Annotated in this window: 54 protein-coding genes, 1 tRNA gene and 3 pseudogenes (2 of these 58 running past the window's edge); 22 read left to right on the top strand and 36 right to left on the bottom strand. The window is 60.4% G+C overall.

Features of this window, described 5'->3' with window-relative positions; all coding sequences use genetic code 11:
- From gspF to BM017_RS27380, 13 genes are all read right to left on the bottom strand, one after another.
- Window positions 1-551, bottom strand: partial view of a type II secretion system inner membrane protein GspF gene (gspF, locus tag BM017_RS27440; RefSeq protein ID WP_092250467.1) — the beginning only. It extends 646 nt beyond the left edge of the window; the window shows 551 of its 1,197 coding nt (coding positions 1-551); it begins with the start codon at window positions 549-551; its stop codon lies off the left edge, out of view.
- The gene (gene gspE / locus BM017_RS27435; protein WP_305432721.1) at window positions 548-2,209 is read right to left on the bottom strand and encodes a type II secretion system ATPase GspE; all 1,662 of its coding nucleotides are present in this window, start codon (window positions 2,207-2,209) and stop codon (window positions 548-550) included. Before gspE ends, gspF begins: the two co-directional genes overlap by 4 nt.
- 517 nt (window positions 2,210-2,726) lie before the next feature.
- Window positions 2,727-3,518 carry a Fe(3+) dicitrate ABC transporter ATP-binding protein FecE gene (gene fecE, locus BM017_RS27430; protein WP_092250461.1) on the bottom strand — a complete coding sequence of 264 codons (792 nt, stop codon included), beginning with the start codon at window positions 3,516-3,518 and terminating at the stop codon, window positions 2,727-2,729.
- A 4-nt stretch (window positions 3,519-3,522) separates the two neighbouring features.
- Entirely contained in the window at window positions 3,523-4,491 is a 969-nt protein-coding gene (locus tag BM017_RS27425) for an iron chelate uptake ABC transporter family permease subunit (protein WP_092250458.1), read from the bottom strand.
- Window positions 4,488-5,477 (bottom strand): iron-dicitrate ABC transporter permease FecC, encoded by a 990-nt coding sequence (gene fecC, locus BM017_RS27420; protein WP_092250456.1) that lies wholly within the window; start codon window positions 5,475-5,477, stop codon window positions 4,488-4,490. Before fecC ends, BM017_RS27425 begins: the two co-directional genes overlap by 4 nt.
- A 2-nt stretch (window positions 5,478-5,479) precedes the next feature.
- On the bottom strand, window positions 5,480-6,394 hold the full coding sequence (locus tag BM017_RS27415; RefSeq protein WP_371914604.1) for a Fe(3+) dicitrate ABC transporter substrate-binding protein FecB: 915 nt from the start codon (window positions 6,392-6,394) through the stop codon (window positions 5,480-5,482).
- A gap of 127 nt (window positions 6,395-6,521) precedes the next feature.
- Entirely contained in the window at window positions 6,522-8,912 is a 2,391-nt protein-coding gene (locus BM017_RS27410) for a TonB-dependent receptor (protein ID WP_092250450.1), read from the bottom strand.
- A gap of 85 nt (window positions 8,913-8,997) precedes the next feature.
- Window positions 8,998-10,608, bottom strand: a complete 1,611-nt coding sequence (locus BM017_RS27405; protein WP_092250447.1) for a gamma-glutamyltransferase family protein — start codon at window positions 10,606-10,608, stop codon at window positions 8,998-9,000.
- A 35-nt stretch (window positions 10,609-10,643) separates the two neighbouring features.
- Window positions 10,644-11,423 carry an amino acid ABC transporter ATP-binding protein gene (locus BM017_RS27400; RefSeq protein WP_092250444.1) on the bottom strand — a complete coding sequence of 260 codons (780 nt, stop codon included), beginning with the start codon at window positions 11,421-11,423 and terminating at the stop codon, window positions 10,644-10,646.
- 2 nt (window positions 11,424-11,425) lie between these two features.
- Window positions 11,426-12,202, bottom strand: coding sequence for an amino acid ABC transporter permease (locus BM017_RS27395; protein WP_058426249.1), 777 nt, complete (start codon window positions 12,200-12,202; stop codon window positions 11,426-11,428).
- Between the two features lie 12 nt (window positions 12,203-12,214).
- Window positions 12,215-13,021: an ABC transporter substrate-binding protein gene (locus BM017_RS27390; protein WP_071492170.1), complete on the bottom strand. Its 807-nt coding sequence runs from the start codon at window positions 13,019-13,021 to the stop codon at window positions 12,215-12,217.
- Window positions 13,022-13,086: 65 nt separating this feature from the next.
- Window positions 13,087-13,758 carry a GntR family transcriptional regulator gene (locus BM017_RS27385; RefSeq protein ID WP_071492171.1) on the bottom strand — a complete coding sequence of 224 codons (672 nt, stop codon included), beginning with the start codon at window positions 13,756-13,758 and terminating at the stop codon, window positions 13,087-13,089.
- 264 nt (window positions 13,759-14,022) lie between these two features.
- Entirely contained in the window at window positions 14,023-14,913 is an 891-nt protein-coding gene (locus tag BM017_RS27380) for a LysR family transcriptional regulator (protein ID WP_071492172.1), read from the bottom strand.
- 165 nt (window positions 14,914-15,078) lie between these two features.
- Between BM017_RS27380 and BM017_RS27375 the strand changes: the two genes are divergently transcribed.
- The 4 genes from BM017_RS27375 to BM017_RS27360 all read left to right on the top strand — a co-directional run bounded on the left by BM017_RS27375 (window position 15,079) and on the right by BM017_RS27360 (window position 20,296).
- Window positions 15,079-16,161, top strand: coding sequence for a 4-oxalomesaconate tautomerase (locus BM017_RS27375; RefSeq protein WP_071492173.1), 1,083 nt, complete (start codon window positions 15,079-15,081; stop codon window positions 16,159-16,161).
- Window positions 16,162-16,204: 43 nt separating this feature from the next.
- On the top strand, window positions 16,205-17,518 hold the full coding sequence (locus BM017_RS27370; protein ID WP_092250441.1) for a dicarboxylate/amino acid:cation symporter: 1,314 nt from the start codon (window positions 16,205-16,207) through the stop codon (window positions 17,516-17,518).
- Window positions 17,519-17,646: 128 nt separating this feature from the next.
- Window positions 17,647-18,951 carry a CitMHS family transporter gene (locus BM017_RS27365; protein ID WP_092250438.1) on the top strand — a complete coding sequence of 435 codons (1,305 nt, stop codon included), beginning with the start codon at window positions 17,647-17,649 and terminating at the stop codon, window positions 18,949-18,951.
- Window positions 18,952-19,042: 91 nt separating this feature from the next.
- Complete coding sequence (locus BM017_RS27360) at window positions 19,043-20,296, top strand: OprD family porin (RefSeq protein WP_092250435.1); 1,254 nt, start codon at window positions 19,043-19,045, stop codon at window positions 20,294-20,296.
- Between the two features lie 540 nt (window positions 20,297-20,836).
- Here the strand turns inward: BM017_RS27360 and BM017_RS27350 are convergent.
- A complete protein-coding gene (locus tag BM017_RS27350) occupies window positions 20,837-21,772 on the bottom strand; it encodes an AraC-like ligand-binding domain-containing protein (RefSeq protein ID WP_092250429.1) in 936 nt (311 codons plus the stop codon).
- 547 nt (window positions 21,773-22,319) lie between these two features.
- Between BM017_RS27350 and BM017_RS27345 the strand changes: the two genes are divergently transcribed.
- The 7 genes from BM017_RS27345 (at window position 22,320) to BM017_RS27315 (ending at window position 30,216) form a co-directional block, all read left to right on the top strand.
- Window positions 22,320-23,387 carry an aliphatic aldoxime dehydratase gene (locus BM017_RS27345; protein ID WP_092250426.1) on the top strand — a complete coding sequence of 356 codons (1,068 nt, stop codon included), beginning with the start codon at window positions 22,320-22,322 and terminating at the stop codon, window positions 23,385-23,387.
- A complete protein-coding gene (locus BM017_RS27340; protein ID WP_092250424.1) occupies window positions 23,384-24,253 on the top strand; it encodes a transporter in 870 nt (289 codons plus the stop codon). The genes BM017_RS27345 and BM017_RS27340 overlap by 4 nt, the downstream gene beginning before the upstream one ends.
- 118 nt (window positions 24,254-24,371) lie before the next feature.
- Window positions 24,372-25,886: an amidase gene (locus tag BM017_RS27335; protein WP_092250421.1), complete on the top strand. Its 1,515-nt coding sequence runs from the start codon at window positions 24,372-24,374 to the stop codon at window positions 25,884-25,886.
- 80 nt (window positions 25,887-25,966) lie between these two features.
- Entirely contained in the window at window positions 25,967-26,569 is a 603-nt protein-coding gene (gene nthA / locus BM017_RS27330; protein ID WP_092250418.1) for a nitrile hydratase subunit alpha, read from the top strand.
- Window positions 26,570-26,610: 41 nt separating this feature from the next.
- The gene (gene nthB / locus BM017_RS27325; RefSeq protein ID WP_092250414.1) at window positions 26,611-27,273 is read left to right on the top strand and encodes a nitrile hydratase subunit beta; all 663 of its coding nucleotides are present in this window, start codon (window positions 26,611-26,613) and stop codon (window positions 27,271-27,273) included.
- Complete coding sequence (locus BM017_RS27320) at window positions 27,270-28,445, top strand: GTP-binding protein (protein ID WP_092250411.1); 1,176 nt, start codon at window positions 27,270-27,272, stop codon at window positions 28,443-28,445. The genes nthB and BM017_RS27320 overlap by 4 nt, the downstream gene beginning before the upstream one ends.
- A gap of 130 nt (window positions 28,446-28,575) precedes the next feature.
- Complete coding sequence (locus BM017_RS27315) at window positions 28,576-30,216, top strand: AMP-binding protein (protein ID WP_092250408.1); 1,641 nt, start codon at window positions 28,576-28,578, stop codon at window positions 30,214-30,216.
- Between the two features lie 102 nt (window positions 30,217-30,318).
- On the opposite strand, the pseudogene BM017_RS29780 reads toward BM017_RS27315, so the two are convergent.
- The 11 genes and pseudogenes from BM017_RS29780 to thrS form a co-directional block, all read right to left on the bottom strand.
- Window positions 30,319-30,753: pseudogene (locus BM017_RS29780) on the bottom strand (methyl-accepting chemotaxis protein); the annotation flags it as partial.
- Between the two features lie 102 nt (window positions 30,754-30,855).
- Window positions 30,856-31,542, bottom strand: a pseudogene (locus BM017_RS29775) (PAS domain-containing protein); the annotation flags it as partial.
- Between the two features lie 305 nt (window positions 31,543-31,847).
- A tRNA-Pro gene (locus BM017_RS27305) sits at window positions 31,848-31,924 on the bottom strand.
- A gap of 90 nt (window positions 31,925-32,014) precedes the next feature.
- A complete protein-coding gene (locus BM017_RS27300) occupies window positions 32,015-32,371 on the bottom strand; it encodes a MerR family transcriptional regulator (protein ID WP_010209127.1) in 357 nt (118 codons plus the stop codon).
- Window positions 32,352-32,654: an integration host factor subunit alpha gene (ihfA, locus tag BM017_RS27295; RefSeq protein ID WP_002553164.1), complete on the bottom strand. Its 303-nt coding sequence runs from the start codon at window positions 32,652-32,654 to the stop codon at window positions 32,352-32,354. Before ihfA ends, BM017_RS27300 begins: the two co-directional genes overlap by 20 nt.
- A 3-nt stretch (window positions 32,655-32,657) precedes the next feature.
- Complete coding sequence (gene pheT / locus BM017_RS27290; protein WP_092250402.1) at window positions 32,658-35,036, bottom strand: phenylalanine--tRNA ligase subunit beta; 2,379 nt, start codon at window positions 35,034-35,036, stop codon at window positions 32,658-32,660.
- Window positions 35,037-35,062: 26 nt separating this feature from the next.
- Entirely contained in the window at window positions 35,063-36,079 is a 1,017-nt protein-coding gene (pheS, locus tag BM017_RS27285; protein WP_003192486.1) for a phenylalanine--tRNA ligase subunit alpha, read from the bottom strand.
- 108 nt (window positions 36,080-36,187) lie between these two features.
- Window positions 36,188-36,544 (bottom strand): 50S ribosomal protein L20, encoded by a 357-nt coding sequence (gene rplT, locus BM017_RS27280; protein WP_002553161.1) that lies wholly within the window; start codon window positions 36,542-36,544, stop codon window positions 36,188-36,190.
- A 30-nt stretch (window positions 36,545-36,574) separates the two neighbouring features.
- Entirely contained in the window at window positions 36,575-36,769 is a 195-nt protein-coding gene (gene rpmI / locus BM017_RS27275) for a 50S ribosomal protein L35 (RefSeq protein WP_002553160.1), read from the bottom strand.
- A 60-nt stretch (window positions 36,770-36,829) separates the two neighbouring features.
- On the bottom strand, window positions 36,830-37,381 hold the full coding sequence (gene infC / locus BM017_RS27270) for a translation initiation factor IF-3 (protein ID WP_169850653.1): 552 nt from the start codon (window positions 37,379-37,381) through the stop codon (window positions 36,830-36,832).
- Complete coding sequence (gene thrS / locus BM017_RS27265; protein ID WP_003192490.1) at window positions 37,381-39,303, bottom strand: threonine--tRNA ligase; 1,923 nt, start codon at window positions 39,301-39,303, stop codon at window positions 37,381-37,383. Before thrS ends, infC begins: the two co-directional genes overlap by 1 nt.
- Window positions 39,304-39,670: 367 nt before the next feature.
- On the opposite strand from thrS, the gene BM017_RS27260 reads away from it, so the two are divergent.
- Together BM017_RS27260 and BM017_RS27255 are read left to right on the top strand one after the other, a co-directional pair.
- Window positions 39,671-39,985, top strand: coding sequence for a hypothetical protein (locus BM017_RS27260; RefSeq protein WP_016978147.1), 315 nt, complete (start codon window positions 39,671-39,673; stop codon window positions 39,983-39,985).
- 289 nt (window positions 39,986-40,274) lie between these two features.
- Window positions 40,275-40,487, top strand: coding sequence for a cold-shock protein (locus BM017_RS27255; RefSeq protein WP_003234260.1), 213 nt, complete (start codon window positions 40,275-40,277; stop codon window positions 40,485-40,487).
- Between the two features lie 73 nt (window positions 40,488-40,560).
- Here BM017_RS27255 and BM017_RS27250 read toward each other — a convergent pair whose 3' ends face one another.
- Both BM017_RS27250 and BM017_RS27245 read right to left on the bottom strand, forming a co-directional pair.
- On the bottom strand, window positions 40,561-40,881 hold the full coding sequence (locus BM017_RS27250; RefSeq protein WP_092250399.1) for an I78 family peptidase inhibitor: 321 nt from the start codon (window positions 40,879-40,881) through the stop codon (window positions 40,561-40,563).
- Between the two features lie 143 nt (window positions 40,882-41,024).
- Window positions 41,025-41,333 carry a hypothetical protein gene (locus tag BM017_RS27245; RefSeq protein WP_071492213.1) on the bottom strand — a complete coding sequence of 103 codons (309 nt, stop codon included), beginning with the start codon at window positions 41,331-41,333 and terminating at the stop codon, window positions 41,025-41,027.
- A 170-nt stretch (window positions 41,334-41,503) separates the two neighbouring features.
- Here BM017_RS27245 and BM017_RS27240 point away from each other — a divergent pair, with 170 nt between their 5' ends.
- Window positions 41,504-41,716, top strand: a complete 213-nt coding sequence (locus BM017_RS27240) for a hypothetical protein (RefSeq protein WP_010209115.1) — start codon at window positions 41,504-41,506, stop codon at window positions 41,714-41,716.
- 24 nt (window positions 41,717-41,740) lie between these two features.
- Here the strand turns inward: BM017_RS27240 and BM017_RS27235 are convergent, their stop codons facing one another.
- The 7 genes from BM017_RS27235 to BM017_RS27205 are packed head-to-tail and all read right to left on the bottom strand — an operon-like array spanning window position 41,741 to window position 48,705.
- Window positions 41,741-42,769 (bottom strand): nucleoside hydrolase, encoded by a 1,029-nt coding sequence (locus BM017_RS27235; protein WP_071492189.1) that lies wholly within the window; start codon window positions 42,767-42,769, stop codon window positions 41,741-41,743.
- 25 nt (window positions 42,770-42,794) lie between these two features.
- Window positions 42,795-43,199 carry a D-ribose pyranase gene (gene rbsD, locus BM017_RS27230; RefSeq protein ID WP_071492190.1) on the bottom strand — a complete coding sequence of 135 codons (405 nt, stop codon included), beginning with the start codon at window positions 43,197-43,199 and terminating at the stop codon, window positions 42,795-42,797.
- Complete coding sequence (gene rbsK, locus BM017_RS27225; protein ID WP_092250396.1) at window positions 43,196-44,113, bottom strand: ribokinase; 918 nt, start codon at window positions 44,111-44,113, stop codon at window positions 43,196-43,198. The genes rbsD and rbsK overlap by 4 nt, the downstream gene beginning before the upstream one ends.
- A gap of 23 nt (window positions 44,114-44,136) precedes the next feature.
- Window positions 44,137-45,159: a LacI family DNA-binding transcriptional regulator gene (locus BM017_RS27220; RefSeq protein ID WP_092250393.1), complete on the bottom strand. Its 1,023-nt coding sequence runs from the start codon at window positions 45,157-45,159 to the stop codon at window positions 44,137-44,139.
- Window positions 45,160-45,162: 3 nt separating this feature from the next.
- On the bottom strand, window positions 45,163-46,140 hold the full coding sequence (locus BM017_RS27215; RefSeq protein WP_017528200.1) for an ABC transporter permease: 978 nt from the start codon (window positions 46,138-46,140) through the stop codon (window positions 45,163-45,165).
- Window positions 46,137-47,690, bottom strand: coding sequence for a sugar ABC transporter ATP-binding protein (locus BM017_RS27210; RefSeq protein ID WP_071492193.1), 1,554 nt, complete (start codon window positions 47,688-47,690; stop codon window positions 46,137-46,139). The genes BM017_RS27215 and BM017_RS27210 overlap by 4 nt, the downstream gene beginning before the upstream one ends.
- Window positions 47,691-47,748: 58 nt before the next feature.
- Window positions 47,749-48,705: a sugar ABC transporter substrate-binding protein gene (locus tag BM017_RS27205; RefSeq protein WP_092250390.1), complete on the bottom strand. Its 957-nt coding sequence runs from the start codon at window positions 48,703-48,705 to the stop codon at window positions 47,749-47,751.
- A gap of 552 nt (window positions 48,706-49,257) precedes the next feature.
- Between BM017_RS27205 and BM017_RS27200 the strand changes: the two genes are divergently transcribed.
- The 3 genes from BM017_RS27200 to BM017_RS27190 all read left to right on the top strand — a co-directional run bounded on the left by BM017_RS27200 (window position 49,258) and on the right by BM017_RS27190 (window position 51,463).
- Window positions 49,258-50,346: an asparaginase gene (locus BM017_RS27200; protein ID WP_071492194.1), complete on the top strand. Its 1,089-nt coding sequence runs from the start codon at window positions 49,258-49,260 to the stop codon at window positions 50,344-50,346.
- Window positions 50,347-50,517: 171 nt separating this feature from the next.
- Window positions 50,518-50,769 carry a DUF1654 domain-containing protein gene (locus BM017_RS27195; RefSeq protein WP_083351486.1) on the top strand — a complete coding sequence of 84 codons (252 nt, stop codon included), beginning with the start codon at window positions 50,518-50,520 and terminating at the stop codon, window positions 50,767-50,769.
- A gap of 4 nt (window positions 50,770-50,773) precedes the next feature.
- Window positions 50,774-51,463 (top strand): endonuclease, encoded by a 690-nt coding sequence (locus BM017_RS27190; RefSeq protein WP_092250384.1) that lies wholly within the window; start codon window positions 50,774-50,776, stop codon window positions 51,461-51,463.
- A gap of 31 nt (window positions 51,464-51,494) precedes the next feature.
- On the opposite strand, the gene BM017_RS27185 is transcribed toward BM017_RS27190, so the two are convergent.
- Window positions 51,495-51,860 carry a penicillin-binding protein activator LpoB gene (locus BM017_RS27185; RefSeq protein WP_092250381.1) on the bottom strand — a complete coding sequence of 122 codons (366 nt, stop codon included), beginning with the start codon at window positions 51,858-51,860 and terminating at the stop codon, window positions 51,495-51,497.
- 263 nt (window positions 51,861-52,123) lie between these two features.
- On the opposite strand from BM017_RS27185, the gene csrA reads away from it, so the two are divergent.
- Window positions 52,124-52,318, top strand: a complete 195-nt coding sequence (gene csrA, locus BM017_RS27180) for a carbon storage regulator CsrA (RefSeq protein WP_058426265.1) — start codon at window positions 52,124-52,126, stop codon at window positions 52,316-52,318.
- Window positions 52,319-52,834: 516 nt separating this feature from the next.
- Here csrA and BM017_RS27170 read toward each other — a convergent pair.
- The gene (locus BM017_RS27170; protein WP_092250378.1) at window positions 52,835-53,512 is read right to left on the bottom strand and encodes an HAD family hydrolase; all 678 of its coding nucleotides are present in this window, start codon (window positions 53,510-53,512) and stop codon (window positions 52,835-52,837) included.
- Between the two features lie 136 nt (window positions 53,513-53,648).
- Here BM017_RS27170 and BM017_RS27165 point away from each other — a divergent pair.
- From BM017_RS27165 to BM017_RS27150, 4 genes and pseudogenes are all read left to right on the top strand, one after another.
- Window positions 53,649-54,125: pseudogene (locus tag BM017_RS27165) on the top strand (alpha/beta fold hydrolase); the annotation flags it as partial.
- A gap of 111 nt (window positions 54,126-54,236) precedes the next feature.
- Window positions 54,237-54,482 carry a DUF2790 domain-containing protein gene (locus tag BM017_RS27160; RefSeq protein WP_071492201.1) on the top strand — a complete coding sequence of 82 codons (246 nt, stop codon included), beginning with the start codon at window positions 54,237-54,239 and terminating at the stop codon, window positions 54,480-54,482.
- A gap of 42 nt (window positions 54,483-54,524) precedes the next feature.
- Window positions 54,525-55,196, top strand: a complete 672-nt coding sequence (locus tag BM017_RS27155) for a heavy metal response regulator transcription factor (RefSeq protein WP_071492202.1) — start codon at window positions 54,525-54,527, stop codon at window positions 55,194-55,196.
- On the top strand, window positions 55,193-56,375 hold the 5' portion of the coding sequence (locus BM017_RS27150; protein ID WP_092250374.1) for a heavy metal sensor histidine kinase. Its footprint extends 218 nt past the window's final position; only the first 1,183 of its 1,401 coding nucleotides appear in the window; it begins with the start codon at window positions 55,193-55,195; its stop codon lies beyond the right edge, outside the window. The genes BM017_RS27155 and BM017_RS27150 overlap by 4 nt, the downstream gene beginning before the upstream one ends.

Here is a 56,375-nt window from a genome sequence, read left to right as displayed (position 1 = left end):
GCCAGCAGCAACGCCAGGGATCCCAGCACGCCCACCACCAGGAACGCCGGATAGATCAGCGCATTGATCACTTCGCCACGCAGCAGTTGGCTGCGTTCCAGGTAATCACTGAGTTGGCGCAGGGTTGCTTCCAGCGCGCCACCGGCCTCACCGGCGCGCACCATGCTCAGGTACAACGGCGAGAACGCCGCACCCTCTTCCTCCAGCGCGGCGGACAATGGCTTGCCGGCCTTGACGCGGTCGCGCAGGCGCTCGATCAGCGCACGTACCTGGGGTGGGCCGGGCTGCTTGAGTAGCAGGCTCAACGAGCGCTCAAGCGGCTGGCCCGCCCCCAGCAGCGTCGCCAATTGCTGGGTAAAACTCACCAACGCCTGGCCCTTCAACGGCCTGTGTGCCGTGCGCAGGCCAAGGCTGCCGGCCGGTTCGATGTGCAACAGCAGCCACCCGCGCTTGTGCAGCGCCGCCACCGCAGCGGTTTGATCGGTGGCCTCCAACGTACCGTTCTGCGGCGTGCCCTGGCTGTCCAGGGCGCGGTATCTGAACAGGCTCACGCATCCTCTCCACGGGTCACGCGCAGCACTTCTTCCAGCGAAGTAATCCCCGCCAGTGCCTGGCGCAAACCTTCTTCATACAAGGTGCGCAAACCGGCGCGGCGCGCGGCCTGCTCCAGGGTCGAGGCATCGGCGTGGCGCATCAGCAGGCTGCGCAGTTCGTCGTTCATCACCAGCAGTTCGGTGAGGGCGCTGCGGCCGTGATAGGCGCCGCGATAGAGCAGGATCGGGCGTTGTTCGGTGAGGCGATCCAGGCCGTGTTCGGCGATCAGTTCGGGCGGCGCTTCGAAAGCGACACGCGTGGCCGGGTCCAGGCGCCGCACCAGGCGCTGGGCGAGGATGCCGCTGACGGTCGAGGCGATCAGGTAGCTTTCCACGCCCATGTCCAGCAGCCGCGTGATGCTCGCGGCGGCGCTGTTGGTATGCAGGGTGGAAAGCACCAGGTGCCCGGTGAGGGAAGATTGGATGGCGATGCGGCAGGTTTCCAGGTCGCGGATCTCGCCGATCATGATCACGTCCGGGTCCTGGCGCACGATGGAGCGCAACGCCCCGGCGAAGTCCAGGCCGATGGCGGGCTTGACCTGGATCTGGTTGATGCCTTCGAGCTGGTACTCCACCGGGTCTTCCACGGTGATGATCTTGCGCTCGGCGGTGTTGAGCCGCGACAGCGCGGTGTAGAGCGTAGTGGTCTTGCCGGAGCCGGTGGGCCCGGTGACCAGCAGGATGCCGTGGGGCCGTTCCAGCAGGTCGAGGAAGGCGGCCAGGCGCTGGCCGTCGAAGCCCAGGCTGGGAAAGTCGAACTGCACGGTTTGCCGGTCCAGCAGGCGCAGCACCACCGACTCGCCGAAACTGGTGGGCACCGTGGACACCCGCAGGTCCAGTTCCTTGCCCTGGATACGCAACATGATGCGCCCATCCTGCGGCAGCCGGCGCTCGGCGATGTCCAGCCGCGCCATGATCTTCACCCGCGAAATCACCGCCGCCGAGGAACTGGCCGGCGGCGCTTCGGCGTCATGCAGCACACCGTCGATGCGGTAGCGCACCTTGAGCTGGTGTTCGAAGGGTTCGATGTGGATGTCCGAAGCACGTTGCTCCACGGCGCGTTGCAGGATCAGGTTGACCAGGCGGATCACCGGCGCTTCGGAGGCCAGGTCCTTGAGGTGTTCGATATCGTCCTGGGCGCCGCCCTGTTCATCGAGGTTTTCGATCAGCGTGCCCATGGCCGAACGGCCCTGGCCGTAGTAACGCTCGATCAGTGTATCGACCTCAGTGCGCGGACCGATGGCCAGCCACACCGGCACCTGGCATGCATAGGCCAGGGCCTGGAACGGATAACGCAGCGCCGGGTTGGCGGCCAGCACGCGCAGGCCACCCTGGGTCCAGCCCATGGGCGCGACCTGGTAATGGCGCATGAAGCGTTCAGTCAGGGCAGGCAAGGGATCGAGCAACGGCGGCGCGGCGTCCGCCAGCAACAGCGGCGCACCGAGCAACGCCGCCCAGGCGCGGGCCAGTTCGATATCGGAAACCAGGCCCAGGCGGGTCAGCAGGCTTAGCAGGTCATCCGACGGCAAGCGCCGGGCGCGCTCCAGGTCCACCGTTTTCAGCCCAGCATGCTGCATCAGCCACGCACACACCTGGTCGGTGTGCGGGATCTGCATCTGGCAGGCATCGATAGGCGCTGACGACATAAGGTTGAGGTATCTAGTATTGCGAGAAAGTATGGCTATTTGGAACTACTTAAACATGCCATTAGTTAGCCATAACCCAAGCGAGAGCAAGCCGGGGTTATCGACTGGAAGTTATAGCGCTAGTTCCTGAAAGAGGGGAATAAAATAAACACAATGACCAAGAACCCCGTGACAGAGCCTTAGCAGCTAATAGCCACTACTTCGCTAGTTGCAATTAGCCACTTGTGCGCTTTCCCACAATTAAACGGCAGCCCGATAAATTCACAGAACTTACTTCACCTGTGACGCGGAGCACACTCGCACTTTCGAGTGGCCGTTCACCAGGATTATCGAGCGTTGAAATGTGGGAGCGCGCTGACTGGATTGCGTGACTGTTTTTGGGGCTGCTTCGCAGCCCAACGCGGGGCAAGCCCGCTCGCCACAGCAGGCCGGCTACACAGAACAAAAACCGTATCCACAATGCGAAGCGAGTCGCTCTTGATCTTGATCAGGCCTTGGCCCGAGTGCTTTTTTCAACCAGGCACATCGGCGTGCCGGCGACCGGCTCTTGCATCACCTGCACCTGCACCTCAAATACCCGCCGCATCAACTCGGCACTGACCACCTCCGCCGGTGCGCCATCAGCGACCAGTTTGCCGCCGTGCATCACCGCCAGGTGATCGGCATAACGGCAGGCCTGGTTGATGTCATGCAGCACAGTGATCACGGTCTTGCCCTCGGCAGCCAGTTCGCCCATCAGGTCGAGCAGTTCGACCTGATGGCTGATGTCGAGGTAAGTGGTGGGTTCATCCAGCAGCACCACCGGCGCATTCTGCGCCAACACCATCGCCAGCCAGGCACGCTGGCGCTGGCCGCCGGACAGGTCCGCCAGGGCGCGATCAGCCAGCACGTCCAGTTCCAGGCGCTGCATGGCTTGACTCACGTGAGCTTGATCACTGCCGCTCAGGCGTCCCCACAGCGAGTTATGCGGGCTGCGGCCATAGGCAACCAACTGGCGCACGCTGACGCCCTCCGGCACCGGCAACACTTGCGGCAAGAATGCGATGTGCCGGGCCAACTGGCGGGCAGACAGGCTGGCATAGGCCTGGCCATCCAGGGTCAGCTCGCCCTGGGTCGGCTTGAGGATACGCGCGAAGGCCTTGAGCAAGGTGGACTTGCCGCAGCCATTGGGGCCGATCAACGCGGTGACCTTGCCGGCGGGCGGTGCAAAGGACAGACCTTGCACGATACGGGTGGCGCCGTAGCCGATGTCCAGCTCACGTGCCTGGAGAATACTCATGTCATCAACCCCTGAACCGTGCCAGCAACCAAAGAAAATATGGCGCGCCGATCACCGCCGTAAGCACCCCGGCGGGGATTTCGCTGGGCGCGATCAGCGTGCGCCCCAGCGTATCGGCGAGCACCAGCAGCAACGCACCGATCAGCATCGCCGCCGGCAGCAGGTACTGGTGATGCCCGCCCACCAGCCGGCGCGCCATGTGCGGCGCGACCAGGCCGATAAAGCCAATCGGACCGATCACCCCCACGCCCAGGCTGGTGAGCAACACCGCGCAGGCCATCGCCGACCAACGCGTACGGCTCAGCGCGGTGCCCAGGCTGTGAGCCGCCTCATCGCCCAAGGCGATCAGGTTGAGCGGCTTGGCCAGGCACAGGCCCACGGGGATCAATACGAGGAACGGCAACACCAGCGCCACATGGTGCCAGTTGCGGCTCCACAGGCTGCCGGTCAGCGCGAGCAGCGCGGTGTTGATATCCAGGGGATGAGAGAGGATCAGAAACTCGGTGACACTGGACAAGGTCACCGCAATCGCCACCCCGGACAACGCAAAGCGCACCCCGGAAAAACTCACGCCGGTGTTGTACAGCGCCAGCAGCAACGCGCCGCCGGCCCCGCCCAGGCAAGCCACCAGCGGCAGCCAGGCAATCGGCAACTGCGGCCAGCCAATGATCGCCACGGTCAGCGCGAGCCCGGCGCCCTGGGTTACGCCGAGGATCTCCGGCGAGGCCAGCGGATTACGGATCACGCCCTGCACAATCGCCCCGGCCAGGCCGAAGGCCGCACCGGCGAGAATCGCGATCAGGCTGCGCGGCAGGCGGTGGTTCCACACTTCGAAGTCAAGGACGTCGTGGGCCAGCAGGCGTTCGAAAACGGTTTGCGGCGTGAGCCACAGGGTGCCGGCGCTGAGGCTGACAAGGGTTGCCAGCAGCAACAACCCGAGCAGCAGCCACAGGCGCAGTCGTGGTCGGATCATAGAGCACGCCTGGCAAGAAAGAGGAAAAACGGCGCGCCGATCAGCGCGGTGACCACTCCCGCCGGCGTTTCCACCGGGAAGGCCACGGCGCGGCTGAGCAGGTCGGCCCCCAGCACGATCCCCGCGCCCAATGTGGCGCTCAGCGGGATCAGCCAGCGGTAGTCATTGCCCAGGAACTGACGCAGGATATTCGGCGCGATCAGCCCGACAAACCCGATCGGCCCCACCGCACACACGCTGGCGCCCACCAGCAGCAAACTGGCGACAAACACCTGCAGACGCAGGCTGGCGATGCCGACGCCCAGTGAGCGTGCGGCGTCTTCGCCGAGGTTGATCAGGTTCAGGCGCGGCGCGCACCAGAGTGCCCACAGGCCGCCGATCAAGGCGCATGGCCAGAGCACTTGCACCTGCGCAGCGCCGACATTGGCCAGTGAACCGGCCAGCCAGTTGAGCACGCTTTGCGCCTGGGCCTCGACCAGGATCACTGCGAGCCGGGTCAACGCGGCGCACAACGCCGCCACGGCCACGCCAGCCAAAACCAGACGGCCCTGGGCCGTGGTCGGCGACCAGGCACCGCCCAAGCTGAACACGGTGATCCAGGCCAGCGCGCCGCCCAGGCAGGTCATCAACAGCGCACCGCCGGCAAAGGGCGGCGCGACCAGGCCCGTGGAAAACAGGGCCAGTCCCAGCGCGGCGCCCGCCGTCACGCCAAACAGCGACGGCGAGGCCAGGCGGTTGCGCGTAATGCCCTGCATCAGCGCCCCCGCGAGGCCCAGGCAGGCACCGACCAACGCGGCACACACGGCCCGTGGCACACGCAACTGGGCGACGATATAGGCCATGTTGCCGCCGACGCGGCCCTGGTGAACCAGGCCATTCCACGCATCCGTCGCTGTCAGGGTGAATGGCGACCAGCTGTACAGCGACAGCCAGAACAACCCGGCACCTGACAGCAGAATGCCAATGGCGGCGAAACTGCGTTGCACGGTTATTGGCTCAATACGGCTTTGCCGCCCTTGAGAATCGCCAGCGCATCCTCGGCGATCTGCTCCGACGCCAGCACGCCACGGTTGCGCGCCCAGCTGTCGCCATCCACTTCGGCCACATGCTTATTGCGCACGGCGCCGAGCACTTGCCACAAGGGCTGCTTGCTCCAGCTGTCGACGAGGCTGGGGCGACGGTAATGACCGACCAGCAACCAACCCGGGTCGAGGGCCAGCAACTGTTCCAGGCTGACGAACTCGGTGGGCGCGGCGTTGGCGCGTACCGATGGGACTTTCAGGCCGATGGCCTCAAGCACGCTGCCGGCGTAGGAGTCCGGGCCATGCACGGAGAAGCTGTCCTCACGCGCCACACCGAACAACACGCTGGCGCCGGCCGGGATCTGTTGCGCGATGGCCTTGAGGTTTTCACGGTTCTTCTGGATGCGCGCCTCCATCTGCGCGCTCTTGCGGAGGGCCTTGCCAATCAGTTCGGCGGATTTGAGGCTGCCCTGGTAATCCTCGCCACGGGACGGCAACAGCAAGGTCGGCGCGATGCTCGCCAGGTCGCTGTACAGCGCCTGGTGGCGATTGAGGTCGGCCACGATCAGATCGGGCTTGAGCCGGGCGATCTCCTCGATGCTCGGCTGCGAGCGCAGGCCCACCGACTGCCATTGGCCGATGGCCTGGCGTACGCGGGGCAACACGCGGTTGGCATCGCCATCATCGGCGGCGCCGACCGGGGTGACGTCAACGGCGGCCAGGCTGTCGAGAAAGGAGAACTCCAGCACCACCACGCGTTTGGGGGCATCGGGCAGATGCACGGCGTGCTGGCCGTCGTTGAGGTCGATGGGGGCGGCGCTCAGCAGGCTGGACGAGAACGCCAGGACACAGGCGGCCAGGGTGGGGATGGAACGCAGCATTCGCATGACAAGGACCTCGGCGTTAAAACACCCCGGCTAGGCAGGCCGGGGAAAACGGCGGGTACTATTCCATATCGGCGCGGCGTGATCAAAAAACATTCTCATTTATAACCTGCACGGCCCAGTGTCAGAAGTCGACGGTGGCCGACAGCAGGTAGGTGCGCGGCGTCGACAGGGTCAGCCCCGGCTCGCTGTCATCCGATGCACCGGCCGAGCTCCAGTAGCGTTTATCGGCGACGTTCTCCACATTCGCCCGCAGGGTGATGTGCTTGTCATCCACCTTGAACCCATAGCGTGCGCCGACGTCGAGGCGGTTCCAGGCGTCGATTTCCTTGACATTGGACTGGTCCAGGTACTGCGAGCTGGAGTAGATGCCACGGCTGGTCAACGTCAGGCCTTCCAGGCCCGGCACGTCCCATTCGGCGCCGAGGTTGACGTTGTACTTGGGCGTGGCCGGCGCACGGTTGCCGTCCCAGGTGCCATTGGTGGTGTCTTTGAGTTTGCTGTCGATGTACATCACCCCGCCCAGCAGGCGGAAGCCCTTGAGCGGTTCGCCGAACACGCTCAGTTCCACACCGGCATTCTCGCGCTTGCCGTTGGGGCCAAACAGCCGCGTGGTCGCATTGGTTTCATAGGCCGGTTGCTTGATGCGGAACACGGCGGCGGTCACCGCGAAGGCACCGGCATCGTACTTGGCGCCCACTTCCACCTGGCGGCTGATGAACGGCGGGAAGATCTCGTCTTCGTTTCTCGAGGTCGACGGCGCGATCTTGCCCTGGCTCAGGCCCTCCATGTAGTTGGCGTACAGCGACAACTTGTCGGTGGCCTTGAACAGGATGCCGCCCGACGGCGATACCTTTTCTTCGTCATAGGCGGTGTCGCCTTTGATCCCGTCGCTCCAGTCAGTCACCTTGACCCGCTGCCAGCGCGCACCGAGGGTGAGCAACAGGCGGTCGTCGAAAAAACCCAGGGTGTCGGACAAGGCCACGCCGCTGAATTTGTTTTCGGTGTAGACCTTGGGATCGAAGCGCGTCGGCCGTGACGGCGTCGGCGACTGCACCGGATTGTAGAGATTGCTCGACGGCGCCGTATACCGCGCGCCGCCGTTGGTGAAGTCCATGTCGAAGTAGCTGGCGGCCAGGTTGACCTCATGGCTCACCGGCCCGGTATGGAACCAGTTGCGCACGCCAGCGGTGTAGGTGCGCACGTTTTCATCGCGGGTGAAATCCCGCGGCTGCACGCTGAAATCGCCGGCCGCATTGGTCACCGAAACCGCGTGGCGCAGGAAGTCGTGGTTGCTTTTGCGCGCGCCCACGCCACCGTAGAGCATCACGTTGTCACTGAGGTCGTACTCGGCGTTGACCGTACCAAAGGTGTCATTGGTGCGAGCCTTGCTCCACGACTGCGCATAGTTGCGGCGCACGTCGTTGGCACTCGGGACCGGCGCAGCGGCCGCCACCTGCACGCGCTCCTGGGGGGCATCGGTGTCGCGCTCGGTGTGGCCGATATCGGTGGAAAGGCGCAGGCGCTCGCCGCGAAAATCCAGGCCCAGCACGGCCATTTCGCGGTCGACGCTCTGGTGGTCCCAGGCGGTGTCGCCGGATTGCTTCACGCCGTTGAAGCGAATGCCGTACTGGTTGTCCTCGCCAAAGCGTCGGCCAATGTCGACCGCACCGCCAGCCTGGCTGTCGGACGCCCAGTTGCCGGTAAACGAGTTGATGTCCTTGTCGGTGGCGCGCTTGGGCACCACGTTGATCCCGCCGCCCACGCTGCCACGCGGCGAGATGCCGTTGATCAACTGGCTCGGGCCTTTGAGGATGTCGACGCGATCGGCCATTTCCATGTCGATGGTGTACGTCGGCAGCACGCCGTACAAGCCGTTGTAGGCCACGTCACTGTTGAACAGGCTGAACCCGCGAATGGTGAATTGCTCGTAGCGCCCACCGGCCGGGTTGGTGGCGCGCACCGAAGGGTCGGCGGCGATCAGGTCGCCGAGGGTGCGTGCCTGCTGGTTTTTCACCGCCTCCTGGGTGTAGGTGGTGATGCTGAACGGAGTCTCCATGAAATCCCGCGTGCCCAGCATGCCCTGCGCCGTGCGGCGCGCCACCTGGCCACCGGCGTAGGTGTCGCCGTCGTACAGGCCCGTGGTGCCAAGGATCGACGTGGGCGCCAGCTCCAGGCTGCTGCCCTCCGGCACCGGCACCAGCATGTAGGCCTGCTCGCCCATGGCTTGCAGTTGCAGGCCGGAACCTTGCAGCAGGCGGGCAAAGCCCTCCTCCACGCCGTATTCGCCGGACAAGCCAGTGCTGCTGCGCCCGCTGACCAGCGCCGGGTCCACCGACAGGTTGACCCCCGACAGCCCGGCAAAACGCGTCAGCGCCGCGCTCAGGCTGCCCGCCGGCACTTGGTAGCTGCGCCGGGCGGCGGTGTCTTCGGCGTAGCTGACGGCGGCGAAAAACGGGCTGGCGCTGAGGCTCAGCATCAGGCTCAGTTTGAGCAAGGGGCGGACTGCGGGCATTGGCGGAAGCTCTCGATATTGTTCACTTGCCTGGAATGACAGGCGAGGTGAAAAAAAGGGACAGGCTTCAGCCAATTTTTTTCGCTTACCACACTGCGATCGTTGAATCCGTCCTTGGCTCCGTTCCGCCGCACAATACACCACTGACCGGATCACGCAGGATGATCTGGCCACGCCCGTAGTCGGTGAGGTCGCTGGCGATCTGCACCTGGTGCCCGCGTCGCGCCAGGGCATTGGCCAGGTCACTAGAGGCACCGTGTTCGATGCCGACCTTCATGTCGCCCAGCCATTGCCAGCGCGGCGCGTCCAGGGCCGCTTGCGGGTTGAGGCCGAAGTCCACCAGGTTCATCACCATCTGCACATGGCCCTGGGGTTGCATGTAGCCGCCCATCACGCCGAATGGCCCGAGGGCCTGCCCGTCCTTGGTGAGGAAGCCGGGAATAATGGTGTGGAAGGTTTTCTTGCCCGGTGCCAGGCAGTTGGCGTGACTTGGGTCGAGGCTGAATTCCTGCCCACGGTTCTGCAGGGCGATGCCGCTGTCGGGCAGCACCACGCCGGAGCCGAAGCCGTGGTAGTTGCTCTGGATGAACGAGACCATATTGCCCTCGGCATCCGCCGTGGCCAGGTACACCGTGCCGCTGGCATGGGGGTCGCCGGGCTTGGGCGGCTGCGCCTGTTCGCCGATCTGCCCACGGCGGCGGGTGCTGTAGGCATCGCTGAGCAGGTCGGCGACGGCCACGCGCATGTGCAACGGGTCGGTGATGTGGTGCAGGCCGTCGCTGTAGGCGAGTTTCATCGCCTCCAACTGGCGGTGCCAGGTCTGCTGGCTGTCGCGGTGATCGAAGCTGAAGCCTTCAAGGATTTTCAACGCCATCAGCGCCACCAGGCCCTGGCCGCTGGGCGGGATTTCCCAGACGTCCACCCCTCGGTAGTTGACGTGGATCGGGTCCACCCATTGGGCGCGATAATCCTGGAGGTCGCTGGCGCGCAGGTAACCGCCACTGGCCCTGGAATGCGCATCCAGGCGTTCGGCCAGGGCACCGCGATACAAGCTTTCGCAACGGGTAGCGGCGAGTTCTTCCAAGGTACGTGCCTGGGCCGGGTTGCGGAATATCTCACCCGCCCGGGGCGCACGGCCGTCGATCAGGAACGTGTCGAACCAGGCGTCCAGGACCGGGTCACGATGGGGGCCGAATTCATCCAGCGCGGCCTGCCAGAGCTGGGCGATCACCGGCGACAACGGGAAGCCGTCACGCGCCAGGCTGATGGCGGGCTGCAGCAACTCGGCAAACGGCAACTTGCCGAAGCGCTCGGACAGCTCGGCCCAGGCCGAGGGGCAACCGGGCACGGTGACCGGGGTCCAGCCATACAGCGGCATCCGGTCGTGCCCCGCCGCCTTGACCGCCTCGATACTCAAGGCCGCCGGCGCGTGGCCATTGCCGTTCAGGCCGTGCAACCGGCCCTTGCACCAGACCAGCGCGAACGCATCGCCGCCCAGGCCACAGCCGGTGGGCTCCACCACCGTCAGCGCGGCCGCCGTGGCAATCGCCGCATCAATGGCGTTACCGCCCTGTTGCATGATCTGGATACCGGCCTGGGCCGCCAGGGGCTGGGACGCCGCAACCATGCCGCGACGGGCAAACACGCTTTGGCGCTGCGAGGGATAGGGGTACTCGTGAGCAGAAAATTTCAACATGGCTAAGACTCGTCAACACAGGGTGATGGAAAGACTCACAACACACGACTGAGAAAGGCCCGGGTACGGGGATGGCTGGGGCGGCTGAAAATCTGTTCCGGCGGCCCTTGTTCGATGAGTTCGCCCTGGTCGAGCACCACCACGCGGTCGGCCACTTCACGGGCAAAGCCCATTTCGTGGGTGACCACCACCATGGTCATGCCCTCCTCGGCCAGCTCCTTCATCACCTGCAGCACCTCGCCGACGGTTTCCGGGTCGAGGGCGCTGGTGGGTTCGTCGAACAGCATGGCCTGGGGTTTCATCGCCAGGGCGCGGGCAATCGCCACCCGCTGCTGCTGGCCGCCGGAGAGCATCGACGGGTAATGGCTGGCCTTGTCCGCCAGGCCGACCCGCGCCAGCAATCCACGGGCTTGCTCCAAGGCTTCGGCGCGCGGTATGCCGAGCACCTGGATCGGCGCTTCGATGATGTTTTCCAGCGCGGTCATGTGGGGGAACAGGTTGAAACGCTGGAACACCATGCCGATGTCGCGGCGTTGGCGCGCGATGTTGCGCTCCGAATCGCGTACCAGGCTGCCATCGCTGCGCTCGCGATAGCCCATGGCACGACCGTTGACGCGGATGCGCCCACTCTGGATGTCTTCCAGCAGGTTGATGCAGCGGATAAAGGTGGTCTTGCCCGAGCCGGAGGCGCCGATCAGCACCACCACTTCGCCGCGCCGCACTTGCAGGGAGATGCCCTTGAGGATCTGCAGGGTGCCGAACGACTTGTGGATGTCCAGCGCCTCGATGATCAGTTCTTCACTCTGGTGCGCCATGGTTATCGTCCCCTCAGCAGTTTCAAGGTGCTGCGCCCGAACATGCGGCTGGACGCCGGTGGCGGCGCGGATGGCCGGTCGGACTGGCCAAAGCGCGCCTCCAGCCAGCGCTGGAAAAAGCCCCACAGCGTGGTAAGCATCAAAAAGTAAATCGCGACCACCAGGTACAACTCGAACACGCGGAACGTCGCCGAGGTGACCATCTGCGTGCTGAGCAGCAACTCCTGCACGCCGATCACGCTGACCAGGGTGGTGTTCTTGAGCATCACGTTGAACTCATTGCCCAGCGGCGGCACGATCACGCGGAACGCCTGGGGCAGCACGATGCGCCGCATCAGCTTGGCAAAGCCCATGCCCAGGGAACGCCCGGCTTCGTATTGGCCCTTGTCCACCGCGCCGATGCCGGCGCGGATGATCTCGGCCATGTACGCGCCTTCGTTCAAGCCCAGCGCGATGATCGCCGCCTGGATATTGCCGGGGATGACCAGGCCGAACAGCGCGATGTCCTCGAAACGGAAAATCCCGCCCGCCGCCAGCGCGGTGTACAGGAATACGATCTGCACCAGCAGCGGCGTACCGCGCATCAGCCACACATAAAAGCGTACCGGCAAGTGCAACAGCGGGTTCTTCGACAAGCGCAGCAGCGCCGCCGCCAACCCCAGCACGCAGCCCAGCAGCATCGCCGACACCGCGATCAGGCAGGTCAGCCACAGCCCGGTGAGGTACACCCCGCTCGGCTGCAACAGGTACTGCCAGAACACATCCCAATTGAAATTCATCGCCGGTGTGCCTCAGTCGAGTGTGTCGCTGCTGACATGCCACTTGTTCAGCAACTGGACGTAGCTGCCGTCGCTGCGCATGTCGCTGATCACCTGCTGCACGGCCGCGGTGAGTTGCGGGTCGTCCTTGCGCATGCCCAAACCGGTGAGGATGCGGCTGAACGCTGGCACGCCTTCCTGGAACAGGTCCGGGGCCATGGCGGCGTAATAGCCGGCCGTTTCCACGGTGGTACCGTAGGCGTCGACCTGGCTGATGCGCAGGGCCTGGAAGGCGTCGGTGTCGGTGTTGTACACCACCAGTTTCATCGGCGGTTTGCCGGCCTTGGCCAGGCTGTCGTTCTGCGCGTCCAGCAGGGTCTTGATGGTGGAGCCGTTGAGCACCGCGACCTTGTGTCCGGACAAGTCATCCAGGGTCTTGATGCCCTTGGGGTTGCCCTTGGGCACCACCACCGATTGGCTGGAATACATGTAGTTGACGATGTCGATCACCTGGCGTCGCTCAGGCTTGTCGAACAGTTGGTCGACGATCATGTCGCACTGCTGGGCGAGCAATGCCGGCACCAGGCCAGAGAACGGAATCACTCGCCACTGCACCTGCTTGTCGCCCAGGCGCCTGGCGATCTCCAGGCCCAGGTCGATGGTGAGCCCGCGGGGTTTCTGTGCTTCATCGAAGGACACCAGGGGCGGTGAATCCATCCCCGAGCAGTAGATGAGTTTGTCGACGTTCTTCAGGCGCTCCGGCACCTGGGGCGCGGCAACGGCCCATTGGGTACAGAGGCCGAGGGAGACAGCCACCAGCAAGGCGCGGTGTTTATGCATGACCAGACACTCCAGTTCGTTGATTAACGGGGCAGGACTCAACGTCAACACACAGCAGGTGTTTCTTATTGTTGTTCGGTTTGCAGGAACTGGATCAGTGCCGGCACGGTGCCTTCGATGTGTTCGCGCACCACGGCCTCGGCGCGGGCGGCGTCACCGGCACGGATCGCGTCGAGGATCACCGCGTGTTCCTGGCGGGCACTGAGGGGTTTTTCGCCGTGCTGCAACCACAGGCGCATGGGCGCTTCGACCAGTGAGTACAGCGCCGAAATCTGCTTCATCAGGCGTGGGCGGCCACTGAGGCTGCACAGGTATTCGTGGAAAGCGCGGTGCCGGCTGACCCAGGCGGCACTGTCATCGCGGTAGTCGTCCATCGCATCGAGCAAGCGCTCCAGCGCGGCCAACTGGCGCTCGCCGATACGCCCCACCGCGACGCGCACCGCCAGGCCTTCGAGGGCGCTGCGCATTTCGAACACTTCGTGCAGTTCATCGATATCCAGGCCGCTGACGATGGCGCCGCGATTGGGCCGCAAGGTCACCAGGCCCTGGGCGTCCAGGCGGCGAAAGGCTTCGCGCACCGGCATGCGGCTCATGCCGATTTCGCTGGCGATATCTTCGGCGATCAGACGGTCGCCTTTGCGGTAGCGGCCGCCGCAAATGGCATCGAGCAGGAAGTTGTAGGCCTCCTCCTCGGCGGTGAGGGGCTGGCGGTCAACGTAAGCGGGGGCAAATTGCATCGGCAGCACCTTTTGAATTTTTGTATCCAATTATCCATGGATACGAAAAAGCAGGAAGCGTGCCAAATCACGGCGCTATGACCCAAGCGCTTGATTCAAATGAAATAGGCCCATTGCATCAGCGGAAACCGTGAAGGGATCGTGCACAAGCTTGCTACCTGACCGCTCAGAAAACGCCCGCTCAGTGGGCAGAAGTAACAACTCAGAGCATGCCCACCTCGCATTCATGACGATGACCGCCGGCGAACGGCAACACGCGGCCGGTCACTGTGGCCATTGCTCAAGCAGTATCGAGACGAATTTTTCCGCCGCTGGCGAAAGCGAGGACCCTCGGCGGTAAACCAGGCCCAAAGAGCGGTTCACCACGGGCTCGATCAATGGAACGCTGACCAGGGTGGGATGATCATCAGCCGGCATGGCCAGGCTTGGCATCGCCGAAACCCCCAGGCCGGCCTCCACCAGGCCCAGTGAAGTCGAAAGGTGCTGGACTTCATAGAACCATTGCGGCCGCCAACTCAAGCCCGATAGAGCGTGGTCGAGCAGCATGCGGTTGCCGCTCAAACGCCCTACCCCGATAAGGCGGTAATCGCTCAATTCAGACCAGGTGACCGAACTGCGCCCTGCCAGCTCGTGATCACGCCGGCACGCCAATACAAAGGGCTCACTGACCAATGGCACGAACTCAATGTCCGGATGCTGGCCACTCATCATGTTGATACCGAAGTCGGCTTCCCCGCGCAGCACCGCTTCAAGCCCCTCATTCGCACTCAAATCCAGCAGACGGATCCGGATTTTCGGGTAGCGCTCGTTGTACAGACGGATCACTGAAGGCAGGAAATAGAACGCGGCGGTAGGGATACACGCCAGGGTTACACGGCCGATCTGGCGTTCGGCCAGTTCACGGATATTAAGAATCGACTCGTCGAAGTCATCCAGCAACCGGCGCGCCTTGGGAAGAAAGTCACGCCCGACGCTGGTAAGGCTGACTTTGCGGGTGGTGCGATCCAGCAACGCCGTGCCCAGCCCCTCTTCGAGTTTTTTTATCCGCCGGCTGAGTGCAGGTTGAGACAGATGCAAAGCATCGGCCGCTTCGTGAAAGCTACCCAATTCGGCGATTTTCACGAAAGATCGGATGTCATTCAGCTCATAGTCCATGTCCAGTCTCGTCAGCCAAGGAAATTGGGAAGTCGTTTGGCGCACATTTACCATTCGCCAAACGCAATAATAACGTCAATTTTTGCATTGGAAACATTTTTCAAAGCTTGAGACTCTTGCTCACAGAGCATCAATTACCTCGATTGATCAACAAGAGTCAGTATTATGCAAAGAATCCCCTGTGTGCTGATGCGCGGTGGTACCTCCAAAGGTCCGGTTTTTCTCGACTGGGATTTGCCGTCGTCCATCGAGGCCCGCGACGAACTGCTACTCAACCTGATGGGCTCCGGTCATGAACTGGAGATCGACGGAATCGGTGGTGGCAGCCCGCAAACCAGCAAGGTTGCGATTGTCAGCCCTTCGCTGCACCCGGATGCGGACGTCGATTACTTGTTTGTCCAAGTGATGGTGTCTCAGCGCAGAGTCGACAGCGCACCCAATTGCGGCAACATGCTGTGTGCGGTTGGCCCATTCGCCATCGAACAGGGCCTGGTCAAAGCCACCCCCGGACGCACCCGCGTGCGCATTCGCAACGTCAACACCGGGACCTTCATCCATTCCCAGGTGTACACACCGGATGGCAAAGTCAGTTATGAGGGCGATACCGCCATTGATGGCGTGCCCGGTACTGCGGCGCCGGTGCAACTGACCTTCCTGGATGCAGCCGGCAGCAAGACGGGCAAGCTCTTTCCCACCGGCAACACGCAGGACGTCTTTGATGGCATTGCAGTGACCTGTATCGACATGGCGATGCCCATGGTGCTCGTCGAAGCCAGCCAACTGGGCAAGCGAGGCGATGAGAGCCCAGCGGAACTGGACGCCGATAAGGAGTTCCTGCGACGCCTGGAGACACTGCGGCTCCAGGCCGGCCTGGCCATGGGCCTGGGCGATGTCAGCGGCAAAGTGATTCCCAAGCCGGTCCTGGTCTCGCCCGCGAAAGCTGGCGGTACGATTCAGGTTCGCTATTTCATGCCGCACAACTGCCACCGCGCGCTTGCCATTACCGGCTCGATTGGTCTGGCCACCGCGTGCGTGATAGAAGGCAGCATCGTCGCGCAGATGCTTGGCGGGGTCAGCACGCCGCGTCGTGAAGCGGTGCGTATCGAACATCCAAGCGGCGGGATTGATGTCGTATTGTCCTACACCGGCAGCAATGGTGAGACAATTCAAGCGTCCGTCGTACGCACCGCGCGCAGGCTTTTCTCCGGTTACGTCTACGCCACTGAGTCACAGCGCCTCGCCGGATAATTCCGGCGGTCGTTGGCATTTTTGCATCCGCACAATTCTAAAAATGGGTGATGCCATGAAAGTTGTTAAATCGCTCTACTTCCAGATTCTCTGCGCCGTGGTGCTGGGCATTGTGGTCGGGCATTTCTGGGCTCAGCAGGCCATCGCGCTCAAGCCGTTGGGTGATGCGTTCATCAAGCTGATCAAGATGATGATTGCCCCCGTGGTGTTCTGCACCATCGTCACCGGCATCGCCGGAATGAGCGACAAACGCTCGCTCGGACGCCTGCTCAGCAAGACTATGCTGCTGTTTTTTGGCCTGACGGTGATCAGCCTGGTGATTGGCCTGGTGGCGGTGTATGTGTTCCAGCCGGGCGTCGGCATGAACATTGATCCCACCCAACTGAGCACCAAAGGCTTGGCCCAGTACACCGAGTCGGCGGCAAAGCTTGGGGTTGTGGAGTTCTTCATGCACATCATCCCCGAAACCTTCGTGGGTGCCTTCAGTAAGGGGGAAGTGCTGCCGGTGCTCTTTATTGCAGTGTTGTCCGGGTTTGCCTTGTCATCCCTGGGCGAACGTGGCAAGCCGGTACTCGACGTACTCGAAGCCGCTTCGCAGATGGTCTTCAAGATCTTCGCGTACCTGATGCGTTTTGCCCCGGTCGGTGCCTTCGGCGCCCTGGCGTTCACCGTGGGTCAGTACGGCATCACTTCGCTGGGTTCGCTGGCGAAGTTGATCATGACCTTGTACATCGCCTGCGGCTTCTTCGTGTTCGTGGTCCTGGGCAGCATTTGCCGTAGCAACGGCTTCAGCCTGTGGAAACTGTTGCGCTACTTTCGCGAAGAATTCCTGGTGGTGCTGGGCACGTCCTCCACGGAACCGGTCATGCCACGCATGCTGGAAAAACTCGAAGCGCTGGGCTGCAAAAAAGGCGTCGTAGGCCTGGTACTCCCCACCGGCTACTCGTTCAACCTGGACGGTACGGCCATTTACCTGTCGTTGGCGGCGATTTTCATCGCCCAGGCCTGCAACATTGACCTGAGCCTGACGCAAATCATCACCATGCTGGCGATCATGCTGCTGTCCTCCAAAGGTGCCGCCGGCGTGACGGGCAGCGGGTTCGTCGCGCTCGCCTCGACCTTGACGGTCATTCACGACATCCCGTTGGCCGGCCTGGCGCTGCTGATCGGGGTTGACCGCTTCATGTCCGAAGCGCGCGCCCTGACCAGCCTGGCCAGCAACGCCGTCGCGACGGTAGTGATTTCCCTATCTGAAAATGCCTGCCATCGCGAAACGCTGCACCGGATGCTCGACGCAAAACCCTCTGCGACGCCGGTAGAAGCCTGGGAAGACCTGAAAGTCCCCAAGCGCGTTTAACAATAACCGGGCAACGCCCCTCCCTGACTTGACCCCTCCTCCGCCAGGCGCCCTTGGCCGCCCGGCGGATCAGGGCGCGTGCGCCTCGGCGTCAGCCACTATTACGATAACAACAAGAGAATCGTCCTATGCTCGCTTTCCTTGGCCTGGCCATGGTGGTCGTATTCACCGTCCTCATCATGACGAAGCGTTTGTCGCCAATCGTCGCGCTTACCGTTGTACCTATCGTCTTCGCGGTGCTTGGCGGTTTCGGCGGCACCACCGGCAAGATGATGCTCGACGGCCTGAAAATGGTCGCCCCGTCTGCCGCCTTGCTGTTGTTTGCGATCCTGTTCTTCGGCTTGATGATCGACGCAGGCTTGTTCGACCCGCTGATCCGCAAGATCCTCAAGCGGGTCAATGGCGACCCGATGAAGATCGCGGTCGGCACTGCCCTGCTCTCGTTGCTGGTCGCACTCGACGGCGACGGCACCACGACCTACATGATCACCTGTGCGGCAATGCTGCCGCTGTATAAGCGCATCGGCATGAACCCGATGATCCTGGCGACCATTTCCATGCTGTCGCTGAGCATCATGAGCGGCATGACCCCCTGGGGCGGCCCCGCGACACGGGCTATCGCCGCGCTGGGCCTGGATGCCGGCGAATACTTCGTGCCGTTGCTGCCGACCATGATCGGCGGCGCCCTGTGGGTGATCTTCACCGCCTTCCTGCTGGGGCGCGCCGAGCGCAAGCGGATCGGCAACGTCCAACTGCAGAGCGGTGGCGGCGATTGCTATATCAACGCGATTCTTGAAGACACCCCCCACAAGCGTCCGAAACTGGCCTACGTTAACCTGGTGCTGGTCATTGCGGTGATGGCGGCCCTGGTGATGGGGTTGATGCACTCCGCGATCCTGTTCCTGATCGGCTTTGTGCTCGCGCTGATGATCAACTACCCGCAATTGGACATTCAGAAAGAACGCATACTGGCGCATTCGGGCAATGCCATGACCGTGGTGTTGCTGGTATTCGCCGCCGGGATCTTCGCCGGGATTTTTTCCGGCACAAAGATGGTGGACGCCCTGGCGCAGACCCTCGTCGACTGGATCCCGCCATCCTGGGGCCACCTGTTTCCATTGGTGGTGGCGATCACCAGCATGCCGCTGACGTTCGTGCTGTCCAATGACGCCTACTATTTTGGCGTGGTGCCGATCCTGGCCAATGCCGCCGCGGCGTATGGCATCGACCCGGTTGAAATCGCGCGCGCCTCGATCCTGGGGCAGCCCGTCCACCTCATGAGCCCGCTGGTGGCCTCGACCCTGTTGCTGGTGGGCATGGTCGATCGCGATATCGGCGACTTCCAGAAGGCCACCGTCAAATGGGCAGTGCTGACCTCGCTGGTCGTCACCGCGCTGGCCTTGTTGACCGGGGCCATCAGCCTGTTCACCTGATCCACCCACAACCTCTGCTGTCTTTCAGCGCGCCTCGCTCACGGGGCGCGTGTCGCTCTGCACCCCAAATAACAACAAAGAGTCATTTGCCATGAACCATGTGTATGCCCATCGGGCGTTGTTTTGCGCGTTTGCCCTGGTACCGGTCGCAAGTGCGAACGCCGAAGGTTTTATTGACGACAGCAAACTCAAGCTGCAACTGCGCAATGTGTATTTCAACGAGAACTTTCGCGACGAGCACGGCTTGAGTGCGCGAGCCGCCAGAACGGCAAAAAGCGAGCGTACCGAGTGGGCCCAGGGATTTCTGCTGGACTATCAGTCCGGATTCACGCCGGGCACCCTTGGCTTTGGTGTGGACGCCCTGGGGCTCTATGGCGTAAAGCTCGATTCGGGGCGCGGTCGCAGTGGCACCGGGCTCATGCCGGTGCATGACGATGGGCGAGCAGCCGACGAGTTCGCCAGCGCCGGCGCTACCGCGAAGGCCAGGTTCGCCAAAACCACCGTCAAGTACGGCACCTTGCTGCCCAAGACGCCGGTACTGATTTACAACGATGCACGCTTGTTGCCCCAGACCTACCAGGGCACCCAGGTCAGCAGCACCGACATCGACAACCTGACCGTCACCGGCGGGCACCTGGACCGCTTCAAGTTACGCGACTCCACCAACAGCGTGCCGATCGTGCCCGATGGCTACAGCGGGGAAAAATCGAGGGATTTCAACTACGCGGGGGCTGAGTACAAATGGGGCAAAAACCTTCGCTTGAGTTATTTCTATGGAGAGCTCGAGAACTTCTACCGACAGAATTTCGCCGGTATCCAGCACGACCTGCCACTGGCCGGTGGTGTGCTGACCAGCGACCTGCGCTACTTCAACAGTGTCGATAGCGGCTCTGCCTACGCAGGCAAAATCGACAACGACATGTTCAGCGGCCAGCTGTCCTACGTGATCGCAGGCCATACCGTCGGCGGCGGCTACCAGACCCTTCGCGGAGATGCCGGTCTGCCCTACATCAGCGGCGCCACCGTCTACTCGTTCAGCAACGCCGGCATCGGCAAATTCATCGAGGAGGACGAGAAGACCTGGATGCTCAACTACGGCTACAACTTCGCCGCCGTCGGCGTGCCCGGCCTGACCTTTTCAACGCGCTACCTGAGCGGCAATGACGGCAAGTCCGCAACCACCGTCAAGGAATGGGAGCGTGATACCGAGCTGGCCTACGTGGTGCAGGCCGGCACGTTCAAGGGGCTGGGGGTGCGCATGCGCAACTATGTCTATCGCTCTGAATTCTCCCGGGGCCGCGACAGCAACCGCCTTTACCTCACCTATGACATTGCCCTCTGGTAAGTCGACGATTGCGGCCCTTGCGGCCGCTTTCCTTAAGGTTCAGGTGAGGACATCCCAACATGCTGTTCAAGAACAAAGTACTGATCCTGGTGCTGTGGTTTACGGTGCTGGCACTGAGCACTGGCGCCAACCTGCTGGCAAGCGCAGCGCAGGAATATTCGGGGCCCTGATCAATTAGGTATAAAGGTTGTTCAGATTGAAAATGATGGCCTATTGGCACTTCTTGAAGGCGCACAGGTCAACAGTTCATCACTACCCACGTTAGTACGTCATCATGCACAGCTGGAAGAAAATATCGCTGACCGAGGGTCTGGAGCGGAGCCTGCCGGGGCACAAGGTCGATTGCGTTCTGATCAATGGCTGGACTGCTACCGTCTTTGTCAGGTCGCCAGAAACTGAATCAATGTTTTGCACCACGGGTATCAACCTGGCCAAGCTTGCAGACCGCTCGAGCGTGCAGCAGCTTGCGGACGAGATAACGTTTGAGATTGACATGTCCAGGAACAGGAGCGCCGGCTAGCGCTCCCCCTGCTTGATCATTCAATTTCGCTGCAACAGCGTGTTAGGCGCGACGCCGAACGCTTTGCGGAACGCATGGCTGAAGTGGGAGAAGTCAGAAAACCCGAAGTCCAGTGCGGCTTGCGAGATACTGCGCACCTGGCCGCGCTCGATCGCTTCACGGCTGGCATTCAGGCGTTCCCTCCAGATTTCTGCGGCGGGGGTTTTCTGGTGCCGCGCGAAGGCGCGCGTGACGGTGCGGGTCGACACATTGTGGGCTTGGGCGATGACCTCAATCGACAGGTCCGGCTCGGCCAGATGCCGTTGGATGTACTGCATGATGCGGCCGTAAAGATCCAGTTCCTGGTGAGTGGCCTTCAGGTCCTGGAGTTCCAGGCTGATCACCAGAAGATCGAGCAATGCCCCTGAATAGCGACTGGAGATGTGCTGATCCTGTAAGGATGCCGGCGTAATCGCTGCTTGGCGCAGCATTTCCCGCAAGGGAATCACGCCAGGCCGCCGATCATCCAGGACCATCGCGGTGTGCTCCGCAATACGCGGCAGGCGTTCGGTCAGCAATGCCCGCGGAATACGCACCAGGTGGTTTTCGGTACCACCGAGGCTGAATCGGAACGGTTGCGTTGCGTCATAAAGAAACAAATTGCCCGTTGCCAGGCTGGCTTTTCTTCCGCTCTGTTCGATCTGTCCATAACCGTTTCGGGCAAACCCCAACCATAGATCGTCGGCCGGACCGCTGCGCAGATGCTGCTCGGAACGCTCCCAGTAATGCAGGGGCGATGACAGGGAACAGAGATCGAGAGCGCCCACGGAATTGACCGCAAGAACGCCATCGAAACTGCTCTGGGACAGGGGTTTGCTATCGGCCGCCAGGCAATGGCGACAGACCACTTCTTTCCAGTAATCAAATCGACGTGGTGCAGCAACGGCAAGGGTCGAATACTGAGTGCTTGGATTCATGGCACTGACCTCGGTACAGCTATGCAGTATGAACTCGAAAAGGTGTTACCGGCTTTTCAGCGCTAGCAATTAACAGGCCAGGCACATTGACGCTCGCCCTCACGTACGCCTATCGGTTTCCTGCACTCAAGCGTGGCTTTCAACGCCCTCGTCGTCCCCAATAAGAGGCACAGAGGCCTGAGCTTTCGACACGGGCGCACCAACGCCGATCACCCGTGGAGTCCCCTCCGGCGTTGTCTCTTCCAACCAAACGGTTGTCTCGACGAACCAAGCGCCGCCTTGCCGTCACGCCTAATTTCCACCTCACAGCAGCTCACCCCCCCCCCCCGCTGATGAGGCACGCATGCATCGACACTGTTCACACCCTTCGGCTGATGCCTCCTGGCTCTTGCAGAGGCGCGACCTCGTGCCTGAAGAGTCGGCTTATTGGTTGATTGAGTGGGGGGCCATGAAGCTGCTGCGCCGACGACAGACCGCCAAGCGCGACCCGTCGCCCCAGCACTGATGCCCACCCGCAGGCCTGAACGAAAATAACGAGGAGCTCAACATGGAATCTGCAATCGACACACATCTCAAATGCCCACGCACCCTGTCTCGCCGTGTGCCCGAAGAGTACCAGCCCCCCTTTGCCATGTGGGTTGCACGCGCCGACGAGCAATTGGAACAGGTGGTGATGGCTTACTTCGGCGTGCAGTACCGAGGGGAAGCGCAGCGCGAAGCCGCGCTCCAGGCCATGCGTCACATCGTTGGCAGCTTCAGCCTCGTCGATGGCCCGCAGAACCATGACGTGACCCACCACACCGACAACAGCGGCTTCGATAACCTGATGGTGGTCGGCTACTGGAAAGACCCGGCAGCTCACTGCCGCTGGTCACGCTGCGCACCGGTCAACGACTGGTGGGCCTCCCAGGATCGCCTCGACGACGGGCTGGGCTATTTTCGTGAAATCAGCGCACCGCGCGCGGAACAGTTCGAGACGCTGTACGCCTTCCAGGACAATCTGCCCGGTGTCGGCGCAGTCATGGACAAGACCAGCGGCGAAATCGAAGAGCACGGTTACTGGGGCTCGATGCGCGACCGCTTTCCGATCTCCCAGACCGACTGGATGAAGCCTACCAGTGAGCTGCAAGTGATCAGCGGTGATCCTGCCAGGGGCGGACGGGTGGTGGTGCTGGGGCATGACAACCTCACGCTGATTCGTTCCGGCCAGGATTGGGCGAACGCCGAGGCGGATGAGCGCGCGCTGTACCTCGACGAAATTCTGCCAACCTTGCAGGACGGCATGGACTTCCTGCGTGACAACGGCCAGCCGTTGGGCTGCTACAGCAATCGGTTCGTGCGCAATATCGACCTGGACGGCAACTTTCTCGACATCAGCTACAACATCGGCCACTGGCGCTCGGTGGAAAAACTCGAGCGCTGGGCCGAATCCCACCCGACCCACCTGCGTATTTTCGTGACGTTCTTCCGCGTGGCCGCCGGTTTGAAAAAGTTGCGGCTGTACCACGAAGTGTCAGTGTCAGACGCCAACAGCCAGATCTTCGAGTACATCAACTGCCATCCGCACACCGGAATGCTGCGCGATGCCGCTGCCGCACAAGGAGAACGGCCATGAAAGTGAGTCGACTCGTGCTGGTGCTGGGGATGTTGCCATTTGCCAAAAGCCAGGCCCTTGAAGTCGCGCCGGGGGATTTCGAGCCGCTGCCCGCCGGGGCCGATGCGGTGCTGTTTTACTACCAGCACACCGACCGGTCCGAGCTGTATCAGAACGGCCATCGAACCTCGGACAACGCCAAGCTCAGCTCCGACGTAGGGATCCTGCGTTACATCCATGCCGTAGGCCTCGGCGAAAACCTTTCATGGGAACCGCAGATATTGCTGCCGTTCGGCTACATGAACGCCGCTGGCGATGTCGGCGCACTGGGCGATGCCCACGGCGTGGGCGACCCGATTCTCACCGCCCCGCTCAAGTGGACACTGCCCACCGCCAACAAAGATGTATTTGCCCTGGCCCCCTACCTGTACATCCCCGTGGGCAGCTACGACAAAAACGATGCCTTGAACCTGGGCGAGAATCGCTGGCGGGCGACGCTACAAGCAGCCTACATCCACCACTTCTCAGCGCAGTGGGCATTGGACACCGTAGCAGACGTGTCCTGGGTTTCGACCAATCACGACTACGGCGCCAGCAGCGCAAAACTCGAAGAAAACACGCGCTACGAGTACCAGGCCGCCGTGCGCTACAACTGGACCCCAAGCACCACGTTCGCCCTCGGCGGAGGCTATGTCACCGGGGCCGCAACCAGCGTCGACGGCGTTGACCAGCACGATGGCGTATCGACGTCCTATGCACGTTTCACGGTCACGCACTTTATCGATCCAACCTTGCAGGTCCAGGCGCAGCTCGGCAGGGATATCGAGGTGGAGCAAGGCTTCAGGGAAGGTGCACGCCTGAATCTGCGCGTCTTGAAAGTGTTCTGAGTGGCGCTGTCCTTTTCAGCCAAATGCGTGTCCTGCTCAACCATGCGAACACAGTGATAGAGGCCTAATTTGGTGTCCATTGCTACCCGGACTGAATCGATAAAAAGACAGGAAAATCATGGCCATTACTCGTCCCACGCTTGATCAGCTGTTAGCCATTGCGGCCCAGTTGAACATGCAACTGACCCACGAACAGGCGGCGTCCTACCTGGACCTGATGCAACCGAGTTTCGATGCATACGACCTGGTCGACGAACTGTGTGATTTCGTTCCGCCGATACGTTACGAGCGCAGCTCAGGCTATCGTCCCTCGGCCAAGGAAAACCCGCTCAACGCGTGGTACTACCGGACTGAAGTAAATGGCGCCCGTAGCGGCCTGCTGGCCGGTAAAACCGTCGCGCTCAAAGACAACATCGCCCTGGCCGGCGTCCCGATGATGAACGGCGCCGCACCGCTGGAAGGGTTTGTGCCGGGCTTCGATGCCACCGTGGTCACGCGTTTGCTCGATGCCGGCGCGACCATCCTCGGCAAAGCCACTTGCGAGCACTACTGTCTGTCGGGCGGCAGCCATACCTCTGACCCAGCCCCGGTACACAACCCCCATCGCCACGGGTATGCCGCCGGCGGGTCTTCATCGGGCAGCGCGGCATTGGTCGCCACTGGTGAAGTCGACATCGCCGTGGGCGGCGATCAAGGCGGCTCCATCCGCATCCCGTCGGCCTTCTGCGGCACCTACGGCATGAAACCCACCCATGGCCTGGTGCCCTACACCGGCATCATGGCGATTGAAGCGACGATCGATCATGTCGGCCCCATTTCCGCCAACGTGCACGACAACGCGCTGATGCTGCAGGCCATGGCCGGTTCCGATGGCCTCGACCCACGCCAGGCGGCGCCCCAGGTCGATGACTATTGCAGTTACCTGGCGCGGGGCGTGAGCGGGCTCAGAATCGGCGTGTTGCAGGAGGGGTTCGCGCTGGCCAATCAGGACCCGCGCGTGGCGGACAAGGTGCGCGACGCTATCGCCCGTCTCGAAGCGTTGGGCGCCCATGTCGAGCCGGTGTCCGTTCCCGAACACAACCTGGCAGGTTCGTTGTGGCATCCCATCGGTTGCGAAGGCTTGACCATGCAGATGATGCACGGCAACGGCGCGGGCTTTAACTGGAAAGGCCTGTACGACGTCGGCCTGCTGGACAAACAGGCCGGTTGGCGCGACCAGGCGGACCAGTTATCCGCGTCGCTCAAGCTGTGCATGTTCGTCGGCCAGTACGGCCTGACCCACTACAACGGGCGGTATTACGCCAAGGCACAGAACCTCGCCCGCTTCGCCCGGCAAGGCTATGACAAGGCCTTGCAGAGCTATGACCTGCTGGTGATGCCGACCACGCCCATCACCGCCCAGCCCCACCCGCCAGCGGGCTGTTCGATCACTGAATACGTGGCGCGCGCCCTGGAAATGATCGGCAATACCGCGCCACAAGACATCACCGGGCATCCGGCCATGTCGATTCCCTGCGGCCTGGTGGACGGGCTGCCCGTCGGGCTGATGCTGGTCGCCAGGCACTACGGCGAAGGCACGATCTACCAGGCCGCAGCGGCGTTCGAAGCCACGGTGGACTGGCGCACGCTCTGAGCGCCCAACCTGGAAAACAATAAGAAACACCGACACGTTTCAACCACTCCACAACCGCGTTGACTGACAGGAGATACCCCATGAGTCCATCCAATTCCACGCCTGCGGGCACTTCAACCCCGGGTGAACGAGCCTGGGCATTGTTTCAAGTCCTCAAGAGCAAGGACCTTATCCCGGAGGGCTACGTCGAGCAGCTAACGCAATTGATGGAGCACGGCTGGAGCCCGGAGAACGGCGCCCGTGTGGTCGCCAAGGCCTGGGTCGATCCGCAATTCCGGGCGCTGTTGCTCAAGGACGGCACCGCTGCGTGTGCCCAGTTCGGCTATACCGGACCGCAGGGCGAATACATCGTCGCGCTGGAAGACACGCCGCAGGTGAAGAACGTCATTGTCTGCAGCTTGTGCTCCTGCACCAACTGGCCGGTGCTCGGCCTGCCGCCCGAGTGGTACAAGGGCTTCGAGTTCCGTGCACGCCTGGTCCGGGAGGGGCGCACGGTGCTGCAAGAACTGGGGACGGAGCTGCCAACCGACGTGGTGGTCAAGGTCTGGGATACCAGCGCCGAGACCCGCTACCTGGTGTTGCCGGTAAGGCCTGAAGGTTCCGAGCACATGAGTGAGGCGCAGCTTCAGGCACTCGTGACCAAAGACGTGCTGATCGGCGTCGCCCTGCCCCGCGTTGGCTGAGAAAAACCACGCATCATCGTTCAACTCCCGGAGTTTCTATTATGGATGGCTTTCACGATCTCGGCGGTTTCCAAGGCTTTGGCAAAGTCCCTCACACCATCAATAGCCTGGACTACAAACAGGTATTCAAGCAGGACTGGGAGCACCTGGCCTACAGCTTGATGTTCGTCGGGGCCGATCATTTGAAGAAGTTCAGCGTGGACGAAGTGCGTCATGCCGTCGAACGCCTGGACGTTCGCCAACATGTCGGCACCCAGTACTATGAACGCTACGTCATCGCGACCGCCACCCTGCTGGTCGAAACGGGCGTCATCACCCAGGCGGAGCTCGACCAGGCCTTGGGTTCTCACTTCAAGCTGGCAAACCCGGCACAGGCTGGAGGTCGTGCGGCGATTACCGGTCGAGCGCCGTTTGAGGTCGGTGACCGCGTGGTCGTGCGCGACGAGTACGTGGCCGGGCATATCCGCATGCCGGCCTATGTGCGTGGCAAGCAAGGCGTGGTGTTGCATCGCACGTCGGAAAAATGGCCGTTCCCGGACGCGATCGGCCATGGCGATACAAGCGCGGCGCATCAGCCGACCTACCATGTGGAGTTTGCCGTGAAAGATCTGTGGGGCGATGCGGCAGACGACGGCTTCGTGGTGGTCGATCTGTTCGAAAGCTACCTGGACCGCGTCGATGCCCCTCGAACGGTGAACGTATGATGGACGGCACCCAGGCGGACCGACTGCCGGTGACGGTGCTCTCCGGCTTCCTCGGTGCCGGCAAGACCACCCTGCTCAACCATATCCTGCGCAATCGCGAAGGCCTCAAGGTGGCGGTCATCGTCAATGATATGAGCGAGGTCAATATCGATGCCGCCGAGGTGCAGCGCGACGTGTCGCTGCACCGTGGTCGCGATGAGCTGATCGAAATGAGCAACGGCTGCATTTGCTGCACGCTGCGCGCCGATCTGCTCGAACAGATCAGTGCCCTGGCGCGTCAGCAGCGTTTCGATTACCTGCTCATCGAATCCACGGGCATCTCGGAGCCAATGCCGGTCGCCGAGACGTTCGCCTTCCTTGACGCTGAAGGTTTCAGCCTCAGCGAACTGGCACGGCTCGACACCCTGGTGACGGTGGTCGATGGCAGCCGTTTCCAGGCATTGCTCGCGTCACCGGACACCGTGGCCCGCGACGACACACAGGAGAGCACCCCTGCGCGTCCTCTGGCGGACCTGCTGATCGAGCAGGTGGAGTACGCCAACGTCATTCTCGTCAACAAACGGGACCTGATCGACGAGCCGGGTTATCAGGCTGTGCGGGCGATTCTCGCAGGCCTTAATCCGACTGCCCGGATCATGCCGATGGCCCACGGCCAGGTCGAATTGACCCGCCTCCTCGACACCCATCTGTTTGACTTGCCCAGACTTGCGGCGTCGCCGGGCTGGATGAGGAAAATGGAGGTTGAAGACGCTCCGGCCTCCGAGTCGGACACCTATGGCGTGACGTCTTGGGTATACCGCGAACGCGCGCCCTTCCATCCACAACGCTTGCTCGATTTCCTCCAACGGCCCTGGAGCAACGGCCGCCTGTTACGCAGCAAAGGGTATTTCTGGCTGGCCAGCCGACACTTGGAAACCGGCCTGCTGGCGCAAAGCGGCGCGCAGTTCCAGTGGGACTACGTCGGGCACTGGTGGAACTTTATCGAGCAGTCGCAGTGGCCCCGGGATAAATACCGGTTGCAGAGCATCATGGCCAAGTGGGACAGCATCGTCGGCGACTGTCGGCAGGAGTGGGTGTTCATCGGCCAGGATCTCGACCCCCATGCTTTACAGCGTGAACTCGACCACTGCCTGCTTAGTGCCGAGGAAATCGCCGCCGGGCCGTCGGCCTAGCGAGCCCTGCCGGGGGCGGCTGCCTTTGACGCACAGGCCCTGTCGGCCGCCTTGCAGGCTGGGGCAACCTCCCCCCCGCACCGTGGGCGTGGGCAAAGCACCTAATCCAACAATAACAATCAGGTACGTTATGCGCGATTACGACTCAGCAGTGAACTCCTTCGATTTTTTACGCCTGGCCGCGCAGGATTTGCAGGGCGAGCTGAATGCCTTGAATGCCTGCGTCGAATGCTGCGACCGCCACGCCGACGCAAATGCCGTGGCGTTGTATTGCGAAACGCGGGATGGCCGTGCCACGCATTACCGCTTCAGCGAACTGCAGGCCCACGCTGCGCGCTTCGGCAATTTTCTGCGGGAACAGGGAGTCAAGCCCGGAGAGCGTGTCGCGGGTCTGATGCCACGCACGGTTGAACTGTTGATCGCCATCTTGGGCACCTGGCGTATCGGCGCGGTCTACCAGCCGCTTTTTACCGCATTCGGTCCCAAGGCGATCGAGCAGCGATTGGGCTGCTCCAAGGCCCGCTGGATCGTGACCGACGCGCACAACCGTTCCAAGCTGGATGACATCCCGGACTGCCCAGGCATCCTGGTGACCGACGATCATGCACGGGCCCCGGGCGATTACGATTTCTGGAGTGCACTGGGTCATCAACACACCGAATGCGCGCCCGAGTTGCTGGATGCCAGTGCGCCTTTTCTGCTGATGTGCACCTCGGGCACCACCGGGCCGGCCAAACCGCTGGAAGTGCCTTTAAGCGCCCTCCTGGCCTTCAAGGGCTATATGCGTGATGCAATCGACCTGCGTGAGGACGAGCCATTCTGGAACCTCGCCGACCCTGGCTGGGCGTATGGCCTGTACTACGCGGTGACCGGTCCATTGGCATGTGGCCATGCCACATTGTTTTATGACGGGCCGTTTTCGGTGGAGAGTACCTGCCGGATCATCGCCAAATACAACATCCGAAACCTGGCCGGCTCGCCGACAGCCTATCGCCTGCTGATCGCGGCAGGAGCCGAGTTCGCCGACGCCGTGCGCGGCCATCTGCGTATCGTCAGCAGCGCCGGCGAGCCGCTCAACCCGCAAGTCATCCGTTGGTTTGCCGAACAGCTCGGCGTGGTCATCCACGACCATTACGGCCAGACCGAAATCGGCATGGTGCTGTGCAATCATCATGGGCTACGCCACCCGGTACGTGAGGGCTCGGCCGGCTATGCGGTGCCGGGATACCGGATTGTCGTGCTGGATGACGCCCACCAGGAATTGCCGACTGGCCAGCCTGGCGTGCTGGCGGTGGACCGCGAGCGTTCGCCGCAGTGCTGGTTCAACGGCTACTTCGCGATGCCGACCAACGCCTTCGTCAGCCGCTATTACTTGAGCGGCGATATCGTGGAGTTGAATGACGCCGGCAGCATCAGCTTCGTCGGCCGTAACGACGACGTGATCACCACCTCGGGCTATCGCGTCGGGCCTTTCGATGTCGAGAGCGCGTTGATCGAACACCCGGCGGTGGTCGAGGCCGCGGTGATCGGCAAACCCGACCCGCAGCGCACCGAACTGATCAAGGCGTTTATCGTATTGCATGGCCAGTATTCGCCCAGCGCCGAATTGGCGGAAGTCCTGCGCCTGCACGTGCGAGAGCGCCTGGCTGCACATGCTTACCCGCGGGAAATCGAATTCGTCGAACAAGTACCCAAGACACCGAGTGGAAAGTTGCAGCGGTTTATTTTGCGCAACCAGGAAATAGCCAAACAGCAGGCACTCGACACATGACTCAGGGGCGGATGGTTCCTGTGCTGAGCCGGCCGGCGTTTCAGCGCAGGGCCGTGTCCAGGCCCCATCCTTGATGACAGCTGTGGCGCGCCCTTTCGCTCCCTAAGCCAACTGGGTCGCAAACCTGCCCACGGCGTCGACTACTTGCTTGGCACCGTCCTGGATTTCAACAATCACCTGGCCTGCCTGAGTGGCAAGTTCCAGGCCTTGCTCGGCTTGGGACTTGCTGTTGGCCATCTCAGCGACGGTCTCATCGACCAACTTCTGATTCTGCAAGACAACCGACGCGATTTCTTCAGTCGCCGTGCTGGTTCTGCCCGCCAATTGTCGAACCTCATCAGCCACAACGGCAAATCCTCGACCTTGTTCACCTGCGCGAGCCGCTTCAATCGCAGCATTCAAAGCAAGAAGATTGGTTTGCTGCGCGATGCTGCTGATCGTCTGAATAATCGAGCTGATCAACAATGACTGTTTGCCCAGCGCTTCTACTCCCCCGGAGGCCGCCTGCATATCAACGGCGATCTTACGCATGGTATGCATCGTATCGTTGACGACGACTGCGCCTCGTTGAGCGCTGACATCCGTTTGCTGAGAAATTTCAAATGCCGTCTGGGCGGCCCCGCTTACTTCTTGCTCACGGGCCACTTGATCGGTCACTACCGTGGCGAACTTCACCACTTTGCAAAGATTGCCTTCGGTGTCGTAAACCGGGTTGTAGGTCGCTTCCAGCCACACCGTTTGGCCGCGACTGTCTATACGTTCGAACCGGCCGGCAACAAATTCACCTCTGTTCAGCTTTGCCCAGAAGTCCTTGTACGCCTGGGACGAAGTCAGCTCCGGTTTACAGAAAACACGGTGATGGCTCCCTTTTGCCTGTCCCAGGTTGTAGCCCATGGCTTGTAGAAACTGATCATTCGCCATCAGTACATGCCCGGAGAGATCAAACTCGATCACCGCAGTAGAACGTAATAACGCCTCAATGAACGACGCATTTTCCGAGGCTTTTTCCACTCGGGAGGTAATGTTCGTCGCGTAGCACGTGACATGACTCAACTGGCCGCTCGCGTCCATGATTGGCTGCCAATGTGCATGAATCCACACCAACGAACCATTGGCATGAAGGTATCTGTAATCGTCGCTGATTGACTTACCCGCGGCCACCGCCGCTCGAAAGTTATGAAAGCACGGCAGTTTGGAGACATACGAGGGAACAATCTCGGCCATGGCGCGACCGACAAGCTGATCCGGAGCGTAGCCCAGCGTATTTCCAAAGTTTTCGTTGCAGGCCGTGATGTTAAACGACGAGTCGATACTCAACGTCAGCATTTCACGGTTCAGGCCATCACGCAGTTGGCGAAGCTCTAACAGTTCACTGGTCTGAGATTGAAGCTGTTTCTTAAGGCTTGCATTGAACATAGGACATCGCCTCTTGGGTCATACCTATCGTATCGGCGTCTCATGGCGCAAATTGAGGGCATGACCAAGAACTATCAGCGGGACCCATGGGGAAATCATCTGGTCCGAGGCAGTTCCGGATCTGAACATCAGCGAAATCAACGAGAAGTTTTGTGCAGGCACAAAAAAGCCGATCTATCTGATCGGCTTAAGAGTCTGATTTTACTCAGGAATAATGGTCGGGACGGAGTGATTCGAACACTCGACCCCTAGCACCCCATGCTAGTGCGCTACCGGACTGCGCTACGCCCCGACTAGGCGTGTTACTGGGTTTGCTTCTTGACGAAGCGAACCGGAATATACCGCAAGCTTTTGAAATGTGGAAGTATTTTAAAAGCCGGAATTACTTTTTCAGAACCACCAGCACATCTTCGAGTTCGGCAATCATCTGGCGGATCATTTGTTTGTATTGGGTGGTGTCGTCTTTGGCTTCATCACCGGACATACGCTGACGCGCGCCGCTGATGGTGAACCCCTGATCGTAGAGCAACGCTCGGATCTGTCGGATCATCAGCACATCCTGGCGCTGATAATACCGACGGTTCCCGGTGCGTTTGACGGGGTTGAGCTGAGGAAACTCCTGCTCCCAATAGCGCAGCACGTGCGGCTTTACCGCACAAAGCTCGCTGACTTCACCAATGGTGAAGTAGCGTTTGCCTGGGATGACGGGTAGCTCGTCGTTATGACTTGGTTCCAGCATAAGCCTCAACTCGGGCCTTCAACTTCTGCCCTGGACGAAAGGTGACCACACGGCGAGCCGTGATCGGGATTTCTTCTCCCGTTTTTGGATTGCGGCCAGGCCGCTGGCGTTTGTCCCGCAGGTCAAAATTGCCGAAACCGGACAATTTGACCTGTTCGTTGTCTTCCAGAGCGTGTCTGATCTCTTCAAAAAACAGCTCGACCAATTCCTTGGCCTCGCGCTTGTTCAGACCCAACTCTTCGTACAGACGTTCCGCCATCTCAGCTTTCGTCAAAGCCCCCATACGTCACTTCCTTAACGTGGCGTTCAACCTTTGTTCGAGCGAGGTGAGGATATTTTGTGTCGTGGCATTCACCTCATCGTCATTAAGAGTGCGCGATGGATGCTGCCAGGTCAAGCCAACTGCAAGGCTTTTTCTATGCGGATCAATACCTTTACCCTGATAGACGTCAAATAGCCTGAGGTCTGTCAGCCATTCCCCTGCATTTTCACGGATTACATCCAGAACGGCAGTGGCAGCCACGTCACGGTCGGCAATCAGCGCCAGGTCACGGCGCACTTCAGGGAAGCGCGACAGCTCGCTGAATTTAGGCATTTTGCCCGAAGCCACTTCAGCCAGGACCAGTTCGAACACAAACACCGGACGATCAAGACCGAGGGTTTTCGACAGTTCAGGGTGAAGGGCACCGACGAAACCTACCAAACGCCCTTCGCGCTCGATGCGTGCTGTCTGGCCTGGGTGCAACGCCGGATGGCTGCCTGGTACGAAGGTGAAGGCGTCCAGTGCACCGGCAAAGCCCAGCACCGCTTCCACGTCAGCCTTGACGTCGAAGAAGTCCACGGCATCGCGGCCCTGCGCCCAACCTTCCGGCAGGCGGCTACCGCACACCACGCCAGCCAGCATTGGCTCTTGCTTCAGGCCATCGAGCTGGCCAACGAAACGCAGGCCGCTCTCGAACATGCGCACGCGGTCTTGCTGACGGTTCAAGTTATGGGAAAGTGCTTTCACCAGGCCTGGCCACAGGGACGAACGCATGGCCGCCATGTCGTTGGAGATCGGGTTCGCCAACAGCAGCGGCTCGACGCCAGGGTTGAACAGTTCGAACTGCTTGGGATCGATGAAACTGTAGGTCACCGCTTCCTGGTAGCCACGGGCAACCAGCAGGCGACGCAGCTCAGGCAGGTGCGCACGCGCCTCGGCCTTGGGTTGCGGCGCCAGGCGCGCTTGCGGGTAACGAACCGGCAGGCGGTTGTAGCCGTAGAGGCGGGCCAGTTCTTCGATCAGGTCAACTTCCAGGCTGATATCGAAGCGATGGCTTGGTACTTCAACGCTCCACTGCCCTTCCCCACCGGCGGAAATACCCAGGCCGAGGGCGGACAACAGTTGCTCGATTTCAGCCGGTTCGATCACCAGGCCAAGCATCTGCTCAACGCTTTTGGCACGCAGGGTGATCGGCGCAACCGATGGCAGGAACTGCTTGTTGACAGTTTCGGTGATCGGGCCGGCTTCGCCGCCGGTGATTTCCAGCAGCAGGCCAGTGGCGCGCTCCATGGCTTCACGGGCGAGGTTCCAGTCTACGCCGCGCTCATAGCGGTGCGACGCGTCGGTGTGCAGGCCATAGGAACGGGCCTTGCCGGCGATAGCGATCTGGTCGAAGAATGCGCTTTCGAGGAATACGTCGCGAGTGGTAGCGGATACGCCGCTGTGCTCGCCACCCATCACGCCGGCAATCGCCAGGGCGCGGGAGTGGTCGGCGATAACCAGGGTGTCTGCGCGAAGGCTGACTTCCTGACCATCGAGCAGCACCAGCTTCTCGCCTTCTTCCGCCATGCGCACACGGATGCCGCCGTTGATTTCGGCAAGGTCGAACGCGTGCAGCGGTTGACCCAGCTCCAGCATCACGTAGTTGGTGATGTCGACGGCAGCGTCGATGCTGCGCACATCAGCGCGGCGCAGGCGTTCAACCATCCACAGCGGGGTGGGCCTGGACAGGTCGACGTTGCGGATCACCCGGCCCAGGTAACGTGGGCAGGCGTTGGGGGCCAGCACGTCGATCGGACGTACTTCGTCGTGCACAGCGAGTACAGCTGCAACGACCGGACGAGTGACCGGGGCGTTGTACAAAGCGCCCACTTCACGCGCCAGGCCAGCCAGGGACAGGCAGTCGCCACGGTTCGGGGTCAGGTCGACCTCGATGCTGGCGTCTTCCAGTTCCAGGTAAACGCGGATGTCCTGGCCCACGGGCGCGTCGGCCGGCAGTTCCATCAGGCCATCATTGCCCTCGCCGACCTGCAGCTCCGCCTGGGAACACAGCATGCCGTTGGACTCAACGCCACGCAGCTTGGCCTTCTTGATCTTGAAGTCGCCCGGCAACTCGGCACCGATCATGGCGAACGGGATCTTCAGGCCCGGGCGCACATTGGGCGCTCCGCACACGACCTGGAAGGTTTCCGCGCCATTGCTCACCTGGCATACGCGCAACTTGTCAGCGTCGGGATGCTGCTCGGTGCTCAGCACCTCGCCTACCACCACGCCACTGAAAACACCGGCGGCCGGCGTAACGCTATCGACCTCAAGACCGGCCATCGACAGACGCGCAACCAGCTCGTCGCGACTAACCTGCGGGCTTACCCAGCCACGCAGCCATTGTTCACTGAATTTCATCCTGCTCTCCTAAAGATTCGTTACGACTAGCGAAATTGCGCGAGGAACCGCAAGTCGTTGTCGAAGAACAGACGCAAGTCGTTCACGCCGTAACGCAGCATGGCCAGACGCTCTACACCCATGCCGAAGGCAAAGCCCGAGAATTCTTCCGGATCGATACCGGACATGCGCAGCACGTTGGGGTGAACCATGCCGCAGCCCATCACTTCCAGCCAGCCGGTCTGTTTGCAGACGCGGCAGCCTTTACCACTGCACATCACGCATTCCATATCGACTTCAGCGGACGGCTCGGTGAACGGGAAGAACGATGGACGGAAACGTACCGCCAGCTCCTTCTCGAAGAACACCCGCAGGAATTCTTCGATGGTGCCCTTGAGGTCGGCGAAGTTGATATCGCGATCAACCAGCAGGCCTTCGACCTGGTGAAACATCGGCGAGTGGGTGATATCGGAGTCGCTGCGGTATACACGGCCTGGGCAGACGATGCGGATCGGCGGCTTGTTCGCTTCCATGGTGCGGACCTGTACCGGCGAGGTATGGGTGCGCAACAACATGTTCGCGTTGAAATAGAAGGTGTCGTGCATCGACCGGGCCGGGTGGTGGCCTGGGATGTTGAGCGCCTCGAAGTTGTGATAATCGTCTTCGACCTCAGGGCCTTCGGCGATGCCGTAGCCGATATGGGTGAAGAACTGTTCGATACGTTCCAGAGTCCGGGTGATCGGATGCAGACCGCCCGAGGCCTGACCACGGCCAGGCAGGGTTACGTCAATGGACTCGGCGGCGAGCTTGGCCGCAAGATCGGCCTCCTCGAGCGACGCCTTGCGCGCATTGAGCACCTCTGTGACACGCTCCTTGGCGACGTTGATCAGCGCACCGACTTGCGGGCGCTCTTCAGCCGGCAAATTCCCCAGGGTCTTCATCACCTGAGTCAATTCACCTTTTTTGCCAAGGTAGTGAACCCGGATTTGCTCCAGGGCATTTACATCTTCAGCGCTTTGCACAGCCTCAAGGGCTTGAGCGACGAGCGCGTCCAGGTTTTCCATGTACAGACTCCAGATACAAAATAGGGGAAGAGCTTGAAGGCTCTTCCCCTATTTATGACGTTTAACACCTTGGGCTACAGCGTAACCCAGGGTGACTGTCGGGGGTACTTAAGCCAAGGTGGCTTTAGCTTTCTCGACAATCGCAGCAAACGCCGCTTTTTCGTTCACTGCCAGATCAGCCAGAACCTTACGGTCGATCTCGATGGACGCTTTTTTCAGGCCAGCGATGAAACGGCTGTAGGACAGACCGTTAACACGTGCACCAGCGTTGATACGAGCGATCCACAGAGCGCGGAACTGACGTTTTTTCTGACGACGGTCACGGTAGGCGTATTGGCCTGCCTTGATTACCGCTTGCTTGGCAACACGGAATACGCGTGAACGCGCGCCGTAGTAGCCTTTAGCAAGTTTCAGAATTTTTTTGTGACGCTTACGGGCAATGACGCCACGCTTTACACGAGCCATGAGTTACTTCCTCTATTCTTGATCCAAAAATTAACGAAGGCGCAGCATGCGCTCGACTTTTGCCACGTCAGACGGATGCAGCAAGCTGCTACCGCGCAGTTGACGCTTACGCTTGGTCGACATTTTGGTCAGGATGTGGCTCTTGAAAGCGTGCTTGTGCTTGATACCGTTAGCAGTTTTCAGAAACCGCTTAGCAGCACCACTTTTAGTCTTCATCTTTGGCATGTTCGGATACTCCGCATTCAGTTGATAAACATAATCAGAAGGCCTGCCGTGCCCTGTTGATTACTTCTTCTTTTTCGGGGCGATGACCATGATCAGCTGGCGTCCTTCCATCTTAGGATGCTGTTCGACCGAACCGTACTCGAGCAGGTCAGCTTCAACCCGCTTGAGGAGTTCCATCCCCAGCTCCTGGTGGGCCATCTCACGGCCGCGGAATCGCAAGGATACCTTGGCCCTGTCCCCATCACTCAGGAAACGTACCAGGTTGCGCAGTTTTACCTGGTAATCCCCTTCCTCCGTCCCTGGACGAAACTTGATTTCTTTTACTTGAATCTGCTTCTGGTTCTTCTTCGCCGCAGCAATCTGCTTCTTCTTTTCGAAGATCGACTTGCCGTAGTCCATCACCCGGCAAACAGGCGGGACTGCGTCGGCGGAGATTTCCACCAGGTCCAGTTTGGACTCTTCAGCGATACGAAGCGCTTCATCAATCGAGACGATGCCAATCTGCTCGCCGTCAGCGCCAATTAACCGAACCTCGCGTGCCGAGATATTCTCGTTGATCGGGGCTTTCGGTGCAGCTCGTTTATCTTGTCTCATTTCACGCTTAATAATAATTACTCCGAATCTGGGCGACCACGCCGGGAAACCGCTTGCGCGAGGAACTCAGCGAACTGGGCGACGGGCATCGAGCCCAGGTCAGCACCTTCACGAGTACGCACAGCGACAGTCTGCATCTCGACTTCCCGATCTCCGATAACCAAAAGATAGGGAACCTTGAGCAAAGTATGCTCGCGGATTTTAAAGCCGATCTTTTCATTTCTCAAGTCGGACTTGGCACGAAATCCGCTTTCGTTGAGTGTTTTTTCAACTTCAGCGGCAAAATCTGCCTGTTTATCAGTGATATTCATGATCACTGCCTGGGTCGGAGCCAGCCACGCAGGGAATGCACCCTCGTAGTGCTCGATCAGGATCCCGACGAACCGTTCGAACGAGCCAAGGATCGCCCGGTGCAGCATAACCGGGTGCTTACGGCTGTTGTCTTCGGAGACGTATTCGGCTCCCAGACGGATCGGCAGGTTAAAATCGAGCTGCAGGGTACCACACTGCCAGACGCGGCCAAGGCAATCTTTCAGCGAGAACTCGATCTTCGGACCGTAGAAAGCGCCCTCGCCCGGTTGCAGGTCGTACGCAAGGCCCGCACTGTCGAGCGCAGCGGCCAGTGCCGCTTCGGCGCGGTCCCACAGTTCGTCGGAGCCGACGCGTTTTTCCGGACGAGTGGACAGCTTCATCTCGACTTCGGTAAAGCCGAAATCACGATAAACGTCCATGGTCAGCTTGATGAACGCGGCTGATTCGGCCTGCATCTGCTCCTCGGTGCAGAAGATGTGGGCGTCGTCCTGGGTAAAACCACGCACGCGCATGATGCCGTGCAGCGCACCCGATGGCTCGTTACGGTGGCAGGCACCGAACTCGGCCAGGCGCATCGGCAACTCGCGGTAGCTCTTCAGGCCCTGGTTGAACACCTGCACGTGGCAAGGGCAGTTCATGGGCTTGATGGCGTAGTCGCGGTTTTCCGACTGGGTGGTGAACATGTTGTCGGCGTAGTTGGCCCAGTGCCCGGACTTTTCCCACAGGCTGCGGTCAACGACCTGAGGTGTCTTGATCTCCAGGTAGCCATTTTCGCGCTGAACTTTGCGCATGTATTGCTCGAGCACCTGGTACAGGGTCCAACCGTTCGGATGCCAGAACACCATGCCCGGCGCTTCTTCCTGGAGGTGGAACAGGTTCAGGCGCTTGCCGATCTTGCGGTGGTCGCGTTTCTCGGCTTCTTCGATGCGCTGGATGTAGGCCGCCAGTTGCTTCTTGTCAGCCCAGGCAGTGCCATAGATCCGCTGCAGTTGCTCGTTCTTCGCGTCCCCACGCCAGTAGGCGCCGGACAGCTTGGTCAGCTTGAAGGACTTGAGAAAGCGTGTGTTCGGCACGTGCGGGCCACGGCACATGTCGACGTATTCTTCGTGGTAGTACAGGCCCATGGCCTGCTCGTCCGGCATGTCTTCCACCAGGCGCAGTTTGTAGTCTTCGCCACGGGCGGTGAACACGTCGATCACTTCGGCGCGCGGCGTGACCTTCTTGATCACGTCGTAGTCTTTTTCGATCAGCGCGTGCATGCGTTGTTCGATGGCAGCCAGGTCGTCCGGAGTGAAAGGACGCTCGTAGGCAATGTCGTAATAGAAGCCTTCTTCAATGACGGGACCGATCACCATCTTCGCGGTGGGGTACAGCTGCTTGACCGCATGGCCAATCAAGTGCGCGCAAGAGTGGCGAATGATCTCCAGCCCCTCTTGATCCTTGGGCGTGATGATTTGCAGGCTGGCATCGGAGGTGATCAGGTCGCTGGCATCGACCAGCTTGCCGTCGACCTTGCCGGCCACAGTGGCCTTGGCCAGGCCTGCACCAATGGATGCGGCGACCTCGGCTACGGAAACCGGGTGATCGAATGAACGTTGACTGCCGTCGGGAAGAGTAATAGTTGGCATGGCGCCTCCTCTCCTAGTGGTGACCCCTACCAAAGGTCACGTGGGTTGGGATGAGCCAGTACAAGATCCAACACCAGGCCGTTCAATGATGAACGCCTGCCTTACAGCGGCAGGAGCCTTTCGGCCAACCGATAATCGAACCAGAGTGACTGGAGTGAGCTAAAAAGAACCTGGCAAGGCGGCAATTGGCACGCCTGGAAATAGCCAAGCGCAAGATGCTAGCACAGATGAACGGTCATCGCGGCGCTGCTATCTTGCGTTACGACAAAATCCGCCATTTATAGCTGCAAAAGTGAACTTGAGCTGTACGCAATGCCTCAAACCCACTGAGAATCGCCGTTCGTCCTCGACCCAAAGGAGCATCCTCATGATGCGTTTTACCTCTACCCTCGCTCTCGCCGCTTCCCTGACCCTTCTTTCCCTCGGTGCACAGGCGGCCGCTCCGTCCAACTGGCCAGCCGGTGCCCGTGACAGCTTCGTCAGCGATTGCAGCGCAGCCGCCAGCCAGAACGTAGACGTCAAAACTGCCAAAGCCCACTGCGAATGTGGCGCCGACAAGATCAACGCCGAATTGAGCACCGCGGAAATCAAAGAGCTCATGACCAACCAGAACGCCAGCCCGGAGCTTAAGAACAAAGCAGTCGCGGCTATTTCGTCCTGCAAAGTCGTGAAGAAAAAGTAAGATCCGCCACAGATCAGACGATTTTTTTACCGGTAAAACGGCTGTAAAACTGCCATTTCTCACAAATTACGCAGCTTTTACGGCTTTTTTTACCAGTTGATATTTCGGGCGAAAGCCCCGTGGATCGGGGCTTTCAGCCGGAACAGGGACTAAACGCAACGCTATTGATTAGCAAACAATGCCTTGGGGGGGCTCCCAAGCCGAACATTTCGACTATGATAGCCCGGTGTGCCCAGTTGGCCTGAGCAGCACAGCACTACTGAAAATATATGTTTCTTGGAGATACACCATGTCTAATCGCCAAACCGGCACCGTTAAATGGTTCAACGATGAAAAAGGCTTCGGCTTCATCACTCCTCAAGGTGGCGGTGACGACCTGTTCGTACACTTCAAAGCTATCGAAAGCGACGGTTTCAAAAGCCTGAAAGAAGGCCAAACCGTTTCCTTCGTGGCTGAGAAAGGCCAAAAGGGTATGCAAGCTGCACAGGTTCGCGGCGAGTAATTCTCCGCTGAGCTAAAAAAACCCCGTCCATGTGACGGGGTTTTTTATGGGCACTGCAAAAGCCTTGAGAGACTTAGCCGCAATTGACCCGCGTGATCACCAGGTTGTCATCGGTGTTCAGGTTGAGGCGGTCGGAGCGGTATTCCAGGGTGATCATGTCATTCGGCTTGAGGATCCGCGCGTTCTGCGCACCGGCACGGGTACGCGCCTGCTCCAGCAACTCGGGCGAGGCTTTCTGGCCGATCGTGAATTCGGCGGCCTTCGACTCACAGCGGCTATGACCGGCGTCGGTCACGGTGGCGTCTTTGCCTGGCTCAGAGGCACCCGGGGTGCTGCAACCCGCCAACGCAAGTGCCGCCAACAAAGTACCGAATGATGCGAGCTTCCAAGGCATGAAGCCTCCTATGATAAAAATGGACAGAGATCGTGCGACAGCGATTGTGCGGATTGGTTTCAAGACGTAAACCGCCGCCGGGCAAGTTTGCCTGAGTCGGGCCAGGCATTCGCCCGCTCAATCGTGACCGGATATGAATGTGCTCAATAGATGTCGATGTAGTCGAACGCAGGCTTCGGCCAGTTTTCCTTCAGTGCATTGAAGATCTGTGTCACCCAGACTTCATCACTGGCGGCCACATTCCCTACGTATCCGGAACCCTTGGCCCAAGTCTCCAGCCGGAACAGCAGCCCATCGATATCAACGCCACCGACAACCCTCCCTGAAGAGATATAGGCAATTCCGGCCTTGGTCACCCGCAATTGGGCATGTTCATCGTCACTGGCACTGGCGAGGAGCTGGCGCACATTCGCCAGCGTCAGGTTCTCGGGGTTGTTCAAATCGATCTGCACGTGGTGTCCCCGGCAATTAAACAGGCGGACAGTGTCGCACAGCAGCAGCGTCATGCCGAATCGACTCATGCCTAAGTATCAGTGCCAAACGCGATGCAAAATGGTTAACTGGCCCGGTAAGAACCGCGTTCCAGCGCATTGCCCAGTACTTTCAGCCCCGTGAGACCTACATGACCACCGTAACGCTCCAAGCCGATATCAAAGCCAAGTGGCCCCAAGGACAAAGCTCCTACAGCCCCGGCAGCCCAGAGGAATTGGCGATCATCGGCATCGACCTGCTGGTCAAGGAACTGGGTACGCAGGCAGCCCAAGCGTTCATCGGCCAGATATTCGAGAAATACCCGGCCGATCACATGGGGGCACATGACCCCGAGCGCGAATAAGAACCGACTGGACCGGTCAACCCATTACTTCAGACGCGCCAGGCGCTCGGTCAGCAGATCGAAAAAGCCCTGGGCATCACCGTTCTCCACCCAGAACGCGTTCTTCGGTTGTTTCAGGCCGTCGTACCAGTCGACAATGGTCTGGCCGAAGGTTGGGCCTTCACGGCTGTCCACCACCACGTTGACCTCACGTCCGCTGAACAGCGAAGGCTTGAGCAGGTAGGCAATAACGGTTGCATCATGCACCGGGCCGCCGGGAATACCGTAGTGCTCCATGTCGCCCTTGACATATTCATTGAGAATATCGCCAACCACCTTGCTCGCGTTGTTCTTGAGGTCGGCGATCTTTTTCAGGCGCGCTTCGCTGGTCAGAACCTTGTGGGTCACGTCCAGCGGCAGGTAGGTCAGCTTGACGCCGCTCTTGAGCACAATCTCAGCCGCGACCGGGTCGGCGAACAGGTTGAACTCCGCCACCGGCGTGATATTGCCGCCGTTGAAGTGCGCGCCGCCCATTACCACGACTTCCTTGATGCCCTGAGTGATTTCCGGTGCCTGGGTCAGCGCCAGCGCCAGGTTCGTCTGCGGGCCGAGCATCGCGATGGTGATGCTGTGCGGCTTGGCAGTGCTGAGGGTATTGATCAGGTAATCAACGGCATTGCCGTCCGCCAGGCCCTTTTTCGGCTCATGCACGGTGACGCCGGAAATGCCCTCCTTACCGTGGATATTCTCGGCGTAGATCGGCGTGCGCAGCAGCGGTGCGGGCGCACCGGCGTACACCGGGATGTCCTCGCGCCCCGCCCATTCACGGGCCAGGCGTGCATTGCGGGAGGTCTTGTCCAGGCGCACGTTGCCGGCGACGGTGGTGAGCGCGCGAATGTTCAGCTCATCCTGGGAGGCCATGGCGAACAACAATGCCACCACATCATCGGCGCCTGGGTCGGTGTCGATGATCAGGTCGATTTTTTCCGCCGCCTGGGCGCTTGCAGCAGTGAGCGCAGACAAAAGCAGAACACTCCGGAACAGGTTTTTCAGGGTGGGAAGACCATATTGCATAAAACACTCCTTGTCGTTGAGAACGCTAGAACGTTACGCCGGACACCAGCGCGATATTGCAGTAAGGCTGGCATTCACCAGTGCGCACCACCGCGCGCGCCTTGTGGCTGAGCTGCTTGAATTCGTCATGGCTGACCAGGCGCCGCTCACCGAGGGCCGCCTGCTCTGTGAGCGCATTGAGCTCGACCAGCGCCGGTGGTTGCTTGAGCAGGATTTCTTCCGCCAGCACATGGCGTTCAACCTGCATCTCGCTGAGCACGATACGCAAGGTGCTGATGAAATCCGGGATGCCCTGGGTCAATGCCAGGTCGATCAACTCGACACCCGGCGGCACCGGCAGGCCAGCGTCACCGATCACGAGGATGTCACCGTGCCCCAGGGAGGCGATCACACGCGACAGGGCAATATTGAGCAGAGGTGTCTTTTTCATGAGGGCACAAAACCTTGTACGTCGTGCAGCGTTGGAATAGAGGGCTGCGCACCGGCGCGGGTGACCGACAATGCCGCCGCGACCTGGCCAAAACGAATGGCCTCGGCCTCGCTCTTGCCGTTGGCCAACGCCGCAGCAAAGCCACCGACGAACGTATCACCCGCTGCCGTTGTGTCTACCGCCTTGACCTTGGGCGCATGCAGGTGCTCGAAATTCTGGCCGTCGGTAAACAGTGCGCCCTGAGAGCCCAGGGTGACGATGACTTTGCCGGCGCCCGCCAGGATCAGTTGGGTGGCCGCGGCCTTGGCACTGTCAATGGAGTCGACGGCCACACCACTCAGTGCGCCAGCTTCGCTTTCATTGGGGATCAGGTAGTCGATCGAGGCGTACCACTCGGCCGGCAACGGCGCGCTGGCCGGTGCAGGGTTGAGGATCACCGTCTTGCCCAGCTCACGACCGCGCTTGAGGGCATAGCCTACCGTATTCATCGGCACTTCCAGCTGGCAGACGATCACCTCAGCCGTCTGCAGCACCGCATCAAACGCCTGCAATGAGGCTGGCGTCAGTTCGCCGTTACTGCCCGCCACGATCACAATCGCGTTCTGACTGCTGTCGTCGACCACGATCAAGGCCACGCCACTGGAACCGTCCACGGTGCTGACGGCCTGGCAATCGATGCCTTCCACCACCAACGCATCGCGCAACTGGATGCCATAGGCATCGCTGCCGACACAGCCGATCATCGACACATCGGCCCCCAAGCGTGCGCAGGCTACCGCCTGGTTCGCACCCTTGCCGCCAGGTACGGTTGAGAATGTCTGGCCGATCAAGGTTTCACCGGCACGGGGCAACCGGCTGGCACGGGTGACCAGGTCCATGTTCAAGCTGCCTATTACCACTACTTTTGCTGGCATACATCAGTACTCATCAATTCGGTTCAGCGGTATTGGGCGAACGTACCGGAGACAGGTGCCGTCGACTCACGCAACACGATGCTCGGCGTCACGATGCGTTGATCGAATGGCATTTGGGGTGTTGCAATTCTTCGCAGTAAAAGCTCGGCGGCCGTCTCGCCCAGTTGCACGATCGACTGCCCGACCGTGGTCAGCGCCGGGTAGACGTAACGGCTCATTTGAATGTCATCGAAACCGATCACCGACAGCTCGCCGGGTACGCGAATATTGCGCTCTGCCGCTGCACGCAATACGCCGAAACCTATCATATCGTTGCTGGCAAAAATCGCACTGGGCGGGTTTTGCGCCAGCAATTGCACAGCGGCGGCATAACCGCCCGTGCTGGTGAAATCGCTTTCCTGGGTGCGGTTGGCGGCCACTTCGGCACCGGCCTCGCGCAGCGCACGGTAAAAACCCGCCAAACGCATTTGCGCGACACGGGTATGGGCAGGGCCGCCAATGCAAGCAATGTCGCGATGGCCCAATTCGAGCAGGTGCCGGGTCGCCAGGTAGGCGCCCTCCTCGTGATCGATGCGCACCAGGTCCACATCAATGCCATCCAGCGCCCGGTCGACGATCACCATGGGCGTGCGCACTGCGCTCAAGCCGGCGGCGAGGCCACTGTCATCGCCGCCCACCGATGTGACGATCAAGCCGTCGATGCGCTTTTCCAGCAACACGCGCAAATAGTTGCGCTGCTTTTCAGCGTTGTCGTCGGAGTTGCACAGGATGACGCAGTAGCCGTTACGCTCGCAGTAATCCTCGATGCCGCGAGCCAGTTCTGCAAAATACGGGTTGAGGCTGTTGGGCACCAGCAAACCGATGGTGGCCGTGGTCTTGGCCTTGAGTGAGCGCGCGACGGCACTGGGCACGTAGTCGAGCTGCTTGATCGCCGCTTCAACCTTGATACGCACCGGCTCACTGACCGGGCGGGTCTTGTTCACCACATGGGACACCGTGGTGTAGGAAATACCCGCAAGCGCTGCCACATCCTTGATGGTTGCCATGGTTCAACCCCGCCGACTGGCGCGCCGGCTGCGGTAGGTATCGAGTACCACGGCAATCACGATCACGGCACCGGTGATGATGCGCTTGGTCGGTTCCGTGGCACCGATCTGCGCCAGGCCAGCCGCCAGTACCGAAATAATCAACACACCAAAGAAAGTACTGATTACCGAGCCGCGCCCGCCCATCAGGCTGGTGCCGCCGATCACCACAGCCGCAATCACTTGCAGCTCCAGGCCGGAGCCGGCGTTCGGGTCCGCCGCTTCCAGGCGCGAAATCTGGAACAGCGCCGCCACGCCGGCCAGCAGGCCCATGAGGCTGAACACCAGGATCTTGTAGGGCTTTGGATTGATCCCCGCCAGGCGCACGGCCTCTTCGTTGGTGCCGATACCGATCAGGTAACGACCAAACACAGTACGGGTCAACACCAGCTGCGCGACGATGATCACCAGCAACGCGATGATGAACGACGGCGAGATACCAAAGGCAATCGGGTTGGACAGCCAGGCAAATGAATCCCCGATGTAGGCGGTGCGCGAGCCGGTCATCTGGTAGGCGACGCCCCGGGCCATTTCCAGCACGCCGAGGGAGACGATAAACGACGGAATGCGCCAGGCCACGGTGATCGAGCCGGTGATGGTGCCGGCCAAGGCCGCACAGCCCATGCCCAGTACGGCAGCCGGCAACACGCTCCAGCCCCAGCCGAGGATCGCCACGCTGACGGCCGATGCAGCCAGTGCCAGCACCGAGCCCACCGACAGGTCGATCCCGCCGATGATCAGGATGAAAGTCATGCCCACCGCCAGCACCATGAGGTCCGGAATCTGGTTGGCCAGGGTACTGAAGGTGTCATAGGACAGGAAGTGATCGCTGAGCACCGAGAACAGCGCAATCATCGCCAGCAAGGCACCCGCAAGACCCAGGTAGGTACCCAGGCCATAGAAGTTGCCGCCGGTCTTGCCAGGGGAGGTTGTGGTTTTCATGGGGTATCCCTAAGCACTGCGTCGTTGAGCAGCGCATCACGTTTCTGATAGCCGGCGAAGGCGGCGGCGAGCAATTCATCCTGGGTCCAGCTGTCGCGCTCGAACGTCTCGATCAAGCGCCCGGCGGACAATACACCGATGCGATCGCAGATCAGCATGAGCTCACGCAGGTCGCTGGACACCACCACCAGCGCTTTGCCCTGGCGGGTCAACTCGCCCAGCAAGGCATAAATATCGAACTTGGCACCCACGTCGATGCCGCGGGTTGGCTCGTCGAACAGCATCACCGAGCAGTCGCGCTCCAGCCAGCGGCCAATCACCACCTTCTGCTGGTTACCGCCGGACAGTTCGGAGACCAACTGCGCCGGACTGGAACTGCGGATGCGCATGGCGTCAATCTGACGCTTGGCCAAGGCGGTTTCGTCGCGGCTGTTGACCACCCCACCGCCAGAGATTTCCGGCATATTGCCCAGGGCGATGTTGGCGCTGATGGACTGGGTCAGCAGCAGCCCTTCACCCTTGCGGTCTTCGGTGATCAGGGCAATGCCGTGGCCTACCGCGTCCACGGGCGAGCGGATGCTCACCACCTGGGCCGGCGAACCGAGCGCCACGGTGCCGCTGTCGGCCAGGTCGGCGCCGAAGATCAGGCGCAACAATTCAGTACGGCCGGCACCGATCAGGCCGGAGATGCCATAGATCTCGCCCGCACGCACTTCAAAGGACACGTCGCGGACCTTGTCCGAGCGGGTCAGGCCTTTTACGGTCAGCGCCGGCCCCCCGATGGTTCGCGGGCCCAGGTCGATGTGCTCGCCCAGCTCGCGCCCCACCATCAAGGTGACCAGTTGCTCGCTGTTGTAATTGGCCATCGGCTCGACACAGACCAGCTTGCCGTCGCGCAGTACCGCAATGCGCTGGGCAACACGGGCAAGTTCTTCCAGCCGGTGCGAAATATAGATGATCGCCACGCCCCTGGCCTGCAGACGGGTGATCTGTTCGAACAGCATCTCGACTTCACGGGCCGTGAGCATGGCCGTGGGTTCGTCAAGGATCAGTACGTGACAATCGCCGATCAGGTTGCGTGCGATTTCGACCATTTGCTGATGACCAATGCCCAGGCTGCCAACCAGAGTGTCAGGGTCGATAGCGTCCAGCCCGACCTGGGCCATGGCCTCGACCGCCGCCTTGCGCAGTTGCTTGCGGCTGATCCAGCCGCAGTGGCTGGGCAGGTTATCCAGGAACAGGTTTTCGGCAACGGTCAGCGTCGGCAGCAGGTTGAGTTCCTGCATGACCATGCGCACGCCCAGCTCTTCAGCCTGGGTGCGGCTGCCAGGGCGATAATCCTGGCCGTTGAACTGCATCTGCCCGGTGGTCGGCGTGACCAGCCCGCCGATGATCTTCGACAAGGTACTTTTGCCTGCGCCGTTTTCACCGGTCAGCGCCAGCACTTCCCCACGATTGAGCGTCAGGGTGATGTCGGACAGAACCGGTTGGGCATAGGTCTTGCCGATACCGCTGACCGAGAGGACAGCGTTCGGGGCGGAAGATGACATAGGAAAATCTCCAGGCGCCCGCCCAGGACGAGCGGGCGCTGTTGGGGTATTGCCGGAATTACTTCTTGAGGACGAGTTCGACCGGGGTCTCGATCACGCCGTCCTTGGCATCGACTTTCTCACCCTTGACCAGCTTGAGCGCATTCTGGATACCGAACACGGCTTGCTTGGCAGCGGCCTGGTCGGCGGTCGCCAGCACACGACCGTCCTGCAGCATCGGCTTGATGGCTTCGATGTTGTCGTAGCCTACGACCAGCACCTTGCCGGCTTTGCCTGCCGCACGCACGGCGGAGACCGCGCCCAGGGCCATGTTGTCGTTACCGGCCAGCAGGGCCTTGAGGTCCGGGTATTCGCTCAGCATGGCGGACGCCACTTTCTGGCCCTGGTCGATTTCCCAGTTGCCGGATTGAGTGGACACAATCTTCATGCCGGCAGCGTCCATCGCATCCTTGTAGCCTGCGGTACGTTGCTGGGCGTTGGTGGTGGTCGGCACACCTTCGATAATGCCGACCTTGTCACCCGAGGCCAGTTGCTTGGCCAGGTAGTCACCCACCAGTTTCGAGCCTTTACGGTTGTCCGGGCCTACGAATGGGATATCGAGGTTCTTGCTTTTAAGCACATCCGGGTCGAGGCGGTTATCGATGTTGACGACCTTGATACCGGCATCGGAGGCCTTCTTCAGCACGGTGACCAGTGCCTTCGAATCAGCAGGCGCGATCACGATGGCGTTGACCTTGGCGAGGATCATCTGGTTGACGATATCGATCTGCGCGCTGGTGTCGGTTTCGTTCTTGATCCCGTTGGTGATCATGTCGAAATCGGCGGCGTGCTCTTTCTGATACGTCTTGGCACCGTCCTGCATGGTGACGAAAAATTCATTGGCGAGGGATTTCATAACCAGGCCGACCTTGGGTTTGGCGGCGTCATCGGCAAATGCAGAGGAGAGAGGCAGGGCAGCGGATGCGGCGGCAAGCACAGCGACAGCAAGAAGACGTCCAGCGAATGGCAGCTTCATGGTTTCACTCCGATCTTATGATTATTGTGAGCAACGCTTGCACCGAAGACCCCTTCGGCAGCCTTCCCACCCGGGGGACTGATACGAGCTGTCACGCTACTCAATGAGTACTCCGTGAAACATCTCGCAAACGTTTGCGTTGTTCAAACTATGAGAACCTTGTCGAGATTTGTCAACGGTTGAAAACAGCCTTTCATCCAGGCCCTCCCGCACGCTTGGGCATAGATGCAGCTAAACATCACACACTTCCGATCGTTCTCTGAAACGACAGGCTGGAATGCATCATTCATGCATCCTCAAAAGCCTGGCGGTCAACTTTTCGGACAACCGAACGCAATGCGGTCCGATGTTCGGAAAGCCGGACACCGACATGATCAATAAGCCCGAAAAATCAATATTAACTGTTATAAATCAATAATTTAAATTGTTTTAGCGTTCACGCTGAGCCTGGTACAGATCCTGCTCTACCTCATCACCTCGTGGCATTCAGAACCGCACGGGTGTTCTAGATGAACCTGCTACAGCACTCATCAAAAACCAGAGAGAAAAATAATGAAATCTGCACTGAAGACTTTTGTTCCGGGCGCGTTAGCCCTCCTGCTGTTGTTCCCCGTTGCCGCCCAGGCAAAGGAAGTTGAAACCAAGACCAAACTGTCCAACGTGGTGATCCTCGCCACCGGCGGTACCATTGCCGGCGCCGGCGCCAGCGCAGCCAACAGCGCCACCTACCAGGCAGCGAAAGTCGGTATCGAGCAATTGATCGCTGGTGTTCCTGAGCTTAGCCAGATCGCCAATGTGCGTGGCGAGCAAGTGATGCAAATTGCGTCCGAAAGCATCAACAATGACAACCTGCTGCAACTGGGTCGCCGCGTCGCCGAACTGGCCGACAGCAAGGATGTGGACGGCATCGTGATCACCCACGGTACCGACACCCTGGAAGAAACCGCCTACTTCCTGAACCTGGTGGAGAAAACCGACAAGCCAATCGTGGTGGTCGGCTCCATGCGACCAGGCACCGCCATGTCGGCGGACGGCATGCTCAACCTGTACAACGCTGTGGCCGTGGCCGGCAGCAAGGATGCACGCGGCAAAGGCGTGCTGGTCACCATGAACGACGAGATCCAGTCGGGTCGCGACGTCAGCAAGATGATCAATATCAAGACCGAAGCGTTCAAGAGCCCATGGGGCCCACTGGGCATGGTGGTTGAAGGCAAATCCTACTGGTTCCGCTTGCCGGCCAAGCGTCACACCATGGATTCGGAATTCGATATCAAGAACATCAAGAGCCTGCCGGACGTCGAGATCGCCTATGGCTACGGCAACGTGAGCGACACTGCCTACAAGGCCCTGGCTCAAGCAGGCGCCAAAGCCATCATCCACGCCGGCACTGGCAACGGCTCCGTGTCCTCCAAAGTCGTACCTGCCCTGGTGGAACTGCGCAAACAGGGTGTACAGATCATTCGCTCTTCCCACGTGAATGCCGGTGGCATGGTTCTGCGCAACGCCGAACAGCCTGACGACAAATACGACTGGGTGGCTGCACTCGACCTGAACCCGCAGAAAGCCCGCATCCTGGCCATGGTCGCCTTGACCAAGACCCAAGACAGCAAAGAGCTGCAGCGCATGTTCTGGGAATATTGATTCCTGACTGTCCCCCTGCAGGAGCGAGCATGCTCGCTCCTGCACCATCCCGCCCCGCCCTACACCCAATTGCCTGAATTGCTGTAAGACGAACTTCTTGAATTTTAAGTAGTTGCGAAATCGCCTACAGTTAAATACTGTATGTGCGTACAGCTTATTAAGGAATACTCCGTGGCAAAGTCCTCTTCCGCAGTGCCAACCGCACCTGATGCCTACGAACGCCTGGCTATTCGCGTGCAAAAGATCATCAATTCAACCAACGCCCAGAAAGCCAAGGCGGCGTTGATCTTCCGTTTGCCGGACGAGCCCGAGGATGAATGGGCGCGGTTGCTGGAGGAAATAGCAGAGAACGACAACGTCACCCTCGCCTATCGTGACGACGGTGGCGTACAGATTTTCTGGGTTGTACCGAAGGAAGATTGATTCAATGAGTGTCCGTTTTATCGCGGTTTGCTGCCTGTTTTTTGCTGTCACCGCCCACGCCCAGGCGCCACGCACGTTCAGTGAAGCCAAGAAAATCGCCTGGAAGCTCTACGCGCCACAATCCACCGAGTTCTATTGCGGCTGCAAGTACACGGGCAATCGCGTGGACTTGAAAGCCTGTGGCTACATCCCCCGCAAAAACGCCAATCGTGCCGCACGAATCGAATGGGAGCACATTGTTCCCGCCTGGCAGATCGGGCATCAGCGCCAATGCTGGCAGGACGGTGGGCGTAAGAACTGCACGCGCCATGATGACGTGTTCAAGCGTGCCGAAGCGGACCTGCACAACCTGGTACCCAGCATCGGTGAGGTCAACGGTGACCGTAATAACTTCAGTTTTGGCTGGCTGCCGGTACAAAGCGGGCAGTATGGGTCTTGCCTGACTCAAGTGGATTTCAAGACCAAGAAGGTCATGCCGCGCCCTTCCATCCGGGGGATGATCGCCCGCACCTATTTTTATATGAGCAAACAGTACGGCTTGCGACTGTCGAAACAGGATCGCCAGTTGTACGAAGCCTGGAACAAGACCTACCCGGTGCAGGCCTGGGAGCGCCAGCGTAACCAGACAGTGGCGTGTGTGATGGGGCGCGGCAATGAGTTTGTCGGCCCGGTGAATCTGAAAGCCTGTAGTTGAAAATGGGCGAAACTCCCGCCCACCCGGCGCGTTACTGTGCCGCCTTGTGCTCGATAACCTGCGATTCGGTATCGGTTTTCTTGGCGCGCGCCATTTTCTCGTTGAGCAGTGCCTGCTTGGCCTGCGCTTCAGCCTTGGTCGCGAACGGCCCCAGCAGGACTTCGTCCTTGCCGTCAACCTTCACGATGTAAAAGTTGAAACCATGCTCCAGCAACCAGGCCGTAAGGTCGGTGATGGCCTGTAGCTTGTGGTCCGGCGGCCCGACCCACACGTCCCATTCCTGGGCAGCAATCGCGCCGGTTCGAGGCTGGTTTTCGGTCACGACAGGCTTGCTCCTGGGGGCCTCCACGCGTTTGTCCTCACCGCAACCGGCCAATGCCAACACCGCCATTGCCATCGCTACTTTACGCACTGCCCTGCTCCTTTAAAGATAAAGAGGCGACTTTATCATTCACTGTCTATTCTGGCCGTCATAAACATTGGCTTAAACAATGCGAATCATGTATCGCAGACCTGTATGATGCCGCCATGGGAATTAATGTCGCCTCTATGCGTCCTAAAAAGAGGCAGTCACAGGGAAGCGCTTAGCAGTAAGCTACACACATCCGACACCTGCCCTGTCTGAAACATGTGTCCTTAAAAGTAATCAAGGAGAAGTCCATGCTGATACTCACCCGCAAAGTTGGTGAAAGCATAAACATCGGTGATGACATCACGGTCACCATCCTGGGCGTCAGCGGCCAGCAAGTAAGAATCGGCATCAACGCACCCAAGGATGTTGCCGTGCATCGCGAGGAGATCTACCAGCGCATCCAGGCCGGTTTGACTGCCCCGGACAAAAACCAGACGCCTTGAAGCGCCCTCAGTAGCCAGCCCTTTCGTGCACTGTAATGGCTGGCGAAAACCTCTTCACACCGCTCTTGTCATTGCTGCGTGACTGACGCCACCAATACGTTCATCTTCATGGAAAGATGAAACTGTCTTCACGCCCGGAACTTGTTGTTTCATTCTCAGCCGAATCTTCTGACTGACACTCAGCTATCCGCGTGCATTCAGGAGCATGTCGATGCGGCCCAGGCCCCCACCGCCATTTGCCTACACGTCTTGGATGATCGCCTTATCGATAGGATGGGTCTTCGCAGGGCTGGCCTATGGTTTGAAGTATGCAATCGAAGGCTCCGGCTCCGCCGCTCCTCATTCGGGGCTGGACTTGGCGCTGCTGCTTTGCGGGTACTTGTTCCTGTTTTGTCTCAAACCCATCCAGAAGTCCGTACAACGCAGGTTGTGCCGGCAAACGCGTCAGTGACATCGCGCTCATCGCTAGCAGCCCCCCTATCAACAGCGTCACAGCGCGAGTTTGGCCTTTTCGTATCAGCCCGTCCGACTCTGCAAGTACAACAAGCCATCTGCGTCACGCTGTACGTCCAACTGCTGGTACCCGTCTATCGAAGGGTGGTCAGTGGCCATAGGCGTGTGATGCGTCGACGTCACGACCATCACATCCGCGCCTGCGGCCTCTCCCGCACGAATACCCACCGGCGCATCTTCAAACACCAGGCATTCCTGCACCGGCACACCCAGGCGTTGCGCCCCCAAAACGTAACAAGCCGGATTCGGCTTGCCGACGGCCACGTCTTCAGCCGTCACCAATACCGCCGGCGGCGCAATGCCCGCTGCTTGCAGTCGGCGCAACGCCAACTCCCTGGGGGCAGAAGTGACCAACGCCCATTGATCACCCGGCAGGCGGTTCAGAAACGCCACGGCGCCGGAAATCGCCACAACACCTTCGACATCATTGATTTCAGCCTCGGTGATCCACTGCGCTTCAACCTCGGGATCGACGCCCGGCAATGCCTGGCGTGTGATGGTGTCGATCGCGCGGGCGCCGTGAATAGTCGTCAAAAAAGCCGCCACATCCAGCCCATGACGTTCAGCCCAGATGCTCCACACCCGCTCGGCAGCGGCAATGGAGTTGAGCAAGGTCCCATCCATATCAAACAAAAAGGCACGGTAACGGCGATTGAACACGGCTGAAGCTCGGATAGACACTGAGCGAATTCCTCATGGGCGGAAAAATGATAGGCCCGATGCAATCTACGGATCACCTCGGTGCTTGTAAACGCTACCGAGGTCGATTGCATTACAGGTTTGTAATGGAGCGGTAAGTCTTACCAGCACCCTCACTTCATACAGTGGAGTCGACGCCGGGGCCAACCCGAAGGTCAGCGCCCTGGTGTACGTGGCCGCCCGCGCGCCTGACGCCAATGAGGACTTTGTCGCGCTCTCGGCAAAGTATCCAAGCATGCCGGTGCGGGCCGGCGTTGAAGACCACGACGGCTACCTCACCCTGAGCCAGGAGGCCTTCCTCAAATACTTTGCCGGCGATGTGCCGCATGCCAAGGCCATGGAGCTGTACGCCGTGCAGCAGCCCATCGCCAAGACCCTGTTCAGCGGTCGCACCGTCAACGCCGCCTGGCACACCAAGCCTTCCTGGTATGCAGTGTCGGCGAATGACCAGACCATCAAGCCGGACTTGGAGCGCTTCCTCGCCAAGCGCATGAACGCCACCACCATCGAGCTGCCTTCGAGCCACCTGTCGCTGGTGTCCCACGCCAAGGAAATCACCGACCTGATCCTCGAGGCCTCTGGCCGCCAGCCCTGAGCCGTGCATTACAAACTTGTCATCATCCTGTTGGTTGGCTGTTCGGGGTGCCTGGTTACCGTGAACTCACTGTCACGATCTGGCAGCTAACCCTTTAAGAGAGATACCACCATGAAACTGTTTGTCCTCGGTTTTACCGCTCTGCTCGCTACCGGTTCCGTGCTTGCCGCAGAACCTGTGATCCATGACAAAACCGGCTTCTTCGTGCACCTGGATGTGGCCAAAGTGCTGTCGAGCACCGACACCTACGGCCAATGCGGCATCGTCCCGGCGCGCCTCGACTACCTGGACAGCCAGGGTCGCGAACATGTGTTGGACTACCAGGTCCAGGGCATCGGTTGCGCCAGCGACAATTGATCGGGCTACACTTGCGCCACGCATTGAGACAGGGCACTTTCCATGAACATTCTTGTAGTCGAAGACGAACCCAAGGCCGGCAATTACCTGCTCAACGGCCTGCAGGAACTGGGTTACTCCGTCAGCCTCGCCCGTGACGGCGTGGACGGTTTGCACCAGGCCCTGGAAACAGCGTTCGACGTGATCGTGCTGGATGTGATGATGCCGAAAATGGACGGCTGGGAGGTGCTGCGCCGCCTGCGAAAGGAAGCGGATACGCCGGTACTTTTCCTGACGGCTCGCGACGACATTGCCGACCGCATCAAGGGCCTGGAGCTGGGTGCAGATGATTACCTGATCAAGCCTTTTTCCTTCGCCGAACTGGTGGCACGTTTGCGAACCCTGACCCGTCGCGGCCCAAGCCGCGAGGAGGAACAGCTGCAGATCGCCGACCTGCAAATCGACGTGCTCAAACGCCGTGTCACCCGCGCCGGCACCCGCATCACCCTGACCAACAAAGAGTTCGCCTTGCTGCACCTGTTCGCCACTCATCAGGACCAGGTGCTGTCCCGCTCGCTGATCGCCTCGCGGGTGTGGGACATGAATTTCGACAGCGACACCAACGTGGTCGACGTGGCCGTACGGCGCCTGCGCCTGAAAATCGACGACCCGTTCCAGCTCAAGCTGATCCACAGCGTGCGTGGCATCGGCTACCGTTTCGATACCCAGCCATGAACACACGCCGTCATTACTCCCTGACCCTGCGTCTGGCGTTGATCTTCGCCCTGCTCGCCTTCGCCCTGCTGGCGACCCTCGGTGTGGCGCTGTATCGCGAACTGGAGCGGGAATTGATCATGCGTGACGACGCGGCCTTGATCTACCGCATCGATCAGTTGCGCAACCTGCTCAATGACAGCAACACCCTGGACCTGATCAAGACCAAGCCGGAGTTGTTCCAGAACATGCTCGGCAACCGCGAATCGGTACTGAGCATCGCCGCGCCAGGACAGAAGCCATTGCTGACGGTCAATCCCGGCAATATCGACCTGCCTTCCATACCCCCGGTCCCCAAGAACCACGAACTGACGCTCGCCGACGTACACCATTTTCCCAGCATCAACGGCGTACCCTTCGCCACCGTCGCCGCGTCCATCGACTCCGGCGACCTGGGCAGCCTGCAAGTCACCACGGGGCGCCTGATGACCGAGCGCACCAGCGTACTCGCCAGCTATCGACTGAGCGTTTATATCCTGGCGAGCGTTGCCGCAATCATCCTGGCCCTGGTCGGCTACCTGCTGGTTCATCGCGGGCTGTTACCGTTGCGACGCCTGGCCCGGCACGCTCAAGGCATTGGCGTCGGCAACCTCGCCGAACGCCTCGACAGCCACGGTGCGCCTAAGGAACTGCTGCCGATGATTGATTCATTCAATACCATGCTTGAGCGGCTGGCCAAGGGCTTTGTCCAACTGGGTCAGGTGTCCACCGACATGGCCCACGAGCTGCGCACACCCATCAACAATTTGCTGGGGGAAACCCAGGTCGCCCTGCAACAGCACCGCAGCATTGAAAGTTATCAGCAGTTGTTGGCGTCCAATGTGGAAGAGCTTGAACGCCTGGCGCGGATGCTCGATAACATGCTGTTCCTCGCGCGCACCGACCCGGCCAGTGCTTTGCGGCAACGCCAGGAACTCAGTGCCTGGGACGAGGTGGAACGCATCGCCGAGTACTTTGAGGGCTTGGCGGGTGATGTGGATATCAGCATTCACGCCGAAGGTGAAGGCGTGATCTGGGCGGAGCCAATGCTGCTGCGCAGGGCCTTGGCGAACCTGTGCGCCAACGCCATCAAATATGGTGCGCCAGGTACCGAGCTGGAGATCCGCGCCGTGCCAAGCGCCGATGGCATTCACCTGAGGG

Origin of the sequence: Pseudomonas sp. NFPP04 (assembly GCF_900113815.1) — a bacterium.
Classification (GTDB): domain Bacteria; phylum Pseudomonadota; class Gammaproteobacteria; order Pseudomonadales; family Pseudomonadaceae; genus Aquipseudomonas; species Aquipseudomonas extremorientalis.
Note: the sequence above shows the minus strand (reverse complement) of the source record. Positions and strands in the feature narration are given on the sequence as shown.

What these genes read in the sequence shown, in the direction of transcription:
- gspE (WP_305432721.1), bottom strand. Translation starts at nt 2,209, where the DNA reads ATGCAGATCCCGCACACCGACCAGGTGTGTGCGTGGCTGATGCAGCAT.
- fecE (WP_092250461.1), bottom strand. Translation starts at nt 3,518, where the DNA reads ATGAGTATTCTCCAGGCACGTGAGCTGGACATCGGCTACGGCGCCACC.
- BM017_RS27425 (WP_092250458.1), bottom strand. Translation starts at nt 4,491, where the DNA reads ATGATCCGACCACGACTGCGCCTGTGGCTGCTGCTCGGGTTGTTGCTG.
- BM017_RS27415 (WP_371914604.1), bottom strand. Translation starts at nt 6,394, where the DNA reads ATGCTGCGTTCCATCCCCACCCTGGCCGCCTGTGTCCTGGCGTTCTCG.
- BM017_RS27410 (WP_092250450.1), bottom strand. Translation starts at nt 8,912, where the DNA reads ATGCCCGCAGTCCGCCCCTTGCTCAAACTGAGCCTGATGCTGAGCCTC.
- BM017_RS27405 (WP_092250447.1), bottom strand. Translation starts at nt 10,608, where the DNA reads ATGTTGAAATTTTCTGCTCACGAGTACCCCTATCCCTCGCAGCGCCAA.
- BM017_RS27400 (WP_092250444.1), bottom strand. Translation starts at nt 11,423, where the DNA reads ATGGCGCACCAGAGTGAAGAACTGATCATCGAGGCGCTGGACATCCAC.
- BM017_RS27395 (WP_058426249.1), bottom strand. Translation starts at nt 12,202, where the DNA reads ATGAATTTCAATTGGGATGTGTTCTGGCAGTACCTGTTGCAGCCGAGC.
- BM017_RS27390 (WP_071492170.1), bottom strand. Translation starts at nt 13,021, where the DNA reads ATGCATAAACACCGCGCCTTGCTGGTGGCTGTCTCCCTCGGCCTCTGT.
- BM017_RS27385 (WP_071492171.1), bottom strand. Translation starts at nt 13,758, where the DNA reads ATGCAATTTGCCCCCGCTTACGTTGACCGCCAGCCCCTCACCGCCGAG.
- BM017_RS27380 (WP_071492172.1), bottom strand. Translation starts at nt 14,913, where the DNA reads ATGGACTATGAGCTGAATGACATCCGATCTTTCGTGAAAATCGCCGAA.
- BM017_RS27375 (WP_071492173.1), top strand. Translation starts at nt 15,079, where the DNA reads ATGCAAAGAATCCCCTGTGTGCTGATGCGCGGTGGTACCTCCAAAGGT.
- BM017_RS27370 (WP_092250441.1), top strand. Translation starts at nt 16,205, where the DNA reads ATGGGTGATGCCATGAAAGTTGTTAAATCGCTCTACTTCCAGATTCTC.
- BM017_RS27365 (WP_092250438.1), top strand. Translation starts at nt 17,647, where the DNA reads ATGCTCGCTTTCCTTGGCCTGGCCATGGTGGTCGTATTCACCGTCCTC.
- BM017_RS27360 (WP_092250435.1), top strand. Translation starts at nt 19,043, where the DNA reads ATGAACCATGTGTATGCCCATCGGGCGTTGTTTTGCGCGTTTGCCCTG.
- BM017_RS27350 (WP_092250429.1), bottom strand. Translation starts at nt 21,772, where the DNA reads ATGAATCCAAGCACTCAGTATTCGACCCTTGCCGTTGCTGCACCACGT.
- BM017_RS27345 (WP_092250426.1), top strand. Translation starts at nt 22,320, where the DNA reads ATGGAATCTGCAATCGACACACATCTCAAATGCCCACGCACCCTGTCT.
- BM017_RS27340 (WP_092250424.1), top strand. Translation starts at nt 23,384, where the DNA reads ATGAAAGTGAGTCGACTCGTGCTGGTGCTGGGGATGTTGCCATTTGCC.
- BM017_RS27335 (WP_092250421.1), top strand. Translation starts at nt 24,372, where the DNA reads ATGGCCATTACTCGTCCCACGCTTGATCAGCTGTTAGCCATTGCGGCC.
- nthA (WP_092250418.1), top strand. Translation starts at nt 25,967, where the DNA reads ATGAGTCCATCCAATTCCACGCCTGCGGGCACTTCAACCCCGGGTGAA.
- nthB (WP_092250414.1), top strand. Translation starts at nt 26,611, where the DNA reads ATGGATGGCTTTCACGATCTCGGCGGTTTCCAAGGCTTTGGCAAAGTC.
- BM017_RS27320 (WP_092250411.1), top strand. Translation starts at nt 27,270, where the DNA reads ATGATGGACGGCACCCAGGCGGACCGACTGCCGGTGACGGTGCTCTCC.
- BM017_RS27315 (WP_092250408.1), top strand. Translation starts at nt 28,576, where the DNA reads ATGCGCGATTACGACTCAGCAGTGAACTCCTTCGATTTTTTACGCCTG.
- BM017_RS27300 (WP_010209127.1), bottom strand. Translation starts at nt 32,371, where the DNA reads ATGCTGGAACCAAGTCATAACGACGAGCTACCCGTCATCCCAGGCAAA.
- ihfA (WP_002553164.1), bottom strand. Translation starts at nt 32,654, where the DNA reads ATGGGGGCTTTGACGAAAGCTGAGATGGCGGAACGTCTGTACGAAGAG.
- pheT (WP_092250402.1), bottom strand. Translation starts at nt 35,036, where the DNA reads ATGAAATTCAGTGAACAATGGCTGCGTGGCTGGGTAAGCCCGCAGGTT.
- pheS (WP_003192486.1), bottom strand. Translation starts at nt 36,079, where the DNA reads ATGGAAAACCTGGACGCGCTCGTCGCTCAAGCCCTTGAGGCTGTGCAA.
- rplT (WP_002553161.1), bottom strand. Translation starts at nt 36,544, where the DNA reads ATGGCTCGTGTAAAGCGTGGCGTCATTGCCCGTAAGCGTCACAAAAAA.
- rpmI (WP_002553160.1), bottom strand. Translation starts at nt 36,769, where the DNA reads ATGCCAAAGATGAAGACTAAAAGTGGTGCTGCTAAGCGGTTTCTGAAA.
- thrS (WP_003192490.1), bottom strand. Translation starts at nt 39,303, where the DNA reads ATGCCAACTATTACTCTTCCCGACGGCAGTCAACGTTCATTCGATCAC.
- BM017_RS27260 (WP_016978147.1), top strand. Translation starts at nt 39,671, where the DNA reads ATGATGCGTTTTACCTCTACCCTCGCTCTCGCCGCTTCCCTGACCCTT.
- BM017_RS27255 (WP_003234260.1), top strand. Translation starts at nt 40,275, where the DNA reads ATGTCTAATCGCCAAACCGGCACCGTTAAATGGTTCAACGATGAAAAA.
- BM017_RS27250 (WP_092250399.1), bottom strand. Translation starts at nt 40,881, where the DNA reads ATGCCTTGGAAGCTCGCATCATTCGGTACTTTGTTGGCGGCACTTGCG.
- BM017_RS27240 (WP_010209115.1), top strand. Translation starts at nt 41,504, where the DNA reads ATGACCACCGTAACGCTCCAAGCCGATATCAAAGCCAAGTGGCCCCAA.
- BM017_RS27235 (WP_071492189.1), bottom strand. Translation starts at nt 42,769, where the DNA reads ATGCAATATGGTCTTCCCACCCTGAAAAACCTGTTCCGGAGTGTTCTG.
- rbsD (WP_071492190.1), bottom strand. Translation starts at nt 43,199, where the DNA reads ATGAAAAAGACACCTCTGCTCAATATTGCCCTGTCGCGTGTGATCGCC.
- rbsK (WP_092250396.1), bottom strand. Translation starts at nt 44,113, where the DNA reads ATGCCAGCAAAAGTAGTGGTAATAGGCAGCTTGAACATGGACCTGGTC.
- BM017_RS27220 (WP_092250393.1), bottom strand. Translation starts at nt 45,159, where the DNA reads ATGGCAACCATCAAGGATGTGGCAGCGCTTGCGGGTATTTCCTACACC.
- BM017_RS27215 (WP_017528200.1), bottom strand. Translation starts at nt 46,140, where the DNA reads ATGAAAACCACAACCTCCCCTGGCAAGACCGGCGGCAACTTCTATGGC.
- BM017_RS27210 (WP_071492193.1), bottom strand. Translation starts at nt 47,690, where the DNA reads ATGTCATCTTCCGCCCCGAACGCTGTCCTCTCGGTCAGCGGTATCGGC.
- BM017_RS27205 (WP_092250390.1), bottom strand. Translation starts at nt 48,705, where the DNA reads ATGAAGCTGCCATTCGCTGGACGTCTTCTTGCTGTCGCTGTGCTTGCC.
- BM017_RS27200 (WP_071492194.1), top strand. Translation starts at nt 49,258, where the DNA reads ATGAAATCTGCACTGAAGACTTTTGTTCCGGGCGCGTTAGCCCTCCTG.
- BM017_RS27190 (WP_092250384.1), top strand. Translation starts at nt 50,774, where the DNA reads ATGAGTGTCCGTTTTATCGCGGTTTGCTGCCTGTTTTTTGCTGTCACC.
- BM017_RS27185 (WP_092250381.1), bottom strand. Translation starts at nt 51,860, where the DNA reads ATGGCAATGGCGGTGTTGGCATTGGCCGGTTGCGGTGAGGACAAACGC.
- csrA (WP_058426265.1), top strand. Translation starts at nt 52,124, where the DNA reads ATGCTGATACTCACCCGCAAAGTTGGTGAAAGCATAAACATCGGTGAT.
- BM017_RS27160 (WP_071492201.1), top strand. Translation starts at nt 54,237, where the DNA reads ATGAAACTGTTTGTCCTCGGTTTTACCGCTCTGCTCGCTACCGGTTCC.
- BM017_RS27155 (WP_071492202.1), top strand. Translation starts at nt 54,525, where the DNA reads ATGAACATTCTTGTAGTCGAAGACGAACCCAAGGCCGGCAATTACCTG.